This is a genomic window from Streptomyces microflavus, from assembly GCF_014650075.1.
Classification (GTDB): domain Bacteria; phylum Actinomycetota; class Actinomycetes; order Streptomycetales; family Streptomycetaceae; genus Streptomyces; species Streptomyces microflavus.
The window spans coordinates 113126-170796 of record NZ_BMUG01000003.1; the positions used below are offsets into that span (position 1 = coordinate 113126).

Below are 57671 nucleotides of genomic sequence, written 5' to 3' on the forward strand. Positions count from 1 at the left end.
TTCCGTACGTGCTGACGCCCGAGCTCCAGGCGGGCTTCCTCTTCCTGTGCCTGGTGCCGTCGACGATCCAGTCCTCGATCGCCTTCACCTCGATCGCCCGGGGCAACGTGCCCGCCGCGATCTGCGCCGGATCCTTCTCCAGCCTCGCCGGGATCCTCCTCACCCCGCTGCTCGCGGCCCTCCTGCTCGGCTCCACCGGCGGCGGGTTCTCGGCGGACTCGCTGCTGAAGATCGTGCTCCAGCTGCTCGTGCCGTTCCTCGCCGGACAGTTCCTGCGCCGCTGGGTCGGCGGCTTCCTGGCCCGGCACAAGAAGGTGCTCGGTCTGGTGGACCGTGGCTCGATCCTGCTGGTCGTCTACACCGCGTTCAGCGAGGGCATGGTCGCCGGTATCTGGCATCAGGTCACCCCCGCCCGGCTCGGCGGCCTGCTCGCGGCGGAGGCGGTCCTGCTCGCGGTGATGCTGGCGCTGACCTGGTACGGGGCTCGGCGGCTCGGCTTCGGCCGGGAGGACCGGATCGCCATCCAGTTCGCCGGATCGAAGAAGAGCCTGGCGGCGGGGCTGCCGATGGCGAGCGTGCTGTTCGGGGCGCATGCGAGCCTCGCCGTGCTGCCACTGATGCTCTTCCACCAGATGCAGCTGATGGTCTGCGCGGTCATCGCCAAACGCCGCTCGCGGGACCCGGAGCCCGAGTCGGTGCGGAACCGGGAGGACGCCGGTTCCGGGCCGGTGTCGGACCCGGCGGTTACGGTGACTTCGTGACTTTCCAACCGCTGGAGGACGACTTTCCCCACGGCGCGGGCAACCCCGCCCGCGGCGCTCTGCGGCACGCGGGCTACACCCGGCTCGCCCAGCTCACCGAGGTGACGGCGGCGGAAGTGCTGGCGCTGCACGGGGTCGGTCCGAAGGCGGTCAGGGTGCTGCGCGAGGCGCTGGCGGCCGAGGGGCTGTCCTTCGCCGGGGAGTGAGCCCCGGGGCTTCCCGGCCGGTGGGTGAGGCCGTCAGTGGACCCCCGACTCCAGCGCGATCCGGTGCTCACCCGCGTACACGTTCATCGAAGGCCCCCGCAGGAACCCCACCAGGGTCAGTCCGCTCTCCGCCGCCAGGTCCACCGCCAGCGATGACGGCGCCGAGACCGCGGCGAGTACCGGGATCCCGGCCATCACCGCCTTCTGCGCCAGCTCGAACGAGGCCCGCCCCGACACCAGCAGTACCGCCCGCGACAACGGCAGCCGCCCGTCCGTCAGCGCCCGTCCCACCAGCTTGTCGACCGCGTTGTGCCGCCCCACGTCCTCCCGGACGTCCAGCAGCTCGCCCTCCTCGGAGAAGAGGGCCGCCGCGTGCAGCCCCCCGGTCCGGTCGAACACCTTCTGCGCTTCCCGCAGCCGGTCCGGGAGGGCGGAGAGCAGCTCGGGCGTCACGCGTACCGGGGGAGTGTCGCCGACCGGGTGCCGGGTGGTGGTGCGCACCGCGTCCAGGCTGGCCTTGCCGCACAGGCCGCAGGAGGAGGTGGTGTAGACGTTCCGCTCCAGCGTGATGTCGGGGACCACGACCCCGGGGGCGAGCTTCACGTCCACCACGTTGTACGTGTTCACCCCGTCGGCGGTCGCCCCGGCGCAGTAGACGATCGACTGGACCTCGTCCCCCTCGGCGATCACGCCCTCGCTCACCAGGAACCCCGCCGCCAGCGCGAAGTCGTCACCCGGGGTGCGCATCGTGATGGCCAGCGGCTTTCCGTTCAGCCGGATCTCCAGGGGCTCCTCCGCGACGAGCGTGTCGGCGCGGGAGGAGACGGCCCCGTCCCGGATGCGGAGGGTGCGGCGGCGCTCGGTGACCCGTCCCATGAGGCTGAACCCGATTCTGTCGGTGTGCGGAGCCGAAGCCTGGCCCCGTCATTGTCCTGCACACGCACCGCGCCGGCACAGCACGGGGGCCGGGCTGTTGTCAATGCTCCAACGTGTGGGCCGGATTCCTGTGGGATCACGTGCCCTTGTACTGGGCGGTAGCGACCAAGACTGGATGTTTCCTGCCCTACCCAACGATGGGAACCCGAATGACCGGCTCACGTGTCGTGGCGCTCGGCCACTATCAGCCCGCCAAGGTGCTCACCAACGACGATCTGGCGGCCATGGTCGACACGAGCGACGAGTGGATCACGAGCCGGGTCGGCATCAAGACCCGGCACGTGGGCGGCCCCGACGAGCCGGTGGACGAGCTGGCCGCACACGCGGGTGCCAAGGCGCTGGCCGCCGCCGGTCTGCAGCCCTCCGACATCGATCTGGTGCTGGTGGCCACCTCCACCGCCATCGACCGGTCCCCGAGCATGTCGGCGCGGGTCGCGGCGCGGCTCGGCATGGGTTCGCCCGCCGTCATGGACATCAACGTGGTCTGCTCGGGCTTCACACACGCCCTGGCCGTCGCCGACCACACGATCCGGGCCGGTGCGGCGACCCGGGCGCTGGTCATCGGCGCCGACAAGATGGGTGACATCGCGGACTGGACGGACCGCACCACCTGTGTCCTGCTCGGCGACGGCGCGGGCGCCGCCGTCGTCACCGCCGACCCCTCGGCCCCCGACACCCCGGGCGGCCCCGGGATCGGACCGGTGCTGTGGGGATCGGTGCCGGAGATGGGCAACGCCGTGAGGATCGAGGGCACGCCGCCGCGCTTCGCGCAGGAGGGGCAGTCCGTCTACCGCTGGGCCACCACCCAGCTTCCCCCCATCGCCCGCAAGGTCTGCGAGAAGGCGGGCGTCGCCCCGGAGGACCTGGCCGCCGTGGTCCTGCACCAGGCCAACCTGCGCATCATCGAGCCGGTCGCGCGGAAGATCGGCGCGGTCAACGCGATCATCGCGCGGGACGTGGTCGACTCCGGGAACACCTCCGCCGCCTCCATCCCGATGGCGCTCTCCAAGCTCGTGGAGCGCGGTGAGGTCGCCTCCGGCGCACCCGTCCTGCTCTTCGGTTTCGGCGGGAACCTCTCGTACGCCGGACAGGTCATCCGCTGCCCCTGAGCGCTCCCGGGGCGTCTTTGTCCTGGGTGTGGAGAAAGTTGGGGCTGATTCCTGCGCAACTTCTTCCCACTCCGGGAAAGCGCTGCTACGTTCCCCTCGAAAGCCCGACGGACTGGCCGGATGTGGCGGGGAGGGACGCGTGAGACGTATGACGGCACGACCCGCGAACGCGCATCAGGCACGGCTGCTCCGGCTGCTGCGCGACGGGGGCCCCAACTCCCGTGCGCAACTCGGTGATCAGGTCGACCTCTCGCGCTCCAAGCTCGCCGTCGAGGTGGACCGGCTGCTGGAGACCGGACTGGTGGTGGCCGACGGGCTCGCCGCATCCCGTGGCGGGCGCCGCTCGCACAACATCCGGCTCGCCCCCGAACTGCGCTTCCTCGGGGTCGACATCGGTGCCACCTCCATCGATGTCGCCGTCACCAACGCGGAGCTGGAGGTACTGGGACACCTCAACCAGCCGATGGACGTGCGCGAGGGGCCCGTGGCCGTCTTCGAGCAGGTCCTGGCGATGGCGGCCAAGCTCAGGGCCTCCGGCCTCGCCGAAGGTTTCGACGGTGCGGGCATCGGGGTCCCCGGCCCCGTCCGCTTCCCCGAAGGCGTGCCGGTCGCGCCGCCGATCATGCCCGGCTGGGACGGTTTCCCGGTCCGCGAGGCGCTCAGCCAGGATCTGGGCTGCCCCGTCATGGTCGACAACGACGTGAACCTCATGGCGATGGGCGAGCAGCACGCGGGCGTCGCCCGTTCCGTGGGCGACTTCCTGTGCGTCAAGATCGGTACGGGTATCGGCTGCGGGATCGTCGTCGGCGGTGAGGTCTACCGGGGTACGACGGGCAGCGCCGGGGACATCGGGCACATCCAGGTGGAACCGGACGGCCGGGCCTGCGCCTGCGGCAACAAGGGCTGCCTGGAAGCCCACTTCAGCGGTGCCGCCCTGGCCCGCGACGCGGAGGACGCCGCCCGCGAGGGCCGCTCGCCCGAGCTCGCGGCCCGGCTGGAGGCGGCGGGACGTCTCACCGCCGCCGATGTGGCCGCCGCGGCGGCGGCCGGGGACGCGGCCGCGCTCGACCTGATCCGCGAAGGCGGCAACCGGGTCGGGCAGGTCATCGCCGGCCTCGTCAGCTTCTTCAATCCCGGTCTGGTGGTGATCGGCGGCGGGGTCACCGGCCTCGGTCACAACCTCCTCGCCAGTGTCCGCACCCAGGTCTACCGGCAGTCCCTGCCCCTGGCCACCGGCAACCTCCCCATCGTGCTGGGCGAGTTGGGCCCCACCGCCGGAGTGATCGGCGCGGCCCGGCTCATCAGCGACCACCTCTTCTCACCGGCCTGACCGCACCGACCCGCCCCACCCGGCCACCCCGCGCCGGACGCCTCACCCGCCCCCGCCACACCCGCGTCGGCCGCACCACCCGGTCACCCCCGCGCCGGCCGCCCCACCCGCACCCAGCACCGTACGCACCACCGTCCTGGTCAGGTACTCGTCACGTACCACCCGTCAGCAGCCGCTCGCGGTGCCGCCGGCTCCACGGCACCTCCAGCCCTGCGCCCTGCCCGCTCACCGGCCCTCCTCGAACGCCCGGCACCCGCCCGGCAGGGGAGACCCCATTCGCCGAGGGGATTCGTCATGGCACCAGAACCACCCCTGCTCACCATGTCCGGCATCACCAAGTCCTTCCCCGGCGTACGCGCCCTGGACGGCGTCGACCTGGAGGTCCAGGCCGGCGAGGTCCACTGCCTCCTCGGCCAGAACGGCGCGGGCAAGTCCACCCTCATCAAGGTGCTCGCCGGGGCCCACCAGCCCGACGACGGCGAGATCACCTGGCGCGGCGAAGCCGTCCGGCTCAAGTCCCCGATCGCCGCCATGCGCCTGGGAATTGCCACGATCTACCAGGAACTCGACCTGGTGGAAGGGCTGTCGGTCGCCGAGAACGTCTTCCTCGGCCATGAACCGACCAGTGCGGGCTTCATCGTCCGTACGGGGGAGGGGCGCCTCGCCGCGAAGGCGCTCCTCGCCCGACTCGGCCACCCGGAGATCGACCCCGCCCGGGCGGTCGGTGACCTCTCCGCCGCCCAGCAGCAGATCGTCTCCATGGCACGGGCCCTCTCCCACGACGTACGGCTCATCGTGATGGACGAGCCCTCCGCCGCGCTCGACCCCGACGAGGTCGACAACCTCTTCCGGATCGTCGACAGCCTGACCGCCGACGGGGTCGCCGTCGTCTACATCTCGCACCGGCTGGAGGAGATCCGCCGCATCGGCGACCGGGTCACCGTGCTGAAGGACGGCCGGGCGGTCGCGGTCGGGCTGCCCGCCGCCGACACCCCGACACGCGACATCGTTGCCATGATGACCGGCCGCGATGTCGAGTACGTCTTCCCGCCGCGCCCGGACGAGGCCTCCGAGAACATCACGGAACCCGTGCTGAGAGTCCAAGGCCTTTCCCGCAAGGGCGAGTTCGCGCCAGTCGACCTCGAACTGCGGCCCGGCGAGATCGTCGGCCTCGCCGGACTCGTCGGCTCCGGCCGCTCGGAGATCCTGGAGACGATCTACGGCGCCCGCAAGGCGACCACGGGGACCGTCACCGTCGCGGGCAAGCAGCTCCGCCCCGGCAGCGTCCGCGCCGCCGTCGCCGCCGGGATCGGTCTCGCCCCCGAGGAGCGCAAGGCCCAGGCCCTGCTGATGACCGAGTCCGTCACCCGTAACGTCTCCGTCTCCTCCCTCTCCCGGTTCGCCCGGGTGGGCTGGATCGACCGGGGCGGCGAGCGGCGGGCCGCGCAGCAGGCCACCCGCGAACTCTCGCTGCGGCCGGACAACCCGGACACCCCCGTCCGTACCCTCTCCGGCGGCAACCAGCAGAAGGCCGTCCTAGCCCGCTGGCTGCTGCGCGGCTGCCGGGTCCTGCTGCTGGACGAACCCACCCGTGGCGTCGACGTCGGCGCCCGCGCCGAGCTCTACGCCGTGATCCGCCGGCTGGCCGACGAAGGCCTCGCCGTACTGCTCGTCTCCAGCGAAGTGCCCGAAGTCCTGGGCCTCGCCGACCGGGTGCTGGTGCTCCGGGAGGGTCACGTGGTCCACGCGGCCCCCGCCCAGGAGCTCGACGAGCACCGCGTACTCGACCTCGTGATGGAAGGGAGCCCGACGCCATGACACAGCCCGCCCCGTCGGCGCAGCACAACGGGCCGGACAAGGGGGCCCTCGCCGGTCCCTCCGACGCGCCGCCCTCGAAAACGGGCGGCGGCCGGCCGGCCCTGGGCCTGCGGCTCGACGTCCGGATCCTGTCCCTGCTCGGTGTGCTCGCCGCCCTGATCCTGGTCGGCGGCATCACCGAACCGGACTCCTTCCTGGACACCGGGAACCTCCAGCTGATCCTGACGCAGGCCTCCGTCATCGGTGTCGTCACCGTCGGCATGACCTTCGTCATCATCAGCGGCGGCATCGACCTCTCCGTCGGGGCGATGGTCGCCCTCGCCTCGGTGTGGGCGACGACCCTGGCCACCCAGGAGTACGGCTTCGCCGGCATCGCGTTCACCGCGGTCGTCGTCGGCCTCGCCGCCGGACTCGTGAACGGCGTGCTCATCGCGTACGGGGGAATGGTCCCGTTCATCGCGACGCTCGCCATGCTCGCCTCGGCGCGCGGCCTGGCCCTCCAGATCACCGACGGCAAGACCCAGATCGTCACCGTCGACTCCGTCCTGAACCTGGGCCTGCCGGACTCCTACTTCCTGGGGATCCCGCCGCTGGTCATCATGTTCGCCGCGGTCACCGTCATCGGCTGGCTGGTCCTCAACCGGACCACCTTCGGCCGCCGCACGGTCGCCGTCGGCGGCAACGCGGAGGCCGCCCGGCTCGCCGGGATCGACGTCCGCCGCCAGCGCCTGTACCTCTACCTGCTCTCCGGGCTCTGCTGCGGCATCGCCGCCTTCATGCTGATCGTGCTGGCCGGCTCCGGCCAGAACACCAACGGCAACCTGTACGAGCTCGACGCCATCGCCGCCGCGATCATCGGCGGGACCCTGCTCAGCGGCGGCCGCGGCACCATCGTCGGCTCCGTGCTCGGCGTCCTCATCTTCACCACGATCACCAACATCTTCGCGCTCAACAACCTCCAGAGCGACGTCCAGCAGATCGCCAAGGGCGCCATCATCGTCGCCGCCGTCCTCGTCCAGCGCCGCACCCTGCGCGGCGGGGAGACCTGAGCAACTCGCCCGCCCTGAACCGCACTTCTCCATCCTGAGCCGTACTTTCCCCGTCCCGAGCCGCACTTCGCACGTCACCCACCGGATGAAGGGTCAGACCGTCATGCCAGAAACCAGCCGCAGAGGGCTGCTGTTCGGAGCCTCAGCCATCTCCGCGGGCGCGCTCCTCACCGCCTGCACCAGCAACGAGCCGAAGAACGCGCAGCCCGCGAGCAACAGCCAGCCCGCCGCCGACGACAAGCCGGGCAAGCCCGTCACCATCGGCTTCGCCGGGCCGCAGGCCGACCACGGCTGGCTCAACGCCATCAACGTGAACGCCAAGTCCCGGGCGGAGAAGTACTCCGAGGTGACGCTGGAGATCACCGAGGGCTCCAACGACACCGCCGCCCAGATCGGGCAGGTCAAGACCCTCATCAACAAGAAGGTCGACGTCCTCGTCATCCTCCCCGCCGACGGCAAGGCGCTCACCCAGGTCGGCCTGGAGGCGATGAGGGCGGGCATCCCCGTCGTCAACCTGGACCGGATCTTCGCCTCCCCGCAGGCCTACCGCTGCTGGGTCGGCGGCGACAACTACGGCATGGGCCTCAACGCCGGGCACTACATCGGCGAACAGCTCAAGGGCAAGGCGAACGCCAAGGTCGTAGAGCTCGCCGGCATCGACAACCTGGAGCTGACCAAGCAGCGCAGCCAGGGCTTCGCCGACGCGCTCAAGAACTACCCCAACATCAAGCTGGTGGCCCGTCAGGCCGCCGAGTTCACCGTCGAGTCGGGCCAGGCGAAGATGGCCCAGCTCCTCCAGGCGCAGAAGCAGATCGACGCCCTGTGGAACCACGACGACGACCAGGGTGTCGGCGCGCTGAGGGCCATCCAGCAGGCGGGCCGCGACGAGTTCATCATGGTCGGCGGCGCCGGCGCGAAGTCCGCGATGGACGCCATCAAGGCCGACAACTCGGTCATCAAGGCGACCGTCCTCTACCCGCCGACGATGGCCGCGTCCGCGATCGACCTGGCGCGGGCACTCGGCCAGAGCAAGGGCGTCAGCGGCCTCTCCGAGATGGAGATCCCGACCTCCCTGACCCTGTACTCCGCCGTCGTGACCAAGGACAACATCGATCAGTACCTGCCGACGGGCTTCAACTGACCGGGACTCCGGGGGATGCGGCGAGCGCATCCCCCGGCCCGTTACCGCACACCGATGAGGAGGAAGTCCGCATGGCCCGTAGTCAAGAGACGGAAGCGCAGACCGCAGCACCGCCGCCGCAGCAGGCGCGAGGAACGCTCGGGGTCGGCATGGTCGGATACGCGTTCATGGGCGCCGCCCACTCGCAGGGGTGGCGCACCGCGGGACACGTCTTCGACCTGCCGGTGCGGCCCTCTCTCGCCGCGATCTGCGGACGCGACCGTGCGGCCGTCGACGCCGCCGCCGCCCGGCACGGCTGGGCGGCCGCGGAGACCGACTGGCGGGCGCTGATCGCCCGGGACGATGTCCAGTTGATCGACATCTGCACCCCCGGCGACAGCCATGCGGAGATCGCCATCGCCGCCCTGGAGGCGGGCAAGCACGTGCTCTGCGAGAAGCCGCTCGCCAACACGGTCGCCGAGGCGGAGGCCATGGTCCGGGCCGCCGAAGCGGCCGAGGCCCGGGGCCAGGTGGCGATGGTGGGCTTCAACTACCGCAAGGTGCCCGCCATCACCTACGCCCGGCAGCTCATCGCGGACGGCCGCCTCGGCACCCTGCGCCACGTACGCGCCAGCTACCTCCAGGACTGGCTGGTCGACCCGGCCTCCCCGCTCACCTGGCGGCTCAAGCGCGAACACGCCGGGTCGGGCGCGCTGGGCGACCTGGGGGCCCACATCGTGGACCTCGCCCAGTACCTGGCGGGGGAGCTGCTGACCGGTGTGTCGGCGGTCAGCGAGACCTTCGTACGGGAGCGGCCCCTGCTCTCCCGTACGCCTGCCGGTACGTCGGCCGCGCTCTCCGGCGCGGCGGACGCGGTGGAGCGGGGCGAAGTGACCGTGGACGACGCGGCGATCTTCACCGGCCGCCTCGCCTCCGGCGCCCTGGCCTCCTTCGAGGCGACCCGGATGGCGGCCGGGCGCAAGAACGCGCTGCGGCTGGAGATCAACGGGGAGCTGGGCTCGCTCGCCTTCGACCTGGAGCGGCTCAACGAGCTGTCCTTCCACGACCACACCGAACCCGCCGCCACCGCCGGCTTCCGGCGCATCCTGGTCACCGAGCCCGAACACCCCTACCTGGAGGCCTGGTGGCCGCCGGGCCACGCCCTCGGGTACGAGCACACCTTCGTCCACCAGGCCCGTGACGTGGTCCGCACGATCACCGAAGGCACCCCGGCCCGGCCCTCGTTCGCGGACGGCCTCCAGGTCCAGCGGGTGCTGGCCGCCGTCGAGGAGAGCGCCGCGAAGAACTCCGTCCACACCCCTGTCCCGTCGTCCTAGGAGGCAGCCGCCCATGCCCCGCCCCTTCACCCTCTTCACCGGCCAGTGGGCCGACCTCCCGCTGGAGGAGGTCTGCCGCCACGCCCGGGACTTCGGCTACGACGGCCTCGAACTCGCCTGCTGGGGAGACCACTTCGAGGTCGACAAGGCCCTGGCCGACCCCGGCTACCTCGACAGCAGGCACCAACTGCTCGACAAGTACGGGCTGAAGTGCTTCGCGATCTCCAACCACCTGGTCGGCCAGGCCGTCTGCGACAACCCGATCGACGAACGCCACCAGGGCATCCTGCCCGCCCGCATCTGGGGCGACGGCGAGGCCGAAGGCGTACGGCAGCGGGCGGCGGCCGAGATCGCGGACACCGCCCGTGCCGCCGCCGCCTTCGGGGTGGACACCGTCATCGGGTTCACCGGCTCCTCGATCTGGCACCTGGTCGCCATGTTCCCGCCGGTCCCGCCGCACATGATCGAGCGGGGCTACGAGGACTTCGCGGAACGCTGGAACCCGATCCTGGACGTCTTCGACGCCGAGGGGGTGCGCTTCGCCCACGAGGTGCACCCGAGCGAGATCGCGTACGACTACTGGACCACCAAGCGCGCCCTCGAAGCGGTGGACCACCGGCCCGCGTTCGGGCTGAACTTCGACCCGAGCCACTTCGTCTGGCAGGACCTCGACCCGGTGGGCTTCCTCTACGACTTCCGGGACCGGATCTACCACGTGGACTGCAAGGAGGCCCGCAAGCGCCTCGACGGCCGCAACGGCCGGCTCGGCTCGCACCTGCCGTGGGGCGACCCCCGGCGCGGCTGGGACTTCGTCTCCGCCGGCCACGGTGACGTGCCCTGGGAGGACGTCTTCCGGATGCTCCGGTCCATCGGCTACGAGGGCCCGGTCTCCGTCGAGTGGGAGGACGCGGGCATGGACCGGCTGCACGGCGCTCCGGAAGCGCTTGCCAGCCTCAAGCGGTTCGATTTCGACCCGCCGTCGGCCTCCTTCGACGCGGCCTTCGGAGGCGGCGAGTAGCACCACCGGGAAGGACTGGCCCCGGGGGCAAGGCCTCGTGAAGTGCCCACGGGGCTGCCTCGCGCTGCCCGGAATCTCCTTTGTCCTGGCGGAAGCAGAAGTTCGACTTCACCGTTGCACAAGGGCTTTCCGTCCCGGACGAACAGGTCTACCGTCCACCACGTGTACACGACATGACTCGCGTCACCGGGGTCGCTCCCGTCTCCGGTGACGCACGCGCGGCAGTCCCCGCGCGGCACGGCACGGCTACACCCGCCCGTACAACCGGCACTCTCCGGAGGACCACGTGCACAGAACCAGAAAGCGGCTCCTGGCCGGGACCCGCGTCCGTAAATCGCTCGCGCTGTTCACCGGCGCACTCCTCGCCGCCGCGACCCTGACCCTCGGCTCCGCCCCCGGCGCCACCGCCCACCCCGGTCACCCGGGCCACGAGGAGCCCGTGGCGGAGGACTTCCAGCAGGTCACCCTCGCCAAGGGTGCGGAGGAGACCGGCGAGCCCATGTCGCTCGCCGTCCTCCCCGACCGCAGCGTGCTGCACACCTCACGCAACGGCGAACTGCGGATCACCGACAGCGCCGGCAACACCAGGGTCTCCGGCACCCTCCCCGTGTACACGCACGACGAGGAAGGCCTCCAAGGCGTCGGTGTCGAACCCGACTTCGCCGAGAACCGGGCCATCTACCTGTTCTACGCGCCCCCGTTGGACACTCCTGCGGGCGACGCCCCGGAGACGGGCACCGCCGCCGACTTCGCGAAGTTCGACGGGGTCAACCGGCTCTCCCGCTTCGTCCTCAACGAGGACGGCACCCTCGACACCGCCAGCGAGAAGAAGGTCCTGGACGTCCCCACCTCGCGCGGCATCTGCTGCCACGTCGGCGGCGACATCGACTTCGACAAGGACGGGAACCTCTACCTCTCCACCGGCGACGACACCAACCCCTTCGCCTCCGACGGCTTCACCCCGATCGACGAACGCCCGGACCGCAACCCGGCGTTCGACGCCCGCCGCACCTCCGGCTCCACCAACGACCTGCGCGGAAAGATCCTGCGCATCAAGGTCGCCGAGGACGGCTCGTACACCGTCCCGGAGGGGAACCTCTTCGAGCCCGGGACGGACAAGACGCGCCCCGAGATCTACGCGATGGGCTTCCGCAACCCGTTCCGCTTCTCCGTCGACCAGGCCACCGGCATCGTGTACGTCGGTGACTACGGCCCCGACGCCGGCTCGGCCGACCCGAAGCGCGGGCCGGCCGGGAAGGTGGAGTTCGCCCGGGTGACGAAGGCCGGCAACTTCGGCTGGCCCTACTGCGTCGGTGAGAACGAGCCGTACATCGACTACGACTTCGCCACCAAGACCTCCGGCGCCGCCTTCGACTGCGCCAACCTGAAGAACGAGTCGCCGCACAACACCGGCCTCGTCGACCTGCCGCCGGCCGAGGCCGCCTGGATCCCGTACGACGGCGGCTCGCTGCCCGAGTTCGGTACGGGCTCCGAGTCCCCGATGGGTGGACCGGTCTACCGCTACGACGCGGACCTCGACTCCCCGGTCAAGTTCCCCGAGGCCTACGACGGCGACTTCTTCGCCGGTGAGTTCGGCCGCAAGTGGATCAAGCGCATCGAGCAGGACGCCGACGGCGCCGTCCAGTCCATCAACGACGTGCCGTGGTCCGGTACGCAGATCATGGACATGGCCTTCGGCCCGGACGGGGCGCTCTACGTCCTGGACTACGGCCTCGCCTGGTTCGGCGGCGACGAGAACTCCGCGCTCTACCGCATCGAGAACGCCACCGGAGGCCGCTCACCCATCGCGGAGGCCTCCGCCAACAAGACCTCGGGCACCGCGCCCCTGAAGGTGAAGTTCTCCTCGGCCGGCACAGCGGACGGCGACGACGACCCCCTCACGTACGCCTGGGACTTCGGTAACGGCGGGACCTCCACCGCCGCCAACCCCACCTACACGTACAAGAAGAACGGCACTTACACCGCCACCGTCACCGCCGAGGACCCGACCGGCCGCACCGGCTCGGCCAGCGTCCACGTGACCGTAGGCAACACCGCCCCCACCGTGGAACTGGTGCTCCCCGAGGACGGCCAGCTCTTCGCCTTCGGTGACTCCGTGCCCTTCAAGGTCAACGTCAGCGACCCGGAGGACGGCACCATCGACTGCACCAAGGTCGAGGTCAAGTTCACCCTGGGCCACGACAGCCACGGCCACGACATCACCACCGAGCACGGCTGCGAAGGCACCATCAAGACCGCCATGGAAGGCGGCCACGACCCCAACGCCAACATCTACGGCGGCATTTCGGCGTCCTACACCGACAACGGCGGTGGTGGCCAGGCCAAGCTGACCGGCAAGGACACCTCGCGCCTCCAGCCCCGGCACCGCCAGGCCGAGCACTACGACAACTCCTCCGGCGTCACCACACCGAGCAAGGCCGGCGCGCACGGCGGCAAGACCGTCGGTGACATCCACAACGACGACTGGATCTCCTTCAACACCTACGTCCTGGGTGGCACCACCAAGCTCACCGCCCGTACCTCGTCGGCCGGTTCGGGCGGCTTCCTCGAAGTGCGCACCGGATCGCCCACCGGCAAGATCCTCGGCTCGGGCCCGGTCCCGGTGACCGGCAGCTGGGACACCTTCCAGGACATCGACATCCCGCTGCGCGGAGCACCCAAGAAGCAGACCGAACTCTTCCTCGTCTTCAAGGGCGGCGACGGCGCGCTCTACGACATCGACGACTTCGAACTCTCCAACAGCCCGGTCGACAAGACCGCCAAGCGCGTCCTGGTCTTCTCCAAGACCGCCGGATTCCGCCACGACTCGATCCCGGCCGGCATCGCCGCACTGAAGGAGATCGGCAAGGACACCAACATCACGGTCGACTCCACCGAGTCCGCCGCCCAGTTCACCACCAGCAACCTCGCCCGCTACGACGCCGTCGCCTTCCTCTCCACCACCGGTGACGTCCTCAACGCCGAACAGCAGAAGGCGTTCGAGAACTACGTCGCCACCGGCGGCGGTTACGTCGGCATCCACGCGGCCGCCGACACCGAGTACGAGTGGGAGTTCTACGGCGGCCTCGTCGGCGCCTACTTCGACTCGCACCCGCAGATCCAGCCCGCCACCGTCCGCGTCGAGGACCACGACCATCCGGCCACCGCGCACCTGGACGAGGAGTGGGAGCGCACCGACGAGTGGTACAACTACCGCACCAACCCCCGGGACAAGGCGAAGGTGCTGGCCACCCTGGACGAGACCACCTACACCGGCGGCAACATGAAGGGCGACCACCCGATCTCCTGGTGCCAGACCTACCAGGGCGGCCGCTCCTTCTACACCGGCCTCGGCCACACCAAGGAGTCCTACGCCGAAGCGGCCTTCCGCCAGCACGTGTCGGGCGGACTGCGCTACGCCACCGGACAGGTCAAGGCCGACTGCAGGCCGGACAAGGACTACCGGCCCATCTTCAACGGCAAGACGCTGGAAGGCTGGAAGCAGGCCGGCCCCGGAAAGTTCTCCGTCAGTGACGGCGCCCTGCACTCCGAGGGCGGCATGGGCCTGCTCACCTACCAGGCCAAGGAGCTGAAGGCGTACTCGCTCAAGCTCGACTGGAAGATGGCCGGCGACGACAACTCCGGTGTCTTCGTGGGCTTCCCGGAGTCCGACGACCCCTGGTCGGCGGTGAACAACGGCTACGAGATCCAGATCGACGCCACCGATGCCGCCGACCGCACCACGGGCGCCGTCTACACCTTCAAGTCCGCGAACATCAAGGCCCGTGACCGCGTCCTGCGGCCGCCGGGCCAGTGGAACAGCTACGAGATCAAGGTCCAGGGCGAACGTCTGCAGGTCTTCCTCAACGGAGCGAAGATCAACGACTTCACCAACACCGACCCGGCCCGCAGCCTGAAGGACGGCTACATCGGCCTCCAGAACCACGGAGCCGACGACCAGGTGTCCTTCCGCAACATCCAACTGAAGGAGCTGCCCTCGACGTAGGGCGGCCACCTCTGCCGACGACGGGCGGGGGAAGCACTCACACCTTCCCCCGCCCGCCGTCCTCCACCCCCGACATCCCCCAGGGAGGCAGCCCGTGACCGCACATGCCGATCGTGAAGGCCGTACCGACGCTCCAGGCCGTGCCGACAATTCAGGTCGTACAGGCGTCTGGTTCATCGGAGCGCGCGGCTCCGTCGCCACCACCGCCACCGCGGGATGCGCCGCCATCGCGGCGGGCCTCCACCCGCCGACCGGCATGGTCACCGAGACACCGCCCTTCGCCGACAGCGGCCTGCCGCCCCTGACCTCGCTGGTCTTCGGCGGCCACGACACCCTGGACTGCCCGCTCGCCAAACGGGCCGAGGTACTGGCCGAGGGCGGCGTGCTGCCCCACCGCCTCCCCAGCGCCGTCCGCGCCGAACTCGACGCGGCCGACGCCGAGATACGCCCCGGCGGACCGCTGCCCGGCGACACCCGCACCGACGAGGAACTCATCGCCGCCTTCGCGGCCGACCTCACCGACTTCGCCCACCGCCACGAGCTGGCCCGCACCGTCGTCATCAACGTCTCTTCCACCGAGCCGGCCCCCGGCCCCGACGACCCCCGCCTCCCCGCCAGCTCGCTCTACGCCGCGGCCGCCCTCCGGGCCGGCTGCTCCTACGCCAACTTCACCCCCTCCACCGGCCTGCGCGCCCCCGCGCTCACCGACACCGTCGCCGACTGCGGACTTCCCCACGCGGGACGCGACGGCAAGACCGGCCAGACGCTGCTCCGCTCCGTGCTCGCCCCGATGTTCCTCCAGCGCGCCCTGCCCGTACGGGCCTGGTCCGGGTCGAACCTGCTGGGCGGCGGGGACGGGGCGGCGCTCGCCGACCCGGCCGCGGCCGCCGCCAAGAACGCGGGCAAGGAACGCGTCCTCACCGACACCTTCGGCACCGCCCCCGAGGGCGAGGTCCACATCGACGACGTACCCGCCATGGGGGACTGGAAGACGGCCTGGGACCACATCGCCTTCGACGGCTTCCTCGGCTCCCGGATGGTCCTCCAGACCATCTGGCAGGGCTGCGACTCGGCGCTGGCCGCCCCGCTGGCCCTGGACCTGGCCCGGCTGCTCGCCCGCTCCCACGAGGCGGGACTCAGCGGCCCAAGGCCCGAGCTGGGCTTCTACTTCAAGGACCCCGACGGCGGCACCTCGGCCGCGCTCGCCGAGCAGTACGCCACCCTGCTGGCCTTCGCCGAGCGGCTGCGGGGCCAGGCGTGAGGCGGCTGCTGCTGTCGGCGCTCGGGGCGCTTCCGGCCGGCCTGCGGGCGGCTCCGGCGGGGCTGAACGGCCACGCCGTACGGGGCGGCAGGCCGGCCGCCGCCCCCGATGACGGCCTGTCCGGTACGGGTGGGACTGCGCCCGCACCGGACAGGCACCGACCGTCCCCCGGACGCGGGAGAGGGGACACGGTGCGGGCCTGGACCGAACTGTTCCGGGTCTCCGCGCTGTTCTCCGTGCCGGGTGACGCGCTGGCCGGGGCCGCGGCGGTGGGCCGCAGCCCCGGCCGGGGCACCGCGCTCGCGATCGGCGCCTCGCTCTGCCTGTACGAGGCGGGGATGGCCCTCAACGACTGGGCGGACCGCGAGGAGGACGCCGTGGACCGCCCGCACCGGCCGATCCCGTCGGGCCGCATCAGCCCGTCCGCCGCCCTGGGCGCGGCCGGGGCGCTGACCGCGACGGGCCTCGCCCTCGCGGCGCGGGCAGGCCGCCCGGCACTGGCCGTCGCCACGGGCCTGGCCGCCACGGTCTGGGCCTACGACCTCCACCTGAAGCACACGAAGGCGGGCCCGGCGGCGATGGCCGCCGCCCGCTCCCTCGACCTGCTGCTCGGAGCGACGGCGACGGCGACAGCCACGGCGTATGCCGGTACGGGGCCGGGCCCTCGCGCCACGCGTCCGATGCGGCTCGGGGCCGTACCGCCCACCGGCCCCGACAACGTTGCCCGAGCCGCCGGCCCCGCGCGCTCCCCGCTGGCCGCGCTCCCCGCCGCCCTGGTGCTCGGGGCGCACACCTACGGCGTCACCGCCGTGTCCCGCCACGAGGCGCAGGGCGGGTCCACCGCCGTACCGCTCGCGGTCCTCGCCACGACGACGGCGCTGGCCGCGGCCGTGCTCGCGACACACCAGCGGCAGCGACCGGGGGAGCCCGCCACGCCAGGGCTCGCTACTACTGCGCCGGGCAGCAGCTACCGACCGGACCACCCCCACCACCCCGCACCACCCGCCATGCCCGACCTCGGCGCGCCCCTGCCGGGCACGTACCGGCCGAGCCACCACCCCCACCGCCCCACCGCACCCGCGCTCACCCCCCTCCTGCTCACCGCGTTCACCGGCGCCTACCTCCGCACCGCAGGGCCTCCCCTCCTGCACGCCGCCCTCAACCCGTCCCCACCCCTGACCCAGCGGGCGGTGGGCGGCGGGATCCGGGCCATGATCCCGCTTCAGGCGGCGCTCGCCGCCCGGGCCGGCGCACCCGGCTCCGGCCTCGCCGTCATGGCGCTCGTCCCCCTCGCCCGGTCCCTCGCCCGGAAGGTGAGCCCCACATGACCCTCCACCTCGGTTACGGCACCAACGGGCTGACCGACCTCCGCCTCGACGACGCCCTCGGGCTCCTCGCCGACCTCGGCTACGAGGGCGTCGGCCTGACGCTCGACCACATGCACCTGGACCCCCTGGCCCCGGACCTCGCCGAGCGCACCCGCCAGGTCCGGCGCCGGCTCACCTCCCTCGGGCTCCGGGTCACCGTCGAGACCGGCGCCCGCTACGTCCTGGACCCGCGCCGCAAGCACGGCCCCTCCCTTCTCGACCCGGACCCCGACGCCCGGGCCGCACGCACCGCGCTGCTCGTGCGCGCCGTGGACGTGGCCGCCGAACTCGGCGCGCACGCCGTCCACTGCTTCAGCGGCATCATCCCGCCGGACACCTCGGCGGAGACCGCCTGGAAGCGCCTGACCGAAGCGATCACCCCCGTACTCGAAGCCGCCGACCGGTCGGGCATCCCCCTCGCCATCGAGCCCGAACCCGGTCACCTCCTCGCCACCCTCGCCGACTTCCACCACCTCCGCGGCCTCCTCGGCGACCCGGACCCCCTCGGCCTCACGCTCGACATCGGCCACTGCCAGTGCCTGGAGGAGGCGTCCCCCGTGAGCTGCGTCCAGGACTCCGCCCCCTGGCTCCGGCACGTCCAGATCGAGGACATGCGGCGCGGAGTCCACGAGCACCTCCCGTTCGGTGAGGGCGAGATCGACTTCCCACCCGTGCTCGCCGCCCTCGCCGCCTGCGACTACCGGGGCCTCACCGTCGTCGAACTGCCCCGCCACTCGCACGCCGGCCCCGAACTCGCCCGCACCTCCATCGACTTCCTGCGCGACGCCATGACCAAGGGCGTCACGCCCACGGGCGCGATGACCCCCAGGGGAGGAGCCCCGTGCTGAAGTCCCGCAAGGAGCTCGACGCCGAACTCGACGGCGCCGCCCGCGCCTGGCTCGACGGGGCCCTGGCCGAGGCCGCCCACGACGCCACCGCCCGCGAGGCCGCCCGCTCCCAGGCCGACGTCGGTGCCGGGACCACCCCGCCCGGCTCCCCGTACGCCTCCCCGCCCTGGGAACTCCGCTACGCCGCCGCCGGCCGGCACTGCGGACCGGCCCACGCCGACTCCGTACGCTCCCTCCTGCTCATCGAGGCCCGCGCCCCGCTGCCCTCCGTCACCCGGCTCTACGAACAGGGCACCGCCGCCGAACGCCGCGCCGTCCTGCTCACCCTGGACCGCCTCGGCCTCGGAGACAGGGCCCTCCCGCTCGTCGAGGACGCCCTGCGCACCAACGACACCCGGCTGGTCGCCGCCGCCGTCGGCCCGTACGCCGCGGCCCACCTCGACCCGCACGCCTGGCGCCACGCCGTGCTGAAGTGCCTGTTCACCGGGGTGCCGGTGGACGCCGTCGCCCGGCTCGGCGAGAGAGCCCGAGGAGACGCCGAACTCGCCCGGATGCTCCGAGACTTCGCCGCCGAGCGGACCGCCGCCGGCCGCGACGTCCCGGCCGACCTGCGCACCGCCCTCGCTCTGGCCCTCACCACCCCTGCCGCCCCCACGGAGGAGTCCTGATGCGCATCTTCGACCCCCACATCCACATGACGTCCCGCACCACGGACGACTATCAGGCGATGTACGACGCAGGAGTCCGCGCCCTCGTCGAACCCTCCTTCTGGCTCGGCCAGCCCCGCACCTCGCCCGCCAGCTTCTTCGACTACTTCGACGCGCTCCTCGGCTGGGAACCCTTCCGCGCCTCCCAGTACGGCATCGCGCACCACTGCACGCTCGCCCTCAACCCCAAGGAGGCGAACGACCCCCGCTGCACCCCCGTCCTGGACGCCCTGCCCCGCTATCTCGTCAAGGACTCCGTCGTCGCCGTCGGTGAGATCGGCTACGACTCCATGACCCCGGCCGAGGACCACGCCCTCGCCGCCCAGCTCCAGCTCGCCGCCGACCACGGGCTCCCCGCCCTCGTCCACACCCCGCACCGCGACAAGCTCGCCGGTCTGCACCGCACCATCGACGTCATCCGCGAATCGCACCTCCCCCCGGAGCACGTCCTGCTCGACCACCTCAACGAGACAACCGTAAAGGCCGCCACTGACAGCGGCTGCTGGGCCGGGTTCTCCATCTACCCGGACACCAAGATGGACGAGGACCGCATGGTCACCATCCTCCGGAACCACGGCACCGAGAAGATCCTCGTCAACTCCGCCGCCGACTGGGGGAAGAGCGACCCGCTCAAGACCCGCAAGGTCGCCGACGCGATGCTCAAGGCCGGATTCACCGAGGACGACGTCGACAAGGTCCTGTGGCGCAACCCCGTCGCCTTCTACGGCCAGAGCGGCCGCCTCCAGCTGGACACCCCCGCCCCCGACACACTTCACGAGGGCAACTCCATCCTGCGCGGCGGGGAGTGAAGCCATGCGCTTCCGCCACCCGGACGGCTCGACGGTCCACCTCTCGTACTGCACCAACGTCCACCCCGCCGAAACCCTGGACGGCGTCCGCGCCCAGCTCCGCGACCACTGCGAACCCGTACGCCGCCGCCTCGGCCGGGACCGGCTCGGTATCGGCCTCTGGCTCGCCAGGGACGCCGCCCGGGCCCTGATCAACGACCCAGCCGAACTCCGCGCACTCCGCGCCGAACTCGACGGCCGGGGCCTCGAAGTGGTCACCCTCAACGGCTTCCCGTACGAGGGCTTCGGCGCCGCCGAGGTCAAGTACCGGGTGTACCGGCCGGACTGGACCGAACCCGACCGCCTCGCCCACACCACCGACCTCGCCCGGCTGCTCGCCGCCCTGCTGCCCGACGACGTCACCGAAGGCACCATCTCCACCCTGCCACTGGCCTGGCGCACCCCCTACGACACCGACCCCGGGGCCGCCCGCACCGCGCGCACCGCCCTCACCACGCTCGCCCAGCGGCTGGACGCGCTGGCCGAACTCACCGGCAAGTCGATCCGGATCGGCCTCGAACCGGAACCGGGCTGCACCGTGGAGACCACCGCCGACGCCATCGCCCCGCTCACCGACGTCGGCCACGAGCGCATCGGCATCTGCGTCGACACCTGCCACCTGGCGACCTCCTTCGAGGAGCCGGAGACCGCGCTCGACGCCCTGGCCGCAGCGGGCATCCCGGTCGTCAAGTCCCAGCTCTCCGCCGCCCTGCACGCCGAACACCCCCACCTGCCCGAGGTCCGCACCGCGCTCGCCGCCTTCGCCGAACCGCGCTTCCTGCACCAGACCCGCACGCGCACGGCCGCCGGGCTGCGCGGCACCGACGACCTGGACGAGGCCGTCGCCGGCCGGGCGCTCCCCGACTCCACCCCGTGGCGCGCCCACTTCCACGTCCCCCTGCACGCACCGCCCGCGCCCCCGCTCACCTCCACGCTGCCCGTGCTCCGCACCACACTCGCCCGGCTCGTCGGGGGACCGGTGCCGCTGACCCGGCACCTGGAGGTGGAGACGTACACCTGGCAGGCCCTGCCCGCCGAACTGCGGCCCCGCACCCGTACCCAGCTCGCCGACGGCATCGCCGCCGAACTCACCCTCGCCCGCGACCTCCTGGTCGACCTCGGCCTCAAGGAGCTGCCATGAGCAACGACGCCCCCGGAACGACCACGGGCACGGCAGACCGCGAGGGCCCCACCCCCCTCCTCGTCCTCGACGTCGTCGGCCTCACCCCGCAACTCCTCTCCCACATGCCGAACCTCACGGCGCTCGGGAAGCAGGGCGCGCGAGCCCCCCTCTCCACGGTCCTGCCCGCCGTCACCTGCGCCGCCCAGTCCACCTTCCTCACCGGCACGATGCCCGCCGAACACGGCATCGTCGCCAACGGCTGGTACTTCCGCGAGCTCGGCGACGTCCTGCTCTGGCGCCAGCACAACGGGCTCGTCGAGGGCGACAAGCTCTGGGACGCGGCCCGCCGCGCGCACCCCGGCTACACCGTCGCCAACATCTGCTGGTGGTACGCGATGGGCGCCGACACCGACTGGACCGTCACCCCGCGCCCCGTCTACTACGCCGACGGCCGCAAGGAACCCGACTGCTACACCCGGCCCCCCGCCCTGCACGACGAACTGACCGACAAACTCGGCACGTTCCCCCTCTTCCACTTCTGGGGGCCGGGCGCCGACCTGGTCTCCTCCCAGTGGATCATCGACGCCACCCGGCACATCATCGCCACCCGCACCCCCGACCTCGCGCTCTGCTACCTGCCCCACCTCGACTACGACCTCCAGCGCTACGGCCCCGACGACCCCCGCTCCCACCGGGCCGCCGCCGACCTGGACCGGGCCATCGCCCCGCTGCTGGCCGACGCCCGCGCCGAGGGACGCACCGTCGTCGCACTCTCCGAGTACGGCATCACCCGCGTCAGCCGCCCCGTCGACATCAACCGGGCGCTGCGCCGGGCGGGCCTGCTGGAGGTGCACACCCAGGACGGCATGGAGTACCTCGACCCGATGGCCTCCCGCGCCTTCGCCGTCGCCGACCACCAACTCGCCCACATCTACGTACGCCGTCCCGAGGACCTGGAGGCGACCCGGGCGGCACTCGCGGACCTGCCCGGCATCGATCAGCTCCTGGACGACGAGGGCAAGAAGGCGCACCACCTGGACCACCCCCGCTCCGGCGAACTGGTCGCCGTGGCGGAGAAGGACGCCTGGTTCACGTACTACTACTGGCTCGACGACGCCCGCGCCCCCGACTTCGCCCAGCTCGTCGAGATCCACCGCAAGCCCGGCTACGACCCCGTCGAGCTCTTCATGGACCCCGAGGACCCCTACGTACGGCTCAAGGCCGTGTCGGCGGTGGCCCGCAAGAAGCTCGGCATGCGCTACCGCATGGCGGTCGTCCCCCTGGACCCCTCACCTATTCGCGGCAGCCACGGCCGCCTCCCCGAGAGCGACGACGAAGGTCCGCTCATCCTCTGCTCCACCCCCCATGCGTTCACCGACCGGGTCAGGGCCACCGAGGTGAAGTCCCTGCTCCTCCAGCTTGCCGGACTGCACTGACAACGCCCCGGCACCGCACTGCTCACCCCACGTCACCCAAGGGAGTCACGCGAACATGAGCCGCACCTCCAAGGACACCGAACTCGCCCGCAGACTGAGCCGCCGCAACATCCTCGGCGTCGCCGCCGGAGCCACCGCCGCCACGATCATCGGCACGGCGACCGCCCAGGCCGCCGGCCGGGACCACACCCAGGCCCCCGGCAAGGGCCACGGCCACGGTCATGACCACGGGCACGGACACGGCAAGGGCAAGCCCGTCCTGCCCCCCGGCCGCCTCGGCATCCAGCTCTACAGCCTCCGCGACAAGATCTCCACGCTCGGCTTCGCCCCCGTCTTCGCCGAACTGGAGAAGTACGGATACGACGAGATCGAGCTCGCGGGCTACACCCAGGGCTCGGCCGGCCCCATCACCCTGGCCCAGCTGAAGCGGCTGGCCAAGGACCACGGCCTCAACCCGATCGGCAGCCACGTCGGCTACTACGACGACAACAACCCCGGCGCCTACACCTTCGCCCAGAACCTGGAAAAGGTCCTGGACGACGCACAGGCGCTCGGCCTCAAGCACATCGGCACGGCCTCGGGCCCCTTCCGCTACGGCTCGACGGTCGACGGCTGGAAGCGGGCGGCCGACGACTTCAACAAGTACGGGGCCGCCGCCCGTAAGCGCGGGATGAAGTTCTACCAGCACAACCACGCCGAGGAGTTCTCCTTCGCGACCGACAAGCCGAAGGTCCGCCTCTACGACGTCCTGCTCGCCGAGACCGACCCGGACCTCGTCTACCTGGAGCTGGACATCTACTGGGCGTACTGCGCCCAGTTCCGCTTCAGCAAGCGAGTGGACGGCACCAAGGCCCCGCTCGACCCGCTGAAGTACGTCCTCAAGCACCCGAACCGCTACCCGCTCTTCCACGTGAAGGACGGCGTCCGCGACGACACGACGCGCGACGGCTACCGCATGTCGGACGTGGGCGACGGGGACATCGACTACACGACGTTCCTGTCCAAGGTGACCAACCGGACCCACCACGGCCGGACGTACCACCACTGGCAGGCGGAGCACGACAACCCGGTGGAGTCGCTCGCCTTCGCCCGGAAGTCGAGCGAGCACCTGCACTCCCTGCGCGAGGGCCGCTGCGGCGACTGACGCGCGAAGCCCGGCCCGCCGGATCCCCTCCGGCGGGCCGGGCGCACCGCCTCCGGCGATACGGTCACCCGATGCCCTGCCGGTCCGGCAGCAGGGCGAACTCCCGGTCGGCGGCCACCGGAACGGCCCGCTCCACGGCCTGGACGAGCAGTGCCCGATGCCGTACGAGCGGCTGCTTCCGCTCCTCCGGCGCGAGCAGCAACAGATCGTCCAGCCCCGCCAGCAGCCGGCGCGACACCTGAGGGCTTCCGGCCACGCACCACCGGATCTCCTCGAACGCGAGATCCACCAGGCTCTCCCATCCAGGCCCCTCCTGCACCAGCCGCACCCGGCCGGACCGGTCCCGGTGGTGGACGGTCCCGAGCGGCAGGTGCACCACGGCCGCGAGGAACTGGATACTCCGGTCCAGGCACTGGACGGCGGTGGTCGGATCGTTGACGGACGTCGACAGGGCCCGCAGCGCGATGTCCGAAAGCTGACGCAACCCGAAGGCCAGGTCCTGGTGCAGGGTGCGCTCCACCCCGACGGAAACGCTGTACCGCAACCGGCTCCGCGGTGGCACGGCCCCGCCGTGGACGGCGAGCACCGCGGTCCCCGGCACCATGAAGTCCCCGATCCGGGGGATCAGCCGCAGCACCACGTCCTGCCGCCGCGCGGCCCGGACCAGCCGCGCCGTGTTCACGTCCCGCAGCACCCCGGCCCGCCCCTCGTGCACCACCCGCCCGGTCTCCGGCCCCAGCCCCTCGGGCCCGCCCGGCCCCCGGGGCATCCGGCCCAGCACCCGGAACGAGTCGCGCGCGATCCGGTCGACGACCGGGCCGACCTGCATCAGCCTCAGCGTCGCGCTGACGTAGACGACGAACAGCAGCAGGCTCAGCCCGACGAGCACCAGCGTGAGCATGCTCTGCAGCAGCGGGACCGAGACCACCAGGCGCGGGTCCGCCTCGCTCTCGTACGAGGTCAGGACCAGCAGCGAGAACAGGAACGTCGCGAGGAACACCGTCAGCGTGAGCTTGCTGATCCGGCTCCGGACGAAGATCCGCACGACCCGGGGCGTGAGCTGCCCGCTGGCCATCTGTACGGCGACCAGCGAGATACTGAACACCACACCGATGAAGGTCATCATCGCCGAGCTGATCGTGGTGACGATCGTCTTCGCGTCCTGGACGAAGGAGATCAGGCTGCCGAGCTCGTCGTAGGCCTCCTCCCGCTGGAGAACCGCGACGATCTCCTCGTCCACGGCGGAAGCGGCCAGCCACAGCACGAACACACAGACGAACCCCATGGTCGGGGCGAACCAGAACGTGTCGCGCAGATGCTCGCGCAGGGGAGACAGCGGACGGGGCCGGCGGTAGCCGCGATCACTCATGGACGCGAAGGTAGCCCCGCGAACTCCACGGACCGCGGATGCCGAGGCCGACCGCCCGCCGCACCGCACTGACCACCGGATATGCAGGTGAAGGGCGCGTCGAACCCCTGGTATTGTTTTCCATGTCGCCGCGGGGAACACACCGCGAACGACAGACACCTTGTCCGGGTGGCGGAATGGCAGACGCGCTAGCTTGAGGTGCTAGTGCCCTTTATCGGGCGTGGGGGTTCAAGTCCCCCCTCGGACACCGGCGAAGACCCCAGTTGATCTGGGGTCTTCTGCGTTTTCCGGGTCCGCGTCGCCGCTCCCTCGCAGCCGCACCCTCCACCACCCTCCTTGTCACGATCCGATCTCGGACACCGGGTGGGGTCTTGTTTTCAGCCATGTAATCGATTCCAATCATCCCTGTAATCGATTCCACGGCGTCGCGCGATCGGGCCGCCCCCTGGTTTCGAGGTGTACGGAAACCACAAGGAGGTGGTCCGGACATGGCGAGCATCAAAGATGTCGCGGCCCAGGCGGGGGTCTCCGTCGCCACGGTCTCGCGGGTGCTGAACAGCCATCCGTCCGTCAGCGCGGAGGCGCGCACCCGCGTCATCGCCGCCGTCGACGCCCTCGGCTACCGGCCCAACGCCGTGGCCCGCTCGCTGCGCACCGCGCAGACCCGCACCCTCGGCCTGGTCATCAGTGACGTACTCAATCCGTACTTCACCGAGCTGGCCCGCTTCGTCGAGGAGGAGGCCCGCGCGCTCGGCTACAGCGTCATCATCGGCAACGCCGACGAGCGGCCCGAGCTCCAGGACCACCACATCCGCACGCTCATCGACCGCAGGATCGACGGGCTGCTCGTCTCGCCCGCCGACGGCGGCTCCCCGCTGATGCGGGAGGTCGCCCTGAGCGGTACGCCGATGGTCTTCGTGGACCGCTGGATCCCGGGCATCGACGTCCCCGTCGTCCGGGCCGACGGTACGGGGGCGGTCAGGGACCTGGTGGCGCACCTGCACGGCCTCGGCCACCGCAGGCTCGCGATCATCGCCGGGCCTGCGGCCACCACCACCGGCAACGAGCGCGTCGAGGCCTTCCGGGACGCGATGCGCGAACTCGGGCTCGCCCTGCCCGACGCCTACATCGGGCAGGGCGACTTCCAGGCAGCCAGCGGCCGGCGGGCCACCGAGGGGTTCCTCGCCCTGGACGAGCCGCCCGAGGTCGTCTTCGCCGCCGACAACCTGATGGCGCTCGGCGCTCTGGACGCGATCCGGGCCCGGGGGCTGCGGGTCCCCGGCGACATCGCGCTCGCCGCCTTCGACGACATCCCGTGGTTCGTCCACACGGACCCGCCGATCACCGCCATCGCCCAGCCGACCGCGGACCTGGCCCGCGCCGCCGTACGCGCGCTGGCCGACCTGATCGAAGGACGGACCCCGCAGTCCGTCACCCTGCCCGCCCGTCTCGTCGTACGCCGCTCGTGCGGCCAGGACGCGACCGACCAGAGGAGCGACCGGTGACCGCACCGGAGAAGCAACTGGTGTCCACACCTGACGAGTTGCTGCGCATCGAGGGTCTGCGCAAGACCTTCCCCGGCGTGGTGGCGCTCGACAACGTCGACTTCGACCTGCGCAGAGGCGAGGTCCATGTCCTGCTCGGCGAGAACGGCGCCGGCAAGAGCACCCTCATCAAGATGCTCTCCGGTGCCTACCGCCCCGACAGCGGCCGGATCCTGGCTGAGGGGCGCGAGGTGCGCATCAACAACGCGCAGGACGCCGAACGGCTCGGGATCGCCACCATCTACCAGGAGTTCAACCTGGTACCCGACCTGACGGTGGCCGAGAACATCTTCCTCGGCCGCCAGCCGCGCCGCTTCGGGCTCATCGACCACAGGCGCATGCGGGTGGACGCGGAGAAGCTGCTGCGCCGCGTCGGGGTGGATGTGCGTCCCGATGCCAAGGTCCGTGAACTGGGCATCGCCCGGCTGCAGATGGTCGAGATCGCCAAGGCGCTCAGCCTGGACGCACGCGTCCTGATCATGGACGAGCCGACCGCCGTGCTCACCTCGGAAGAGGTCGACAAACTCTTCGCGATCGTCCGCCAGTTGCGTACGGACGGCGTCGGGATCGTCTTCATCACCCACCACTTGGAGGAGATCGCCGCGCTCGGTGACCGCGTCACCGTTCTGCGCGACGGCCGAAGCATCGACCAGGTGCCCGCCTCCACACCCGAGGACGGGCTCGTCCAGCTCATGGTCGGCCGCAGCATCGAGCAGCAGTACCCGCGCGAACGCCCCGACACGGGTGAGGCGTTGCTGTCCGTGCGTGGCCTGACCCGGGACGGCGTCTTCCACGACATCAGCTTCGACGTGCATGCCGGTGAGGTCGTGGGCCTCGCCGGACTGGTCGGCGCCGGGCGTACGGAGGTGGCGCGCGCGGTGTTCGGCGCGGACCCGTACGACGCGGGCACCGTCGACGTACGCGGTGAACGCCTCGCCCGGCACGACGTGCCCGCCGCGATGGGCGCCGGGATAGGCCTCGTACCGGAGGACCGCAAGGGCCAGGGCCTGGTCCTGGATGCCTCCGTGCAGGAGAACCTCGGCCTGGTCACCCTGCGTTCGGCCACCCGCTCCGGTCTTGTGGACCTCAAGGGGCAGCGTACGGCGGCCGCCCGCATCGCGAAGCAGCTCGGCGTCCGCATGTCCGGCCTCGGCCAGCATGTGCGCACCCTCTCCGGCGGCAACCAGCAGAAGGTCGTCATCGGCAAGTGGCTGCTGGCCGACACCCGGGTGCTGATCCTGGACGAGCCGACCCGGGGCATCGACGTCGGCGCCAAGGTCGAGATCTACCAGCTCATCAACGAGCTCACCGCATCCGGCCACGCCGTCCTGATGATCTCCAGCGACCTGCCCGAAGTCCTCGGCATGAGCGACCGGGTGCTGGTCATGGCCCAGGGCCGGATCGCCGGCGAACTCCCCGCCGGTGAGGCCACCCAGGACACCGTCATGGCCCTCGCGGTCTCCACCGCCGCCACGCACGAACACCCCGCACCGAAGAACCACCCCGCACCGAAGAACGACGAGGAGGGCCCCCGTGGCCACTGAGACACTCAAGAGTGACACGGGCGCAGGCGGCACTTCCGTGATACGCCGCGTCCTGCTCGACAACGGGGCGCTCAGCGCCCTGGTCGTCCTGGTGGTGGCGATGTCGCTGCTCTCCGGCGACTTCCTGACCACCCAGAACCTGCTGAACGTCGGCGTGCAGGCGGCCGTCACCGCGATCCTCGCCTTCGGCGTCACCTTCGTCATCGTCTCGGCGGGCATCGACCTGTCCGTCGGTTCGGTGGCGGCCCTGTCCGCGACGGTCCTGGCCTGGTCGGCGACGTCCGCCGGCGTCCCGGTCGTCCTCGCGGTCGTGCTCGCGATCGTCACCGGCATCGCCTGCGGATTCGTGAACGGCGCCCTGATCTCGTACGGCAAACTCCCGCCTTTCATCGCGACGTTGGCCATGCTCTCGATCGCCCGCGGCCTCTCCCTCGTCATCTCGCAGGGCAGCCCGATCGCCTTCCCCGACTCCGTCTCCCGGCTCGGCGACACGCTCGGCGGCTGGCTCCCCGTACCGGTCCTCGTGATGATCGCGATGGGCCTGATCACGGCACTCATCCTCGGCCGTACTTTCATCGGCCGTTCGATGTACGCGATCGGCGGCAACGAGGAAGCGGCCCGGCTCTCCGGTCTCCGCGTCAAGCGCCAGAAGATCGTCATCTACGGGCTCTCCGGCCTCTTCGCCGCCGTCGCGGGCATCGTCCTGGCATCGCGCCTCGTCTCCGCGCAGCCGCAGGCCGCCCAGGGGTACGAACTCGACGCCATCGCCGCGGTCGTCATCGGCGGGGCCAGCCTGGCCGGCGGGGTCGGCAAGGCGTCCGGCACCCTGATCGGCGCGCTCATCCTCGCGGTGCTCCGCAACGGTCTCAACCTCCTCTCGGTGTCGGCGTTCTGGCAGCAGGTCGTCATCGGTGTCGTCATCGCGCTCGCCGTCCTGCTCGACACGCTGCGCCGCAAGGCCGGTTCGGGCACGGCACCCTCGGCCGGAGCGGCCCCCGGCGCACCGGGTTCCGGGCGCAGGGGAGCGTTCAAGTTCGCCGGAGCGGCGCTCGCCGTGGCGGTCGTCGTCGGCGGGGTGTCGTACTTCAACTCCGGTTCCTCCGGGGGCACGACGAAGGTCGGCATGTCCCTCTCGACGCTCAACAACCCCTTCTTCGTGCAGATGAAGGACGGCGCACAGGCGGAGGCCAAGAAGGCGGGCATCGATCTCACGGTCACCGACGCCCAGAACGATGCCTCGCAGCAGGCCAACCAGCTGCAGAACTTCACCAGTTCGGGTGTCTCGTCCATCATCGTCAACCCGGTGGACTCGGACGCCGTCGGCCCGGGTGTCCGCAGCGCCAACAAGGCCGACATCCCGGTGATCGCCGCCGACCGCGGAGTGAACAAGGCCGACACCGCCACCCTCGTCGCCTCCGACAACGTGGCGGGCGGCAGGCTCGCCGCCGACGCACTGGCCGACAAGCTCGGCGGCAAGGGCAGCATCGTCATCCTCCAGGGCACGGCGGGCACCTCCGCCAGCCGCGAACGCGGAGCGGGCTTCGCCGAAGGGCTCAAGGCGTACCCGGACATCAAGGTGGTCGCCAAGCAGCCCGCGGACTTCGACCGCACCAAGGGCCTGGACGTCATGACCAACCTGGTCCAGTCCCACCCGGGCATCACCGGTGTCTTCGCCGAGAACGACGAGATGGCGCTCGGCGCGGTCAAGGCGCTCGGCAGCAAGGCGGGCACGTCCGTGTCGGTCGTCGGCTTCGACGGCACCCCGGACGGTCTGAAGGCGGTCGGGGCCGGGACGCTGTACGCGTCGGTGGCCCAGCAGCCCAGCGAGCTGGGCAGGATCGCGGTCCAGAACGCCGTCAAGGCGGCAAAGGGCGACACGGTCGAGAAGACGGTGAAGGTGCCGGTCAAGGTGGTCACCCGCGAGAACGTCGCCGACTTCTCCTGACGCCGAGCACCGCCCCGGCCCCACCGACGAAAGCAGGAAGCAGAAAATGCACGACAACGCCGCCCCCGGCGACGACCGTTACGACCTCCTGGTCGTCGGCTCGGCCAACGCCGACCTGGTGATCGGCGTCGAACGCCGCCCCGCCCCCGGTGAGACGGTGCTCGGCTCCGACCTGGCCGTCCACCCGGGCGGCAAGGGCGCCAACCAGGCAGTGGCGGCGGCCAGGTTGGGGGCCCGTACGGCACTGCTCGCCCGGGTCGGCGACGACGACCACGGACGGCTGCTGCTGGAGAGCCAGCGCGCGGCGGGCGTGGACACCGGCGGCGTCCTGGTCGGCGGGGCCCCGACCGGCGTCGCGCTGATCACCGTGGACCCCTCGGGCGACAACAGCATCGTGGTGTCCCCGGGCGCCAACGGCCGCCTCACCCCCGAGGACGTGACTGCGGCGGCCCCGCTGCTGGCAGCCGCCCGGGTGGTCTCCGTACAGCTGGAGATCCCCCTGGACACGGTCGCGGAGACGGCCCGCAACCTGGCCCCCGGCGCCCGCCTCGTCCTCAACCCGTCCCCGCCCGCCCCGCTGCCCGACGAGGTGCTGGCAGCCTGCGACCCGCTGGTGGTCAACGAGCACGAGGCGCGTTACATCCTCGGTGAGGCCGCGGGCGAGGCCCCGCACGACTGGGCCCCGGCCCTGCTCGCACTGGGCCCGCGCTCGGTCGTGATCACCCTGGGCCCTGCCGGCGCGCTGGTCGCCGACAGCCGCACGGGCTCCCTGGACCACCTCGTCAGCCCGAAGGTCGAGGCCGTCGACACCACGGGGGCCGGGGACGCGTTCACCGCCGCCCTGGCCTGGCGCCTGGGCCGGGGCGACGACCTGCGCGAGGCGGCGGCCTTCGCGGTACGGGTGGGGGCGGCGGCCGTCACGTCGAGGGGCGCCCAGGCGTCCTTCCCGACGCTGGAGGAGGTCGACGCGCTGTGAAGAAGTCGGGCATCCTCAACCGTCACTTGGCCGGAGCCATCGCCGAACTCGGCCACGGTGACGGGGTGTTGATCTGCGACGCGGGCATGCCGATCCCACCCGGCCCCCGCGTGGTCGACCTCGCCTTCCGCGCCGGAACCCCGTCGTTCGCCGAGGTGCTGGACGGCCTGCTCGACGAGCTGGTGGTGGAGGGAGCGACAGCGGCCCTGGAGGTCCGCGATGCCAACCCGGAGGCCACACGCCTCCTGGAGGCCCGCTTCCCGAACCTGGACCTGGTCCCGCACGACGACCTGAAGGCGCGCACGGCGTCGGCACGCCTGGTCGTACGGACGGGGGAGGCCCGGCCGTACGCGAACGTGCTGCTGCGGTGCGGGGTGTTCTTCTGAGCGGCTGACCGGCGGGGGAGTGGACGGGAGGGCGCATTTCGGCTGCGGAAAAAGTCCTGGCAGATCGCGGAGACCGGCGCTACGCTTCCCGCGATGACTCACTCCATGAACAGATTGGGGGACCCGTCCGCGCTAGGTGAGTGCTGATGCTCACTCGAACCGCGAACCGGGATTCCCGTACATCCTTCTGGCCGCGCGTACGCGAGTTCGCCGTGCCGGCCTCGATGATCGAGACTGCGACCACCCGCCGCCAGGCCGGGGACTGGGCAGGAGCGTGCGCCGCAGCAGGCGTCGACGTCGATCTCCAACTGCGCTCCGTGGCCCGTACGCACGGCCGGGAAGTCGCAGCCCGTATCCGGACCGACCTTCGCCATCTGGTTCCTGACCTGTTGCGCTGGCACATGCCGAGGACCGCCCCGCACGGGCTGCTGCGCCCGGGGCTGACCGTCTCGCTGGCGCGCTACGACACCCCTGGGCACGCCCGGCCGGGCCCTCTGCACCTGGTCGTCCGGACCCCGCCCGGCTGGGCGGACGCCGGGCAGCGGATGAGCCTCGCGCTGTGGGACGGGTCGCACGCCGAGCCCGGGGCCCGCCGCCATCCCCACCCCCATCCGAGCCGGCGCTTCCGCCTGGACCTGCACCGCCACCTGTGGGATGCCCGCAGGACCGATGAGCTGAGGAGTCGCTCGGGCGCCGACCGGCCGGCTACCGACGACTCTCCGGCGATCGGCCCGGAGGTGCTGGGGGCGTTGCCACCGGGCCCCCTGTACGCCGTCGATCGGTGGGCGGCGGAGGCGGCGATCCTGCTCCGTGCCGAGGTGCAGGGGGCGGGGGCGGGTGGCCTGGTGAGCGTACGGCTGGGAGGTCGGCGCCGACTGCTTCTCGATGTCGGCGGGGGCGGGCCGGGATCCGCCGAGGATCCTGCGGCCCCCGCGACGGTCGGCATCCGCATCCCCGCCGTACGGCTCGCAGCGGCGGGCACGGATCCCGGTGGGTCCGCGCCAGCCGTGCTGCCGGACGCGGCGACCTGGGTGCTGCCCGACCTGGATCTGATCCGCACGGGTGCGATCGATGTCGGTCGACTCCACCCGCTGGTCGCGCAGGCCCTCCTGCCGGGCGGTCCATCGGCCGATCCGGGACCACCCCTGTCCCGGACCGCGGAACGGTCGGGACAGCCACGGGTCGTGGAATGCCGTGGGGCTCAGCACCGGATCGGGCTGGTCGAGGGGGTCCTGTCCCCGCTGGACCACGACCCGGCAGAGATCCGCCGGGAAGAACTGCTGGTCGCCCTGACCGGCGCGCCCCTTCCCTGCCTTCAGGCCATCGACGCGGCGCACCGGCGGCCGGACTGCCTGCCCGGCGTCCGCGAACGCCTCGACCACGGAGACATCGCCGGTGCGCTGGCCGTCGTCGAAGGTCTGCTGGGGTCCGGCGCTGTGCTGCGCAGCGGCCCGCTGCGGGACGAACTGGAGGCGGCCGCTCAACGGCGCATCGCCTACGGGCTGTTCCGGGCGGACCTGATCGGTCCCGGGCCGGGCAGCTACCGCCCGGACCTCCGGCGTCCCGGCGACCGCCGCCCGCGCCCGCACCGCAAGGCCGTCCACTGACCCGGGGCCCGGCCCTGTCACGTACGACCGTCCGCAGGCCCGGGGCCCGGCCCCGCCACGCACTGCACTGCCCTCCGCCGACCCGGGGCTCGGCCGCTGACCCAGGGGCCCGGCCCGCCTCCGCCTCCGCCCCCGTCCGCGTACTCAATCCACCCCTCCTCACACCCTCAGGTGATCACCCATGCCCACGAGCACTCCGCCCGCTGCCGTCACGACCCCCCAACTCGCCGTCGCCGACGCCCTCATGGCCCTGCTGCGCGACACCACCACCGAACCGCGCCCCGACCCCCAACTGGAGGCGCTGACACTGGCGGTCGCCGCCGATCTGCCCGTACTCCTGTGGGGTGAGCCGGGGATCGGCAAGACCGCGGCCCTCACCCAGCTCGCCGCGTCCCTGGACCTGCCGCTGACCACCGTGATCGCCAGCGTGCACGAGCCGTCCGACTTCTCCGGGCTGCCCATCGTGGGGGACGATCCTGCCGAGCAGGGGGTCCCGATGGCCCCGCCGGACTGGGCCGTTCGTCTGGTACGGGCAGGGCGCGGCCTGCTGTTCCTGGACGAGCTCTCCACCGCGCCCCCGGCCGTGCAGGCCGCGCTGCTCCGCCTCGTACTCGAACGGCGCATCGGGGCCCTGCAACTCCCGCCCGGCGTAAGGATCGTGGCCGCCGCCAACCCGCGCTCCTCCGCGGCCGACGGCTGGGAACTGAGCCCGCCGCTCGCCAACCGCTTCGTCCACCTCAAGTGGGCCCACGACCACGAGGTCGTCGTACGAGGCCTCGCCGGTACCTGGCCGCGCGCGACGCTGCCGGAGCTGGACCCCGGGAAGCTGCCCGAGGCCGTCGACTTCGCCCGGCGCGCGGTGTGCGGGCTGCTCTCCGCCCGTCCCACGCTCGTGCACCGGCTGCCCACCACCGAGACGCGCCGGGGCGGGCCCTGGCCCTCGCCGCGCAGCTGGGACATGACGCTGAACCTGATCGCGTTCGCGACCGCCGCCGGATCGTCGAGGGACGTCCTGTCCCTGCTGGTCAGGGGCACCGTGGGGGACGGCCCGGGGCTGGAGCTGCTGGCGAGCCTGGACCGGATGGACCTTCCGGACCCCGAGGACCTGCTCGCCGACCCGGCGGCCGCCGACCTGCCCGAGCGCGGCGATCTCCGGCAGGCCGCGCTGGACGGTGTGGTGGCGGCGGTCCGTACCCGCCCGGACAAGGGCCGTTGGGACGCCGCGTGGGCGTTGCTCGTCCGGGCGCTGGAGACCGGAGCCCCCGACCTCGTGGTCGTCCCCGCCACCACCCTCGCCACCCTGCGGCAGGAGGACTGGGACGTCCCGGCGGCCATCGAACACCTCGCCGGGGTGGTGTCGCTGTCCCGGCGGGCGGACCGGGCGGCGGGCCGGGTCGCGGCGAAGGCGGGACGATGACGACGACGGAGGCGCCGGGCGCGCTCGACCTGGACAAGCTGTTCGCCGCCCGGCTGCAGGCCGCCCGCGCCCGTCCCTACCTGGCGACGGCGCTGTTCGCCCTGCACACCGTGGAGTCACGGCGGGTACCGACCATGGCCGTCGACCGGTACTGGCGGTGCTACGTCTCGCCGTCCTTCGTGGCGCGCACCCCGGTGGAGGAGCTGGCCGGGGTCTGGGTCCACGAGGTATCGCACCTGCTGCGAGACCACCACGGCCGCAGCGAGCGGGTCGCCCGGCAGCGCGGGCTGACCGGCCCGGCGGAACGGCTGCGCATGAACATCGCCGCCGACTGCGAGATCAACGACGATGTGTACGGCGACGGCCTGGCCCGTCCCGAAGGGGCCGTGTACCCGTCGACCCTGCACCTGCCGTCCGGCGAACTCATGGAGGACTACCTGCGCCAGTTCCGGCTCGGCCCGCGCACCCAGAACCTCGCCTGGCTGGACTGCGGCAGCGGCGCCGACGGATTGGACAGAGAATGGGAGTCGGGGCCCGACGGCGCCCACGGCCTCAGTGGGCAGGAACGGGACGCGGTCCGCTTCCGGGTGGCGCAGGGCATCACCGGCCGCCCGGGAAGCGCCTCGAAGGGGTGGCAGCGGTGGGCGGAGGAGGCGTTCCATCCTCCGCAGCCCTGGCGGGAGTTGCTGGGAGCGGCGGTACGCTCCGCCGCGTCGGGACCGGGCGCCGGGGAGGACTACACCTACGGCCGCCCGTCGCGGCGCTCCGCCGGACTCCCCGGTGTCGTCCTGCCGAGCCTGCGCCGCAGACCGCCCCGGGTGTCCGTGGTCGTCGACACCTCAGGTTCGGTCAGCGACGCCGAACTGGGCAGCGCCCTCTTGGAAGTTGCCGCCATCTCCCGCGCCGTGGGCGGCCGCCGGGACCTGGTCACCGTCCTGGCCTGCGATGCGGCGACCAGGGTCGTCCACCCGCTGTGCCGTGCGGAGGGCATCCCGCTGCTGGGCGGCGGCGGTACGGATCTGCGTACGGGCTTCGCCAGGGCGCTCCGGGCACACCCGCGCCCCGACGCCATCGTGGTCCTGACCGACGGGCAGACCCCCTGGCCCGCCACGCAACCGGCCTGCCGGACGGTCATCGGCCTGTTCCCCAGGCAGCACACGCCCGGCTCCTGGGACGAGGACGACCCCGACTACGTCCCGCCCGGGCCGCCGGCGTGGGCCCGGGTGGTGGAGATCGGGTAGCGGGCACCGCCGGTGGTGTGCGGTGCCCCGGCGCGGGGAGGCGCACCCCCGGTCTGTGTGCCTCCCCGCGCCGCCGCTCAGAGGCTGCCCACCAGCCCCGCCAGCGCCCCCGCCAGCGCGTCGAGCCCCGGCCCCGGGGGCCCGCCCGGCTCGGTCATGTAGGTGTCGCGGCGGATCTCGATCATCAGTGCCGTGACCCGGCGGTCCGTGCCGTAGTGCTTCAGCGGGACGTACGTGCCGGCGAAGGGGCTGTCGATGCCCGTCCCGCCGAATCCGGCGAACGCCGCCTCCGCCAGGGCGCGCAGCTCCGGCGGGGTGTGGAACGGGTCGGTGCCCAGGCAGACGGGCGGGCGCGGGCCCGTGCCGTGGAGTTCGTACGGGAGGGGCGCGCTCGGGTACGAGTGGACGTCGACGATCACCGCGCGGCCCGTGGCGGCGATCCGGGCGTCGACCGCCTCTGTCATGGCCCGCGCGTACGGGTGGAAGTAGCGCTCCAGCAAAGGGTGTTGGTCGAAGTCCGGTCCGCGCAGCCGTTCGCGGTGGGTGGTGTGGGTGTAGACCGCGCCCATGCCCACGGCGCGCATCTCCTCACGGTCGTCCGGGAAGCGTTCGGGGTCGACGACCAGGCGTGAGAGGGCGTTGACATAGCTCCAGGGGCGGACGGGCGAGGCCGCGGCCGCCCGGGCGGCGAGTTCGGCCGTGTGGGAGTCGGTGATGTGGTCGAGCTCCCGCTCCAGAGCACTGTCGTCCAGCAGGATTCCGCCGCGTACCTCTTCGGGAATCGTCCGGGACCCGTGCGGTACGTGCAGCAGTACCGGGGAGCCGGCGTCTCCGGGGAGGAGGCGGAACGAGGGCTGGGGGGCAGTGCTCATGGAGCGGGTCCTTCACGGCCGGGGCGGGGGCCCTGATCGTTTCATCTGCGGTGTCAGTTGGCGGAGCCGATCACCGGGTAGTGGTCGGAGAGGTTCGTGTACGTGTAGTTCGTGCCCCAGCTGGAGACCGTCCAGGGGGCGCTCTGCTCCTTGACGACGTCGTTCTTCCAGCCCGACGGCTTCACATGGCCGGCGCGGTGCAGGACGTGGTCCAGGTCCTCCCGGGGGTCGTTCGGGTAGCGCTCGGAGGCGATCGAGTTGTCGCGGGTGTCGAAGGAGTACGTGTGGCCCGTCTTGGTGTCGGCCGGGGCCAGGTCCGCGTCCTTGAGGAAGGAGGCGTACTCGGCGGAGTGCCCGTCCACGTTGAAGTCGCCCGCCACGATGACCTGTTCGGAGGCCGGGATCTTCTTGGCGTCCAGGAAGGCGTCCATCGCCTTGAACTGGCGGCTGCGCATCTGGGCGGCCTCGCCCGCCGAACAGCCGGGGTCGGTCGACTGGGCGTGGGTACCGACGACGTGGACGCGAGCGCCGTTGACGTTCAGCACGGTGTAGGCGAAGCCCTTGTTGGACCACCAGTCGGCGCCGCAGGCGTCCTTGTAGACGTGCTGCTCCTTGCGGACGATCGGCCACTTGCTCAGGATCGTGACGCCGCCGTCCTCCGGGGTCGTCGCCGAGTACGAACCGCTGGTGGCGTCCCAGCCGCTCTTGCTCCGGCCGACCACCGGGGTCTGGTGCGGGTACTGGGCGGCGGAGTTCCGCAGCAGTGCGTCGGAGGCGCCGTTGTCGAAGGCCTCCTGGATCACGACCACGTCGTTGCCCCGGAAGAACGACGTCTTCGGGATCTCCGCCGCCCGGTGGTCCTGGCCCCAGTTGGGGTACAGGGTCTTGCTGAAGATGAACGTGTTGTACGAGAGCACCCGCAGCGACGGGGTGTCGGCGGTGCCGGCCGCCGCTGCCTGGGGTGTGTTCACAGCCAGCGGGACGGCGGCGAGGGCGGCGGAGAGTGCTACGCCGGAAAGGCGGCGGAAAGCGGAGTGCGGCACGAGGTCTCCTGCTGAATGAGTGGGGGCGTACCGGGTGCACCCATCAAAGCAGCGGCAGTTACCCACGGGTAGACATCGGATGCCCTGAGTCTGTCCGGCCGAATGCCATCAGGATTCAGCCAAAGATCAACTCGACCGAGCACGATGCGATGCGATGCGAGGCCATGCGACTCGGCTCAGGTCAGCTCGGCGTAGACGATGAGGTTGTCCACGGGGTGACCCTCCGCGTCGAACGCGCCGTCGCAGGTGACCAGCCGCAGCGTGCTGCCTTTGGTCGCGCCGTAGACCCGCTCGGTGGGGAACGCCTCCTTGCTGACCGTCTCCTTGTCCGTGACCGTGAAGCGCAGGGACTTGCCCTCGCTGTCGCGGACCAGCACCTCGGCGCCCTTGCGGATGTCCTTGAGATCGTGGAACACGGCCCGGCCGAAGCGGGTGTCGTTGTGGCCGATCAGTACGGCCGCTCCCGGCCGGCCGGGAGCGGCTCCACCGGTGTACCAGCCCGCCCGCATTCCCTGCTCGGCGGGCGGGACCTCGACCGTGCCGTCCGCGTTGAGCCCCAGGCGCATGAGGGAGCTGCGGATCTTGAGGGAGGGGATGCTGACCTGGGTGGGCGCCGACGCGTCCGTTGCGGCCGGTTGCCGCGTTGCTGCGGAGGCCGTTGCCGAGGGCGCCGGAGCGGACGCTGCCGACGGGGGCGCGGCGGGTGAGGGCGCCGGTCCCGCGCAGGCCGTCAGGGCCGCGCAGGTCACCAGCGCGGTCAGCAGGGCGGCCGTGCGGGGCCGACGGGAGAGGTTGCGGACGTGCATGTGGGCTCCAGGGGCCGTCACCGGGCGTGGCGCCGCCCCGTTACGGGACGGCGCCACGGTCGGTGTGAGTGGTGAGGGGTGACTACGGGTCAGCCGTTGCGGCGGCGCAGCACGAAGGTGCCCGCACCCGCGAGCAGCGCGAACCCTGCCACCGAGCCTGCGAGGGCCGTGGTGCTGTTGTCGCCGGCGCCGGCCGGCCGCTCACCGGCGGCCACGCCACCGCGCGGCGCGACCGCCGGTGCGGGCGTGGCCTCCTGGGGTGCCGCGGGTGCGGGGCGGTCGCCCGCCGCGACGCCACCACGGGGTGCGACGGAGGGGCGGGCCTCCTGGGGCGCGGCCTCGGCGGCCTTCGCCCGCTCCGGCGACACCGAGGGGGCGCTGTCGGAGGGCACCGCGGGCTTCGGGGTCGCGTCGGCGAAGGCGGCGGTGGTCGGGACCAGCACCGCGCCGGCCGCGACGGCGGCGAGCACGGCGGTGCGCAGGGTGAGGCGAGCGGTCAAAGCGGTCATACGGATGGCTCCATTCCATACGTCGCCCCGTGGGCACCCGGGTGCCGTTGTGCACCGGGTACGGGGCAGGGAGCCAGGCTGTCCGGGAGTTATGAGGAAGCTGTCAGGACGCTGTGGTCATCCGATCAGGGCGACGGTGCGGTGGCGGGGAGCCGGAGCGTGAAGGCCGAGCCCTTCCCCTCCGTACTGGTCGCGCCCGCCGTCCCACCGTGGGCCTCGGCCAGTTTGCGGACGATGGCGAGTCCGAGGCCGCTTCCTCCCGTGCGTCGGCTGCGGGACTTCTCCGCACGCCAGAAGCGGTCGAAGACGTACGGGAGGTCCGCGGCCGGGATGCCGGTCCCGGTGTCCGCCACCTCGATCACCACCACCTCGGGCCCGGGTCCGGACCAGGGCCCCTCCCCGTACGCGCGCAGCGTCACCGTCCCGCCCGCCGGAGTGTGCCGTACCGCGTTGGAGACCAGGTTGCCCACCGCCTGCCGCAGCCTGACCGGGTCCGCGTGCAGCACCGGGGCCGCCCCCGCCACCACCGTCAGCGTGACGCCCGCCGTCTCCGCACGGGCCTGGTGGGCGGCGGCGACCTGGCCCAGCAGCTCCTCGACAGGGACCGGCTCGGGGTGCAGCCGCAGCACCCCGGCGTCGGCGGCGGCCAGATCCTGGAGGTCATCGATGATGTGCTGGAGCTGCACCGCCTCCTCCAGCAGCGAGTCCACGAACGCCGGATCGGGGTCGGCCAGACCGTCCTGGGCCGCCTCCAGCCAGCCGCGGATATTGCTCAGCGGAGTCCGCAGCTCATGCGCCACATCGCTGACCATGGCCTTGCGCTGCTCCTCCAGGCGCGCCCGGTGCGCGGACATGTCGTTGAACGCGGCGGCCAGCCGGCCGATCTCGTCGTCCCCCCTGACCGGGACGGAGGCGTGCTCCTCACCGTCCCGCATCCGCTGCGCGGCCCCGGTCAGGGCGTGCAGGGGCCGGACCAGCCGGGCGCCCGCGAGCACCGAGGCACCCACGGTCAGCGCCAGGACCAGCGCCGCCGCACCGGCGATCTTCGCGGTGTTGGCGGGGGAGAGGTCGAAGCCGGGCACGGTCGCCCCGCCCTCGTCGCCGATGAACAGGAGCGCGGGGGACGCCACGTACGAGCTGAGCTGTTCGCTGCGCGCGGTCCCCACGCAGGAGGCGATGGCCCGGTCGTCCTCGCCGGTGAGTTCCCGGGGCGGTTCGACCGCCGGGACGGGGGCCGCCTCGCGGGCGTCGCTCGGCAGGGGAGCGGGCCGGGGTACGGCGACCGCCTCGCCCCAGGAGAGGTCCTGGTTCAGCCGCACACCGTCGCGGCCCTGGCGCTTCAGACAGGCGTCGGCCAGTGCGTCGAGCGCGCTGAGCGCCTCCTTCTCCGTAGCGGTGGGCGCGTCCAGGTCCGAGGGGTCGCAGCGGGTGCCCAGCGCCCGTTCGGGGTCGTTGCCCACCATCTGCACCCGGGGCCGTCCGCTCGGCCCGACGACGACGTCGGAGGCGATCCCCGCCCGGTTCAGGCACACCGCGTTCCGGTCGGCGGTCCGCCGCAGCGCCGCGCGTTCGGCCGCCGGGAGCAGGAACGGGCCCACCGCCCGCGGGTCGATCCGGTCCGCCGCCGTGCCCTGCCCCTCGGTGCTCCGGGCGGCCAGGACGGTGTCCACGGACAACGGATCGACCACCGCGGAGGCCTCCGGCGGCAGCGCGGGCGGGGCCGTCGCGGTGGCGGAGTCGGCGAGCGGCTGCCTGCCCTGCGTGGTCAGCGCGACCCGGCGGCCCGACTGCTCGGCCAGCTCCCGTACGGTCGCGTCCACCCCGTCCCAGGTCGGATGGCGGGCGGCGTAGCCGAGCAGGGTGTCGTAGATCCGGGCGTCGGCGGTCAGGTTCTGGCCCTGCTCCTGCTTGATCGCACCCGAGGTGGTCTGCACGGCGAGCCAGGCGGTGGCCGCCACCGAACACGCGGCGACCAGCGCCGACACACCCAGCAGCCGCCCCAGCAGACTCCGCCGCAACGGCACCCGGGAGGACCGGCCCCTACCCACGCCGTGCGGCCTTCGCCGGGTCGGTCAGTTTGTAGCCGACCCCGAAGACGGTGAGCAGCCGCACCGGCCGCCGGGGCGCCGGTTCGATCTTCTTGCGCAGGTTCATCACGTGCACGTCGACCGTCCGGTCACTGATGTAGCGGTCGAAGCCGTGCAGCTCCTCCAGCAGCCGCTGACGGCTGAACACCCGGTCGGGACCGGCCGCCAGCGCGGCCAGGATCCGGAACTCGCCGCGGGTGCACTCCACCGGCTCGCCGTCCACCGTCACCTCGTGCCGCTCCGGATCGACCACGAGGCCGCCCACCCGAAGCACGTGGTCCTGCGCCACCTCAGCCGGCCGCCGCGTGCGGCGCAGCAGCGTACGGACGCGGGCCATCAGCTCACGCGGGCTGTACGGCTTGGTCATGTAGTCGTCCGCACCGAGGTCGAGCCCGAGCAGCAGATCGTCCTCGGTGGTGCGGGCGGTCAGCATCAGCACGGGCAGCTCCCGGGCCTCGGCCCGCAGCACCCGCACCACGTCCAGGCCGTCCGCCCGAGGCATCATCACATCGAGGACCAGGAGGTCGGGTTCCTTGTGCCGTACGGCGTCGAGCGCGGCGAGCCCGTCGCCCACGATCCGTACGGCGTGTCCTTCCCGTTCCAGATAGCGGCGTACGAGTTCGGCCTGCTTCTCGTCGTCCTCGGCAACTATGACGTCTGCGCACACACCCCCGATCGTAGAGCGCAGCTACAGTGCGAGGCCGGGGCGGGTTCCGGAACGCGGAAGCCGGGAAGGGAACCGGCGCGTTCACCTCGGTGAGGTGGCCGCACCGGCGGAAGGAGACGGGTTGAGCAGCCTCGGTACGGACGGCGGCGGAGCGACGTACAACTCGGTGTCGGGGGATGCCGTCGTCGTCGGGCCCTTGTTGATGGCGCAGCACATCGAGGGCATCCAGCTGCCGCCCGCCGCGCCCGCCGCCCCGCCGTGTCAGGGGCCCCCGCCGACCCGGGTGTTCGTCAACCGGACCGAGGAGCTCGCCGGTCTGCGGGATGCCGCCCTGGCCCTGGCCGCCGATCCGGAGCCGGGTGTGGTGATGGTGGTCGGGGTCGGCGGGGTCGGCAAGACCCAGCTCGTCGCCCAGGCCGTCCGCCGTGAACTGGCGCAGCTCTTCCCGGACGGCCGGCTCTACGTCGACCTGGAGGATCACCGCCGGGACGGGGCGGTCGATCTCGCCGCGGTGCTCGGCGGGTTCCTGCGGGCCCTCGGGGTCCACAAGGACTACGTGCCGGGCACACTCGCCGAACGCACGGCCCTCTTCCGCAGCGTCGCCGCCCGGCTCCGGCTTCTGGTGAAGGTGGACAACGTCCAGCACGCCCCGGAGGCGCGGGCACTGGTGCCGCCGCAGGGGCTGCTCGTGGTGACCGGCCGCCGGGCCCTGCCGTCGCTGCTGATGGACGGGGCGGTGCTGATCGACGTCGCCCCGCTGGACGACAGGGCGGGGACCGAACTCGTACGCCGGTGGTACGCCGACGCGGACGAGGGGACGGCCACCGATGTCGTACGGCTCTGCGCGGGGCACCCCTTGGCGCTGCGGGCCGCGGTGGAGTGGCTGGCGGCGCGGCCGCAGCTGACCCTGGACGACGTGGTGCGCGATCTGACGGCCGGACGGTACGGAACGGGCAACGACGGAGCACGGGAGGCGATGGGGGTGGCCATGGGCGCGAGCGGGGGACCCGCGCAGGACGGCGTGGGCGCGAGCGGGGGACCCGCGCAGGACGGCGTGGGCGAGGCGGTCGACGCGGTGCTGGACGCGGTGGTGGCCGAGGTTTCCGACGACACCCGGCACCTCTACGACCTCTTCGGGGTCCTGCCCGGCACGACGGCGACGGCCGACCTGCTCCGGGCCGTCGGTGCCACCCGGGTCGACGCGGGGCTCGGTGAGCTCCTCTCCTCCCGGCTCGCGGTCCTGGTGGAGTCCGCGGACCGGCCCCAGCGCTACCGGCTGCACGATGTGGTGCGGGCCCATGCCCGGCAGTGCGCCAGGGCGTTGCCCGAGGAGCGGCGGCGGTCCCTCCTGCGGCTCGTCGTGGACTTCTACGCCGACGCGGCGGCCCACGGAGACGCGCTGGTGCTCGGCGCGCGCTTCAGGATCCAGCCGCCGCCGGTCCGCCCGCTCGCCGAACTCGGCGCGAAGGAAGCGCTGTTCACGGGCGGCGCCGACGCGCTGGAGTGGCTGGACGCGGAGCGCGACAATCTCCAGGCCGTCATCCGGATCGCCGCCGACGAGGGATGGCACCAGGAGGTGTGGCGGCTCTGCGAGTCGCTGTGGGCGCTCTACCACAGCCGTAAACACCTGGCCGACTGCGTCGAGTCGGGCCTCCTGGGCATCGAGGCCGCCCAGCACGAGGCGCGCCCCGACGTCGAGATCCGGATGCGGAACCAGGTGGCCCGCGCCGCCTACGAGCTCGGCGACCTGGACCGTGCCGAGGCCCAACTCGACGCCGCGGCAGGGCTCCTGGAGCTGGCGGGTGACCCGAGCCTCAGTGGCGTCGTCTGGGAGAGCCGCGGGCTGATCGCGCTGGCACGCGGCCGGTCGGAGGAGTCGCCCCACGCCATGGGTGAACGGGCCGAGGAGGCGCGGCAGTTGTTCGAGCGGGCGCTGGCGGCCAACCGTGCCGTGCCCGACCGGCACGGTGTCGTCGTGCAGAGCTACAACGTCGCCCAGGCGCTGGTGGCGGGCGAGCGGTGGACCGACGCGCTCGGCGTACTGGACGAGGCGGCCGAGGTGGCCCGCACCACCGGCGACGAGCCGATGCTGCCCCGGATCGACCTCGTACGGGCCCAGTCCTTCGTCGGGCTCGGCTCGCTGGACCGCGCGGTCGCCGCGACCGTGGCGGCGGCCGACCGGGCGGCGAGTCTCAAGCAGTTCGCCAAGCTGGACCAGGCGCTCGAGCTGCTGGCCGCGCTCGCCGACCGGGCCGAGGACCGGCCCCTGAGGGCCGCCTGCGAGGAGAAGCTCCGCGAGCTTCGGCGGAACATGGGACTGGAGCCACCGGCCGCACCCCCGGCCTGACCCTCCGCCCCTACCCTTTGCCTGTCCCCCTCCTCTCCCCGGAGCCACGCGTTGTCCTCGGTGCCGTCGCTGCTCAGCCGTTCGTCCGCCCGGTTCCGGGCCCGCCGTGCCGCCGCCCGGCCCGGCCACGACCGGTGGAACACCCTGGACGCGCCGAAGGCGGCGGTGCTCGGGGTGGCGCGGACGCTAACCTCCGCCACCCGGCTGGTGGACGTCATGCACCTGCTGCGCCCCGAGGACGGGATCGACAAGTTCTTCACGGTCAACCCCGGGTCGGCGTTTGCCGACGGACTCGACGCCTATCTCGCGCGGCTCGGCGTCCAGGTGCTGAGCTGGAAGGAGGCCACCCGGCGCCACTTCGACCTGGCGGTCAGCTGTTCGGTGCACCCGACGATGCGCCGGCTCGACGCCCCGCTGATGGTGCTGCCGCACGGCGCCGGATACAACCGGCTGGTGACCGAGTCGACGGGCGACGCACTGTCCCCGGCGGGGCTGTCCCGGCAGGAGCTGATGTGGCGGGGGAAGGTGGTCCCGGAGGCGATCGGGGTCTCGCACCGGGCCCAGATCGACCGGCTCGCCGAGACCTGCCCCGAGGCCGCCCCGTACGCCCTGGTCGTCGGCGACTGGTGCTTCCAGCGGATCACCGTGAGCATGTCCCACCGGGACCGCTACCGCTCGCGGCTCGGCGCGGTCGACGGGCGGCGGCTGGTGGTGATCCACTCCACCTGGAGCGGCCACTCGCTGCTCGGCCGCCATCCGGAGCTGCCTCTGCGGCTGGTGACCTCGCTCCCGGCGGACGAGTTCGCGGTCGCGGCCGTCTTCCACCCCAACGTGTGGGCCCGGCACACCCGTCCCGGCGTGCTGGAGCGGTTCGGCGCCGCGATGGACGCGGGACTCATGATCATCCCACCGGAGGAGGGGTGGCGGGCCGCCGTGGTGGCCAGCGACTGGGTGGTCGGCGACCACGGCAGTACGACCTTCTACTCGGCCGCCGCCGACCGCGTCACCCTGCTCGCCGCCACCGGCCTCGACGAGCTGGACCCGGCGTCGCCCGCCGCCGCGTTCGGGCAGGAGGCGCCACGGCTGGATCCCGACGGCGATGTGTACGCGCAGTTGCTGGCGGCGGCCCGCGTCCACGACCCGGCGGAGCTGCGGCCCGTCGTGGACCGCCAGCTCGCCTCGGTCGACACCTCCGGCGAGGTGACCCGGGCCCGGATGTACGCGTTCCTGGCCGAGCGCGGCGTCGAGGTGCCGGACGCGGCCCCGCAGCCGGTTCCCGTACCGGACCCCGAGCCCGTACGCCGTACCGCCGCCACGGCGTACGACGTGACCGGGTCCCACGACGCGGGCGCCGCCGATCTCCAGCGCCGGCCCCTGGTGGCCGGGCACCACACCGAGGCCCTCGGCTTCTACGCCGTCACGACCGAGGAGAACCACCCCCACTGGCCGCACGCGGCCGAGGTGCTGGCCCGTACGGTCGCGGATGCCGAGGTGGCCGCCCTGGACTGGGTCACCGACGCGGCGGTGCGGTACGAGAACCTCAACGTCCTCGTGGCGCGGCTGGACGAGAGCCGCTGCCTGGTCCGGCTGCGGGGCGGGCGGCAGCTGGAGGCCCGTGCGGAACGTTCATGGGGCGCGCGGCGGCCTCCGCTCGATCCGGTTCTGCTGGGGTCGGCCGTCAACCTCTGGATGACCGACGCGGAACGGGCGAAGGACCTCATGGACGGCCTGACCCTGCGCACGGGCCGGTGGGAGGTCCGGGTGGCGTTCACCGAGCCGTCGGGCGGCCTCTGCGGCTGATCCTGAACCGGAGGCAGCGAGTCCGGTGTCGATCTTGTGATCAAACCTGCGCACATATCGTACGAGAGTGGTCGACGCGCCCGGCGGAGGTGGCCAGTAGCGGGCAGAAAAGGGCGCGATTCGGCCCCGTCGGTTCACGGAACCTCCTTATAGTGGTGCCGCGTTGATCGTATGGTCGCAACGCGCGAAGCCGTCGCCACTGGAGTCCGTACGATGACGAACCCCCCGCCCGCCACGCCCGCGCCCCCGGCCGGTGGAGGCGGTGGTTGCCCCATGGGCTCCGGCACGGGAGCCGTTCCGCTCAGCGGCCCCGGCTTCCACACCGAACCCCAGGCGCTCTACCGCTCGATGCGGCGCGACCACGGCCCCGTCGTCCCGGTCGAGCTGCCCGGCGGCTTCCCCGCCTGGCTGGTGATCGGCTACCGGGAACTCCACCAGGTCACCAGCGACGGGGAGTTGTTCCCCCGGGACGTCTCCCTGTGGAACCAGTGGGAGAACATCCCCGCCGACTGGCCGCTGCTGCCCATGGTGGGGACCCCCATGCCGTCCATCTACTTCACCGCCGGAGCCGAGCACCGGCGCCACGTGGAGATGGTCGTCCCGGCCCTCGAAGCGGCCGACCCCTTCGAAATCCGGCAGCACTGCGAGCAGTTGGCGGACCGGCTCATCGACGCCGTGTGCAGCCGGGGCACCGCCGACCTCGTCGCCGAGTTCGCCGTGCCGCTCCCCGTCCTCGTCCTCGCCCGGCTCGTCGGCTTCCCCGACGACGAGGGCGCCGACATCGCCCAGGTGCTCAAGGACCTGGCCGACGGCGGGCCCGGCGCCCAGAAGGCCCACCTGCGCTTCGGCGAGCACATGAGCCGGCTCGTCGCGGCCAAGCGGGTGCACCCCGGCGACGACGTGACCTCGCGGATGCTCGCCCACCCCGAGCCGTTCACCGACGAGGAGTACGCGCTCGACCTCATGGCCATCACGGCCGCCGGGCACCTCACCACCGCCGACTGGATAAGTAACTCCACCCGGCTGATGCTCACCGAGGACCAGTTCGCCGACGCCCTCTCCGGCGGCCGGCACAGCGTCGCCGAGGCCATGAACGAGGTGCTCTGGGAGGACGGCCCGACCCAGATCCTGGCAGGCCGGTGGGCGTCGAGGGACGCCCGGCTCGGCGGGCAGAACATCGCCCGCGGCGACATGCTGCTCCTCGGGCTCGGCGCGGCCAACGCCGACCCGCACATCCGTCAGCAGGTCACGGACCAGGTGGTCCGCTCCGGGCAGGGCGGCAACAGCGCCCACATGGCGTTCAGCCACGGCGAGTACCGCTGCCCCTTCCCCGCCCAGGAGATCGCCGAGATCATCGCCCGTACCGGCATCGAAGTGCTGCTCGACCGGCTCCCCGACCTCGAACTGGCCGTCCCCCCGACGGAGCTGGTGCGCCGGCCCTCCGCCTTCCTGCGCGGGATGACCGCGCTGCCCGTCCGCTTCACCCCCGTACGCACGACAGGAGACGCGTTGTGAACTGCCCGCACACCGGAGCCGCGCAGACCGACCGAGGCGCCGGGACCATCACCATCGACCCCATGGTCCAGGACCTGGACGGGGAGACCGCGCGGCTGCGCGACGCCGGCGTACTCGCCCGGATCGAGCTGCTCGGGGTCCCCGCCTGGACGGTCACCCGGCACGCGGAGGCCCGTCAACTCCTCGTCGACCCACGGCTGGTGAAGGACATCGACGCCTGGGGCCTGTGGCGGAGCGGAGTGGTGACACGTGACTGGCCGCTGATCGGCATGATCGACGCCGGGCGCTCCATGTTCACCGTGGACGGGGCCGAGCACCGGCGGCTGCGCACGAAGACCTCGCAGGCGCTCACCCCCCGGCGGCTCGAAGCGATCCGCCCGGCCATCGAGAAGTTCACCGATGAGCTGCTGGACAACCTCGACGCGGCGCGGGGTGAGGACGGGACCGTCGACCTGAAGGCGGTCTTCGCCCAGCCGCTGCCGATGAAGGTGGTCGGCATGCTGATGGGCGTCGACGAGTCCCAGCACGCGATGCTGACCCGGCAGTACAAGGCGTTCTTCTCCATGCTGACCCCGCAGGACCAACGCCTCGCGCTGCTGGCCGAGTTGGACGTCTTCTACACCGACCTCGTACGCGAGAAGACCGCGAACCCCACGGACGACCTCACCAGTGCGCTGATCCTGGCCGAGGAGGGCGGCGAGCCGCTCACCGAGGAGGAGGTGGTGGGCAACCTGAAGGCGATGGTCGCCGCCGGACACGAGACGACGATCGGGCTCATCCTCAACGCCGTGCGGGCGCTGCTCTCCCACCCGGACCAGCTGGAGAAGGTGCTGGCCGGCGAGATCGGCTGGGACGCGGTGATCGAGGAGACGCTGCGCTGGGACACCCCCACCACGCACCTCCTGATGCGGTTCGCCACCGAGGACATCACCGTGGGCGACACCGTGATCGAGGAGGGGGAGGGAGTGGTCATCTCCTACCGCGCCATCGGCCGTGACATCGAGCAGCACGGCGCCGACGCCGACGCCTTCGACATCACCCGCGCCACCCGCAACCGCCACATGACCTTCGGCCACGGCCCGCACATCTGCCCCGGCGCCGCGCTCTCCCGCGTCGAGGCGGCCGTCGCCCTGCCCGCCCTCTTCGCCCGCTTCCCCGGACTCCGGCTCGCCATCCCGGACGCGGAGATCAGCAAGCTGCCCGTGATGACGCAGAACGACATGGCCGCCTTCCCGGTGCTGCTGGGCTGAGGCCCGGCAGCCGCGCACACGCGCATGCCGTCCCGAGCGGGCTTCCTCGCCCTCGCCCCGCACCGCTCCACCACGGCCGCGCTCCTGGCCGACGCCGCACGCAGGCGCTCCATGGAGGTGACCGTCCTGCCCGTGGGCACGGTGCCGGACCGGTACCGGGAGCGGGGCGACGGGCACTACTACGGCGGCCCGCGCTTCGCCGCCCGGGTCGCGCGGCCGCTCGGGGTGGCGCTGCTGGAGCCGGACGACGGGTGGCTGGACGCGCTTCCTTACGCGTTCACCGGGCGGCGGATCCGCCGCGTACCGCTCTCCGAGGCCCGGCGCCTCCCCGGCCCGCTGTTCGCGAAGCCGCCGACCGACAAGAGCTTCCCGGCCGCCGTGTACGGGAGCGGGGCCGAGCTGCCGCCCGCTGCGGGAGACCCCCTGGTCCAGGTCAGCTCCGTGGTGACGTGGGCCGAGGAGTTCCGGCTCTTCCTGCTCGACGGCGAGATCCGCACGGGATCGCGGTACGCCGTCCACGGGCTGCTCGACGCGGCCCCGCTGGCGGGACACCCGCAGGAGTCCGCCGTACGCGCCTTCACCCGGCGGCTCACCGCGTCGTGCGGGGACACCCTGCCGGGCGCCGTCGTCGTCGACGTCGGCCGGATCAGCCCGCCGGCACGGTCGGCCGGGACCGGGAGCTGGGCCGTCGTCGAGGCCAACATGGCGTGGTTCAGCAATGTGTACGCCGCCGACCCCGGCGGGGCCCTGGACGTGGTGCTCCGGGCGGCGGGGCCCGCAGGGCTGGTCCGTGAGCGCGACCTGCACTTCTGGCGGGCCGGGCCGGTCTGAGGGCGCCCCGGCACACCTCTCATGCACGCCTCCCGAGTGAGCTGCGTCACGCAGAGTGAAATTCTTGGCATACATTCCGCCGAACCGGGGAGGGGCCCGGACCGCTGGTGCGGCCGTACCCCGGTCCACCGCGCAGGACGCCCCCGGCCGAACCGAACGGGGGCTTTTCGGGTACGGAAGGCGAAACACGACATGTCGGCGCTCAGCACCATCCACATCGACGGCACCTGGCGGGCCGCCGGATCAGGCGCCACGCGCGAGATCCTCGACCCCGCCGACGCCACCGTCCTGGCCGTCGTCGCCGAGGGCGGCGTCGAGGACACCGATGCGGCGATCGCGGCGGCGCGGCGCGCCTTCGACGACGGCCCCTGGCCGCACAAGCCCGTCGCCGAGCGGGCCGGGCTGCTGCGCCGGGTCGCCGAGCTGCTCCAGCGGGACCGCGAGGAGATCGCGATCACCGAGAGCCGCGACACCGGCAAGACCCTCGAAGAGGGCCGGGTCGACGTCGACGACGTGACAGGAGCCTTCCGCTACTTCGCCGACCTCGTGATGAACGAGAGCGGCGGCCGGGTCGTCGACGCGGGCGACCCCGACGTCCACAGCATCGTCGTCCACGAGCCCGTCGGCGTCTGCGCTCTCATCGCCCCCTGGAACTACCCCCTCCTCCAGGCCAGCTGGAAGATCGCCCCGGCCCTCGCCGCCGGCAACACCTTCGTGCTCAAGCCCAGCGAGGTCACCCCGCTCTCCACCGTCCACCTGATCAAGCTGCTCGCCGAGGCGGGCCTCCCCGACGGCGCGGCCAACCTCGTCACGGGCGCGGGCGACCCCGTGGGCGCCCGGCTCTCCGAGCACCCCGACGTCGACCTGGTCTCCTTCACCGGCGGCCTCGCCAGCGGTACGAAGGTGGCCCAGGCCGCCGCCCCCACCGTGAAGAAGGTCGCCCTGGAGCTCGGCGGCAAGAACCCCAACGTGGTCTTCGCCGACGCCTGCGCCACCGACGCCGGCTTCGACACCGCCGTCGACCAGGCTCTGAACGCCGCGTTCTTCCACAGCGGCCAGGTCTGCTCCGCCGGCGCCCGCCTGATCATCCAGGACTCCGTCAGCGAACGGTTCGTCACCGAGCTGGCCCGCCGCGCCGACGCCATCCGCCTCGGCCGGGGCACCTTCGACGGCGTCGAGTGCGGCCCGCTCGTCTCCGCCCAGCAGCTCGCCAAGGTCGAGGCGTACGTCGCCTCCGCCCGCGAGGAGGGCGCGATCGTCCGGGCCGGCGGCGCGCGCCCCGAGCCCAGCGACGTACGTCCCGAAGGCGGCTACTTCTACCGGCCGACCGTCCTCGACGGCTGCCACCGGGAGATGAAGGTGGTCCGCGAGGAGACCTTCGGACCGATTCTCACCGTCGAGACCTTCCGTACCGAGGAAGAGGCCATCACGCTGGCCAACGACACCGACTACGGCCTCGCGGGCGCCGTCTGGACGAACGACGCCGGCCGGGCCCGCCGGGTCGCCGGACGGCTGCGTCACGGCACCGTCTGGATCAACGACTACCACCCCTACCTCCCGCAGGCCGAGTGGGGCGGCTTCGGGAAGTCCGGTACGGGACGCGAGCTGGGCCCGACGGGGCTCGCCGAGTACCGCGAGTCCAAGCACATCTACCAGAACCTCAACCCGCGCCCCCAGCGCTGGTTCGCCGGCTGACACCTGCGGGGGCCCTGATCGAAGCAACCCCGGGGCCCCGCCCGGCTGTTCGCAGCACCACGCACACGCACGAACCTTGCAGAAGGAGCAGTGACCGATGCCTTCCACCCCCCGCAGCACCGCAGTCCCCGACCCCGACGGCCCCGTGGCCGACTACGTGATCGTCGGCGGCGGCACCGCCGGATCGGTCATCGCCTCCCGGCTCACCGAGGACCCCGAGGTCACCGTCACGGTCATCGAGGGCGGCCCCACCGACATCGACCGCGACGACGTGCTGACCCTGCGCCGCTGGCTCGGCCTCCTCGGCGGCGACCTCGACTACGACTACCCCACCACCGAGCAGCCGCGCGGCAACTCCCACATCCGGCACAGCCGGGCCCGGGTCCTCGGCGGCTGCTCCTCGCACAACACGCTGATCAGCTTCAAGCCGCTGCCCGGCGACTGGGACGAGTGGGCCGAGGCGGGCGCCGAGGGCTGGGGCGCGGCCGCGATGGACCCCTACTTCGCCAAGCTGCGCAACAACATCGTCCCGGTCGACGAGAAGGACCGCAACGCCATCGCCCGCGACTTCGTCGACGCCGCCCAGGCAGCGGCCGGGGTCCCGCGCGTGGACAGCTTCAACAGCAAGCCGTTCCACGAGGGCGTGGGCTTCTTCGACCTGGCCTACCACCCCGAGAACAACAAGCGCTCCTCCGCCTCGGTGGCCTACCTCCACCCGCACATCGAGGCCGGCGACCGCCCCAACCTCCGCATTCTGCTGGAGACCTGGGCGTACCGGCTGGAGTTCGACGGCACCCGCGCCACCGGCGTACACGTCCGGACGAAGGACGGCGAGGAGATCCTGCTGCGCGCCGCCCGTGAGGTCATCGTCTGCGCGGGCGCGGTGGACACGCCCCGGCTGCTGCTGCACTCCGGGATCGGCCCGCGCGAGGACCTGGAGGCGCTGGGCATCGAGGTGCGCCACGACCTCCCGGGCGTCGGCGAGAACCTGCTCGACCACCCCGAGTCCGTCATCGTCTGGGAGACCGACGGGCCCATCCCGGAGAACTCCGCGATGGACTCCGACGCGGGACTCTTCGTCCGCCGCGACCCCGGATCCCGGGGCCCGGACCTGATGTTCCACTTCTACCAGATCCCGTTCACCGACAACCCGGAGCGGCTCGGCTACGAGAAGCCCGAGCACGGGGTGTCGATGACGCCGAACATCCCCAAGCCGCGCAGCCGGGGCCGCCTCTACCTCACGAGCGCCGACCCCGAGGCCAAGCCGGCCCTGGACTTCCGCTACTTCACCGACGAGGACGACCACGACGGCCGTACCCTGGTCGACGGCATCAAGCTCGCCCGTGAGATCGCGGCCACCGAACCGCTCGCCCACTGGCTGAAGCGCGAGGTCTGCCCCGGTCCCGAGGTCACCTCGGACGAGGAGATCAGCGAGTACGCCCGCAAGGTCGCCCACACCGTCTACCACCCGGCGGGCACCTGTCGGATGGGCGCCACCGACGACCAGGAGGCCGTCGTGGACCCGCAGTTGCGCATCCGGGGCCTTCAGTCCATCCGGATCGCCGACGCGTCCGTCTTCCCGACCATGCCCGCCGTCAACCCGATGATCGGAGTCCTCATGGTCGGCGAGAAGTGCGCCGAACTCCTTGGCGAGCAGGCGCGTGCCGCCGTTCCGGTCACCGGTACCAGCACCGGAGGTGATGTCCGATGACCGTAACCAAGGCCACCGAGGCCGCAGTTGAGGCCGCCGACGAGAACGCCGTGTTCTCCGTGCGCAACCTCTGGAAGGTCTTCGGCCCCAAGGCCGACCGGATCCCCGGCAGCGAACACGCCTCCCTCCCGCCCGCCGAACTGCGCGAGGCCACCGGCTGCACCGCCGCCGTACGCGATGTCTCCTTCGACGTCCGCAAGGGCGAGGTCTTCGTCGTCATGGGCCTGTCGGGCTCCGGCAAGTCGACCCTCGTACGCTGTCTGACCCGGCTGATCGAGCCCACCAGCGGCACCCTCGCCATCGACGGTGAGGACGTCCTCGCCATGGACCGCTCCCGGCTGCGCGAACTGCGCCGCCACCGCGCCGCGATGGTCTTCCAGCACTTCGGACTGCTGCCGCACCGCACGGTGTTGGACAACGTCGCCTACGGCCTGGAGATCCAGGGCCTCAGCAAGGCCGAACGCCGTGCCAAGGCTGCCGAGTTGGTGGAGAAGGTCGGCCTCGCGGGCCTGGAGGACCGGCGCCCCTCCCAGCTCTCCGGCGGACAGCAGCAGCGCGTCGGCCTCGCCCGCGCGCTCGCCGTCGACCCCTCCGTCCTCCTCTTCGACGAGCCGTTCAGCGCGCTGGACCCGCTGATCCGCCGGGAGATGCAGGACGAGGTGGTCCGGCTGCACCGCGAGGAGGGCCGCACCATGGTCTTCATCACCCACGACCTCAGCGAGGCGCTGCGCCTGGGCACCCGGATCGCGCTGATGCGCGACGGCGGCATCGTCCAGCTCGGCACCCCCGAGGAGATCGTGGGCTCACCCGCCGACGACTACGTACGCGAGTTCGTCCGGGACGTGCCGCGCGAGCAGGTCCTCACCGTCGCCACCGCGATGCGCCCCGCGCTCGCAGGGGAGAGCGAACGCGGCCCGGCCGTGCGCCCCGAAGCCACCGTGTACGAGGCCATCGAGGCGGTCTCCCGCTCCGGCGACCCCGCCGCCCGGGTGATGGACGGCGGCCGGCTCGTCGGCGTCGTCGACCACGCGTGCCTGCTGGACGTCGTGGCCGGCACGACCGACCCCGACAAGGCGACCGCCCCCGACGCTCCGGACGGCTCCCGCGAGGTGACCGTCTGATGGCCACCGCCCAGGCCACCCCGGTCCGCCCCGCGCGAGCGGGCGCGCGCCGGGGACCGCTGGCCGCCCTCCGCGACCGCCCGGCCGCCGGAAAGCTCCTGCTCCTCGCGCTCGCCGCCGTCATCCTCGTCCCCCTCGTGCACAGCCGCTGGGGAGGCGGCATCTGGCCGGACGCGCTCACCGCCGACCTCTCGGCGCCGCTCGGCGAGGTCACCGACTGGATCGTCTCCAACCGGGACAACCACCCGCTCTTCCTCTACTTCTTCGGCCACATCAGCAACGCCGTCGTGCTCTCCGTACGCGGGGTCTACCTGATCCTCCTGGCCCTCGGCTGGGCCGGTGTCACCGTGCTCGCCGCCGCCGTCGCCTGGCGCGTCGCGGGTATCAGGCTCGCCCTCACCGCGGCCGTCTCGTTCCTGGTCTGCGGGCTGCTCGGCATGTGGGTGCCGACCATGCAGACGCTCGCCCTGATGGTCGTGGCCGTCCTCGCATCCGTCGTGCTCGGACTGCTCCTCGGCCTGGCCGCCGGGCTCTCCGACCGTACGTTCCGTGTGCTGCGCCCGGTGCTGGACACCATGCAGGTGCTGCCCGCCTTCGCCTATCTGCTCCCCGTGGTGCTGATCTTCGGCATCGGCGTGCCCGGAGCGGTCCTCGCCACCGTCGTGTACGCGGCTCCGCCGATGGCGCGGCTCACCGCGCTCGGCCTGCGCGGCGCGGACGCGGGCGTCATGGAGGCCGTCGCCTCGCTCGGCGCGACCGGGAAGCAGCGGCTGCTCACGGCCCGGCTGCCACTGGCCCGCAAGGAGCTGCTCCTCGGCCTCAACCAGACCATCATGATGGCGCTCTCCATGGCCGTCATCGCCTCGGTGATCGGCGCCGGCGGCCTCGGCGACCGCGTCTACCAGGCGCTGTCCTCCGTCGACGTGGGCGCCGCCCTCGCCGCGGGCATCCCGATCGTCCTGCTGGCCGTCGTCCTGGACCGTACGACGGAGGCGGCGGGCCGCCGCATCGGCGCCGAGCCCACCGGCCCGGCCCTCCTGCGGGGATGGCGCGGCTGGACCCTGGCCGCCCTGGCCACCGCCGTCGTCGCCTTCGTCGGACGGGCCACCGACGGCCGGGTCTGGCCCGAGGACGTCACGGTGGCGATCGCCGGACCGGTGAACACCGCCAAGGACTGGATGGTCGACCACCTCTACACCGGCGTGCCCGTCGTCGGCGGCACCGCCGACCTCGCCGCCCACTTCACCAGCGGCGTCCTCAACCCGCTGCGCAGCGGACTCACCGGACTGCCCTGGTGGTCGGTGCTGCTGATCGTCGCCGCCCTCGCCTGGACCATCGGCACCTGGCGCACCGCCGCCACCGCCGTCCTCGCCATGGCCGCGATCGGCGTCCTCGGTGTCTGGGAACCGTCGATGGACACCCTCAGCCAGGTGCTCGCCGCAGTCGCGGTCACCCTGGTCCTCGGCTTCGGCATCGCCATCGGAGCCGCCCGCAGTGAGCGCCTGGAACGGCTGCTGCGCCCGGTCCTGGACGTCTTCCAGACCATGCCGCAGTTCGTCTACCTGATCCCCGTCGTCGCCCTCTTCGGCGTCGGCCGCGCCCCTGCCGCAGCGGCAGCCGTCGTCTACGCGCTGCCCGCCGTCGTCCGCATCACCACCCAGGGGCTGCGGGGCGTCGACCCGGCCGCGATGGAGTGCGCCCGCTCGCTCGGCGCCACCACCGGCCAGCAGCTCCGCCAGGTCCAACTGCCGCTTGCCAGGCCCTCTTTGCTGCTCGCCGTCAACCAGGCGGTCGTGCTGGTCCTCGCCGTCGTCATCATCGGCGGACTCGTCGGATCCGGTGCACTCGGCTACGAGGTCGTCCTCGGCCTCGCCCAGGGCGACCTGGCCACCGGGCTCGTCGCCGGAGCCGCGATCGTCTGCCTCGGCCTGATGCTCGACCGGGTCACCCAGCCCACCACCCGCCGCCAGCGACAGGAGAGCTGAGATGAACCGCTCCCGCACCCGCCTGCTCGTGGCGCTCGCCTCGGCCACCGCCCTGCTCACCACGGCAGGCTGCGGCGCCGCCGACATGACCAAGCAGTCCTCCCCGTTCGCCGCCCCCGCCGGGGTCAAGACGGTCACCCTCTCCGTCCAGTCCTGGGTCGGAGCCCAGGCGAACGTCGCCGTCGCCGAGCAGCTCCTCAAGGAGAAGCTCGGCTACCGCGTCGACCTCGTGCAGACCGACGAGGTCCCCGCCTGGGACGCCCTCAGCCAGGGCCGTGTCGACGCGATCCTGGAGGACTGGGGCCACCCCGACCAGGAGAAGCTGTACGTCGACGAGAAGAAGACCATCGTCCGCGGCGGCGACCTCGGGGTCACCGGCCACATCGGCTGGTACGTCCCGAAGTACTGGGCCGACAAGCACCCCGACGTCACCGACTGGAAGAACCTGAACAAGTACGCGGACGAGCTGAAGACCGCCGAGAGCGGCGGCAAGGGCCAGCTCATGGACGGCTCGCCCTCCTACGTCACCAACGACGTGGCCCTGGTGAAGAACCTGGACCTGGACTACAAGGTGGTCTTCGCCGGCTCCGAGGCGGCCCAGATCACCCAGATCCAGCAGTTCGCCAAGGAGAAGAAGCCCTTCCTGAGCTACTGGTACCAGCCGCAGTGGCTGTTCAACGAGGTGCCGATGGTCGAGGTGAAGCTCCCGGAGTACACCGACGAGTGCGCGGCCAAGGACCCCGCGGACATCGACTGCGCCTACCCGACGACGCCGTTGCAGAAGTTCCTCAACGCCGACTTCGTGGAGCGCGGCGGGGACGCGGCCTCGTTCCTGAAGAAGTTCCAGTGGTCGGAGAAGGACCAGAACGAGGTCTCCGAGATGATCGCCCAGCAGCGGCTCACACCGGAGGAGGCGGCCAAGCGCTGGATCGACCGCCACCCGGACGTCTGGAAGAAGTGGCTGGACAAGGGCTGAAGGACCGGACGCCGCCCTGCGCGAAGGGCGGCGCCCGCTTCCCGGCTACCGTGCCCGCACGGTAGCCAGCACATCCCGGTCCGGCTGAAGCGTCAGGCTCGGTACGGGCTCGACGACGCCCGGCTCGACGTCCAGCTCGAAGCGCCGGGCCAGCACGGCCAGGATCAGCACGGACTCGACCATCGCGAACCGGGTCCCCAGGCAGACCCGGGGCCCGCCGCCGAACGGGAACCACGCGTACTCCGCGATCTCGTCGCCGTTCGTAGCGTCCCAGCGCTCCGGGCGGAACTCCTCCGGCTCGGGGAACCACCGCGCGTCGCGGTGCGTGGACCACTGGCTGCTCCACACCCGGGTCCCCTCGGGGATCGGCAGACCGCCGAGCCGGGCCCCCTCCTTCGCCACCCCCGTGATCAGCCAGATCGTCGGGTACAGGCGCAGGGTCTCCTTCACCACCGCCTGGGTGTACGTGAGTTGGGCGTAGTCCTCGAAACCGGGCTCCCGGTCGCCGAGCACCCGGTCCAGCTCCTCGGCGAGCGCGGCCCGCACCCGGGGGTTCCGCGCGAGCAGGTACCAGGCCCACACCAGGGTCGAACTCGTCGTCTCATGGCCGCCGATGTACAGGGTGACCGTCTCGTCGCGGATCTCCTCGTCGCTGAGCCGCTCACCGCTCTCGTCGACCGCGGTGAGCAACCGGCTGAGCAGATCGGGTCGTTCGGTCTCGCCGTCGCGGTGCCGGGCCACCACCCGCCCCACCTCGGAGTCGATGACGGCGGCGGCCTTCCTGATCCGCGCCCGGCCCGGAGTCGGCACCCAGTCGGGCAGCAGCGCCCCGATCCCCGCGAACTCCTTGCCGATCTCCAGCTGGGCCACATCCATCGCCCGGCCCATCGCCTCCGAGTCCGCGGGGGTGTCCACGCCGAAGATGGTGCGCACCGCGATCTTCTGCGTCAGCGCGGCCATCTCCTTCTTGACGTCGACCCGTTCACCGTCCGACCAGGCGTCG

General features: G+C 72.2%; 45 protein-coding genes and 1 tRNA gene (2 of these 46 running past the window's edge). 37 read left to right on the top strand and 9 right to left on the bottom strand.

What is annotated here, in order from left to right; translation table 11 throughout:
- Together IE264_RS09510 and IE264_RS09515 are read left to right on the top strand one after the other, a co-directional pair.
- Positions 1-761: the 3' portion of a bile acid:sodium symporter family protein gene (locus IE264_RS09510; RefSeq protein WP_032757082.1), read on the top strand. Its footprint begins 292 nt before the window's first position; only the last 761 of its 1053 coding nucleotides appear in the window; its start codon lies beyond the left edge, outside the window; it ends in the stop codon at positions 759-761.
- Positions 758-967: a helix-hairpin-helix domain-containing protein gene (locus tag IE264_RS09515; protein ID WP_015612550.1), complete on the top strand. Its 210-nt coding sequence runs from the start codon at positions 758-760 to the stop codon at positions 965-967. Before IE264_RS09510 ends, IE264_RS09515 begins: the two co-directional genes overlap by 4 nt.
- Positions 968-1000: 33 nt before the next feature.
- Here IE264_RS09515 and fdhD read toward each other — a convergent pair whose 3' ends face one another.
- The gene (gene fdhD / locus IE264_RS09520) at positions 1001-1843 is read right to left on the bottom strand and encodes a formate dehydrogenase accessory sulfurtransferase FdhD (protein ID WP_032757000.1); all 843 of its coding nucleotides are present in this window, start codon (positions 1841-1843) and stop codon (positions 1001-1003) included.
- Positions 1844-2052: 209 nt separating this feature from the next.
- On the opposite strand from fdhD, the gene IE264_RS09525 reads away from it, so the two are divergent.
- The 16 genes from IE264_RS09525 (at position 2053) to IE264_RS09600 (ending at position 23424) form a co-directional block, all read left to right on the top strand.
- On the top strand, positions 2053-3012 hold the full coding sequence (locus tag IE264_RS09525) for a beta-ketoacyl-ACP synthase III (protein ID WP_032756999.1): 960 nt from the start codon (positions 2053-2055) through the stop codon (positions 3010-3012).
- Positions 3013-3160: 148 nt separating this feature from the next.
- Positions 3161-4342, top strand: a complete 1182-nt coding sequence (locus IE264_RS09530) for an ROK family transcriptional regulator (protein ID WP_015612553.1) — start codon at positions 3161-3163, stop codon at positions 4340-4342.
- Positions 4343-4636: 294 nt separating this feature from the next.
- On the top strand, positions 4637-6160 hold the full coding sequence (locus IE264_RS09535; protein ID WP_032756998.1) for a sugar ABC transporter ATP-binding protein: 1524 nt from the start codon (positions 4637-4639) through the stop codon (positions 6158-6160).
- Positions 6157-7209: an ABC transporter permease gene (locus IE264_RS09540; RefSeq protein WP_032756997.1), complete on the top strand. Its 1053-nt coding sequence runs from the start codon at positions 6157-6159 to the stop codon at positions 7207-7209. Before IE264_RS09535 ends, IE264_RS09540 begins: the two co-directional genes overlap by 4 nt.
- A gap of 103 nt (positions 7210-7312) precedes the next feature.
- Complete coding sequence (locus tag IE264_RS09545) at positions 7313-8350, top strand: substrate-binding domain-containing protein (RefSeq protein WP_031123412.1); 1038 nt, start codon at positions 7313-7315, stop codon at positions 8348-8350.
- A 71-nt stretch (positions 8351-8421) separates the two neighbouring features.
- Positions 8422-9666: a Gfo/Idh/MocA family protein gene (locus IE264_RS09550; protein ID WP_015612557.1), complete on the top strand. Its 1245-nt coding sequence runs from the start codon at positions 8422-8424 to the stop codon at positions 9664-9666.
- 13 nt (positions 9667-9679) lie between these two features.
- Positions 9680-10684 carry a sugar phosphate isomerase/epimerase family protein gene (locus tag IE264_RS09555; protein ID WP_015612558.1) on the top strand — a complete coding sequence of 335 codons (1005 nt, stop codon included), beginning with the start codon at positions 9680-9682 and terminating at the stop codon, positions 10682-10684.
- A 286-nt stretch (positions 10685-10970) separates the two neighbouring features.
- Positions 10971-14690, top strand: coding sequence for a ThuA domain-containing protein (locus tag IE264_RS09560; protein WP_032756996.1), 3720 nt, complete (start codon positions 10971-10973; stop codon positions 14688-14690).
- Between the two features lie 94 nt (positions 14691-14784).
- A complete protein-coding gene (locus tag IE264_RS09565; protein WP_032756995.1) occupies positions 14785-15951 on the top strand; it encodes an inositol-3-phosphate synthase in 1167 nt (388 codons plus the stop codon).
- Complete coding sequence (locus IE264_RS09570; RefSeq protein WP_032756994.1) at positions 15948-17279, top strand: SCO3242 family prenyltransferase; 1332 nt, start codon at positions 15948-15950, stop codon at positions 17277-17279. Before IE264_RS09565 ends, IE264_RS09570 begins: the two co-directional genes overlap by 4 nt.
- Positions 17276-18166, top strand: coding sequence for a sugar phosphate isomerase/epimerase family protein (locus tag IE264_RS09575; protein ID WP_032756992.1), 891 nt, complete (start codon positions 17276-17278; stop codon positions 18164-18166). The genes IE264_RS09570 and IE264_RS09575 overlap by 4 nt, the downstream gene beginning before the upstream one ends.
- On the top strand, positions 18160-18834 hold the full coding sequence (locus tag IE264_RS09580) for an EboA domain-containing protein (RefSeq protein ID WP_032756991.1): 675 nt from the start codon (positions 18160-18162) through the stop codon (positions 18832-18834). Before IE264_RS09575 ends, IE264_RS09580 begins: the two co-directional genes overlap by 7 nt.
- Entirely contained in the window at positions 18834-19682 is an 849-nt protein-coding gene (locus tag IE264_RS09585) for a TatD family hydrolase (RefSeq protein ID WP_031123419.1), read from the top strand. Before IE264_RS09580 ends, IE264_RS09585 begins: the two co-directional genes overlap by 1 nt.
- A 4-nt stretch (positions 19683-19686) precedes the next feature.
- Complete coding sequence (gene eboE / locus IE264_RS09590) at positions 19687-20862, top strand: metabolite traffic protein EboE (RefSeq protein WP_032756990.1); 1176 nt, start codon at positions 19687-19689, stop codon at positions 20860-20862.
- Positions 20859-22280: an alkaline phosphatase family protein gene (locus IE264_RS09595; protein ID WP_032756989.1), complete on the top strand. Its 1422-nt coding sequence runs from the start codon at positions 20859-20861 to the stop codon at positions 22278-22280. The genes eboE and IE264_RS09595 overlap by 4 nt, the downstream gene beginning before the upstream one ends.
- 55 nt (positions 22281-22335) lie before the next feature.
- Positions 22336-23424 (top strand): sugar phosphate isomerase/epimerase family protein, encoded by a 1089-nt coding sequence (locus IE264_RS09600; RefSeq protein ID WP_032756988.1) that lies wholly within the window; start codon positions 22336-22338, stop codon positions 23422-23424.
- Positions 23425-23488: 64 nt separating this feature from the next.
- Here the strand turns inward: IE264_RS09600 and IE264_RS09605 are convergent, their stop codons facing one another.
- Positions 23489-24793, bottom strand: coding sequence for a DUF2254 domain-containing protein (locus IE264_RS09605; protein ID WP_032756987.1), 1305 nt, complete (start codon positions 24791-24793; stop codon positions 23489-23491).
- Between the two features lie 162 nt (positions 24794-24955).
- Between IE264_RS09605 and IE264_RS09610 the strand changes: the two genes are divergently transcribed.
- From IE264_RS09610 to IE264_RS09650, 9 genes are all read left to right on the top strand, one after another.
- Positions 24956-25040 (top strand) — tRNA-Leu (locus IE264_RS09610).
- A gap of 241 nt (positions 25041-25281) precedes the next feature.
- Positions 25282-26298, top strand: a complete 1017-nt coding sequence (locus tag IE264_RS09615; protein WP_015612569.1) for a LacI family DNA-binding transcriptional regulator — start codon at positions 25282-25284, stop codon at positions 26296-26298.
- The gene (locus IE264_RS09620) at positions 26295-27881 is read left to right on the top strand and encodes a sugar ABC transporter ATP-binding protein (RefSeq protein ID WP_032756985.1); all 1587 of its coding nucleotides are present in this window, start codon (positions 26295-26297) and stop codon (positions 27879-27881) included. The genes IE264_RS09615 and IE264_RS09620 overlap by 4 nt, the downstream gene beginning before the upstream one ends.
- Positions 27871-29826 (top strand): ABC transporter permease/substrate-binding protein, encoded by a 1956-nt coding sequence (locus IE264_RS09625; protein WP_032756984.1) that lies wholly within the window; start codon positions 27871-27873, stop codon positions 29824-29826. Before IE264_RS09620 ends, IE264_RS09625 begins: the two co-directional genes overlap by 11 nt.
- A gap of 46 nt (positions 29827-29872) precedes the next feature.
- Positions 29873-30802, top strand: coding sequence for a ribokinase (locus tag IE264_RS09630; RefSeq protein WP_032756983.1), 930 nt, complete (start codon positions 29873-29875; stop codon positions 30800-30802).
- Positions 30799-31188, top strand: coding sequence for a D-ribose pyranase (gene rbsD, locus IE264_RS09635; RefSeq protein ID WP_015612573.1), 390 nt, complete (start codon positions 30799-30801; stop codon positions 31186-31188). The genes IE264_RS09630 and rbsD overlap by 4 nt, the downstream gene beginning before the upstream one ends.
- Before the next feature lie 146 nt (positions 31189-31334).
- Positions 31335-32795: a hypothetical protein gene (locus IE264_RS09640; RefSeq protein ID WP_032757081.1), complete on the top strand. Its 1461-nt coding sequence runs from the start codon at positions 31335-31337 to the stop codon at positions 32793-32795.
- Between the two features lie 181 nt (positions 32796-32976).
- Complete coding sequence (locus tag IE264_RS09645) at positions 32977-34212, top strand: AAA family ATPase (protein WP_032756982.1); 1236 nt, start codon at positions 32977-32979, stop codon at positions 34210-34212.
- Positions 34209-35453, top strand: a complete 1245-nt coding sequence (locus IE264_RS09650) for a vWA domain-containing protein (RefSeq protein ID WP_032756981.1) — start codon at positions 34209-34211, stop codon at positions 35451-35453. Before IE264_RS09645 ends, IE264_RS09650 begins: the two co-directional genes overlap by 4 nt.
- 77 nt (positions 35454-35530) lie before the next feature.
- Here IE264_RS09650 and IE264_RS09655 read toward each other — a convergent pair whose 3' ends face one another.
- From IE264_RS09655 to IE264_RS09680, 6 genes are all read right to left on the bottom strand, one after another.
- Entirely contained in the window at positions 35531-36325 is a 795-nt protein-coding gene (locus tag IE264_RS09655; RefSeq protein WP_032756980.1) for an N-formylglutamate amidohydrolase, read from the bottom strand.
- Between the two features lie 53 nt (positions 36326-36378).
- Positions 36379-37368 (bottom strand): sphingomyelin phosphodiesterase, encoded by a 990-nt coding sequence (gene sph / locus IE264_RS09660; protein WP_032756979.1) that lies wholly within the window; start codon positions 37366-37368, stop codon positions 36379-36381.
- 176 nt (positions 37369-37544) lie between these two features.
- On the bottom strand, positions 37545-38174 hold the full coding sequence (locus tag IE264_RS09665; protein WP_078657453.1) for a class F sortase: 630 nt from the start codon (positions 38172-38174) through the stop codon (positions 37545-37547).
- A gap of 89 nt (positions 38175-38263) precedes the next feature.
- Positions 38264-38683, bottom strand: coding sequence for a hypothetical protein (locus IE264_RS09670; RefSeq protein ID WP_015612580.1), 420 nt, complete (start codon positions 38681-38683; stop codon positions 38264-38266).
- Positions 38684-38808: 125 nt separating this feature from the next.
- Positions 38809-40731: a sensor histidine kinase gene (locus tag IE264_RS09675; RefSeq protein WP_078657452.1), complete on the bottom strand. Its 1923-nt coding sequence runs from the start codon at positions 40729-40731 to the stop codon at positions 38809-38811.
- Entirely contained in the window at positions 40724-41437 is a 714-nt protein-coding gene (locus tag IE264_RS09680) for a response regulator transcription factor (RefSeq protein ID WP_015612582.1), read from the bottom strand. The genes IE264_RS09675 and IE264_RS09680 overlap by 8 nt, the downstream gene beginning before the upstream one ends.
- Positions 41438-41558: 121 nt before the next feature.
- Here IE264_RS09680 and IE264_RS09685 point away from each other — a divergent pair, with 121 nt between their 5' ends.
- From IE264_RS09685 to IE264_RS09730, 10 genes are all read left to right on the top strand, one after another.
- Positions 41559-43784, top strand: a complete 2226-nt coding sequence (locus IE264_RS09685) for a tetratricopeptide repeat protein (RefSeq protein ID WP_063605751.1) — start codon at positions 41559-41561, stop codon at positions 43782-43784.
- Positions 43785-43835: 51 nt separating this feature from the next.
- On the top strand, positions 43836-45584 hold the full coding sequence (locus tag IE264_RS09690; protein WP_078657451.1) for a hypothetical protein: 1749 nt from the start codon (positions 43836-43838) through the stop codon (positions 45582-45584).
- Positions 45585-45797: 213 nt separating this feature from the next.
- Positions 45798-47099 carry a cytochrome P450 gene (locus tag IE264_RS09695; protein ID WP_015612585.1) on the top strand — a complete coding sequence of 434 codons (1302 nt, stop codon included), beginning with the start codon at positions 45798-45800 and terminating at the stop codon, positions 47097-47099.
- Positions 47096-48349, top strand: a complete 1254-nt coding sequence (locus tag IE264_RS09700) for a cytochrome P450 family protein (protein WP_032756974.1) — start codon at positions 47096-47098, stop codon at positions 48347-48349. Before IE264_RS09695 ends, IE264_RS09700 begins: the two co-directional genes overlap by 4 nt.
- Before the next feature lie 24 nt (positions 48350-48373).
- Entirely contained in the window at positions 48374-49180 is an 807-nt protein-coding gene (locus tag IE264_RS09705; RefSeq protein WP_032756973.1) for an ATP-grasp domain-containing protein, read from the top strand.
- Between the two features lie 192 nt (positions 49181-49372).
- Entirely contained in the window at positions 49373-50875 is a 1503-nt protein-coding gene (locus tag IE264_RS09710; RefSeq protein WP_032756972.1) for an aldehyde dehydrogenase family protein, read from the top strand.
- 97 nt (positions 50876-50972) lie between these two features.
- Positions 50973-52586, top strand: coding sequence for a GMC family oxidoreductase (locus tag IE264_RS09715; protein WP_032756971.1), 1614 nt, complete (start codon positions 50973-50975; stop codon positions 52584-52586).
- Positions 52583-53707, top strand: coding sequence for a quaternary amine ABC transporter ATP-binding protein (locus IE264_RS09720; RefSeq protein WP_032756970.1), 1125 nt, complete (start codon positions 52583-52585; stop codon positions 53705-53707). The genes IE264_RS09715 and IE264_RS09720 overlap by 4 nt, the downstream gene beginning before the upstream one ends.
- A complete protein-coding gene (locus IE264_RS09725; RefSeq protein ID WP_032756969.1) occupies positions 53707-55692 on the top strand; it encodes an ABC transporter permease in 1986 nt (661 codons plus the stop codon). The genes IE264_RS09720 and IE264_RS09725 overlap by 1 nt, the downstream gene beginning before the upstream one ends.
- Before the next feature lies 1 nt (position 55693).
- Positions 55694-56668, top strand: coding sequence for an ABC transporter substrate-binding protein (locus IE264_RS09730; RefSeq protein ID WP_032756968.1), 975 nt, complete (start codon positions 55694-55696; stop codon positions 56666-56668).
- Positions 56669-56713: 45 nt separating this feature from the next.
- On the opposite strand, the gene IE264_RS09735 is transcribed toward IE264_RS09730, so the two are convergent.
- Positions 56714-57671, bottom strand: the 3' portion of a protein-coding gene (locus IE264_RS09735) for a cytochrome P450 (RefSeq protein WP_032756967.1). 410 nt of this gene lie beyond the right edge of the window; only the last 958 of its 1368 coding nucleotides appear in the window; the start codon falls outside the window, past its right edge; its stop codon occupies positions 56714-56716.

Coding starts and splice junctions, on each gene's coding strand:
- IE264_RS09725 (WP_032756969.1), top strand. CDS start 53,707: ATGGCCACCGCCCAGGCCACCCCGGTCCGCCCCGCGCGAGCGGGCGCG.
- IE264_RS09600 (WP_032756988.1), top strand. CDS start 22,336: ATGAGCCGCACCTCCAAGGACACCGAACTCGCCCGCAGACTGAGCCGC.
- IE264_RS09710 (WP_032756972.1), top strand. CDS start 49,373: ATGTCGGCGCTCAGCACCATCCACATCGACGGCACCTGGCGGGCCGCC.
- IE264_RS09540 (WP_032756997.1), top strand. CDS start 6,157: ATGACACAGCCCGCCCCGTCGGCGCAGCACAACGGGCCGGACAAGGGG.
- IE264_RS09535 (WP_032756998.1), top strand. CDS start 4,637: ATGGCACCAGAACCACCCCTGCTCACCATGTCCGGCATCACCAAGTCC.
- IE264_RS09615 (WP_015612569.1), top strand. CDS start 25,282: ATGGCGAGCATCAAAGATGTCGCGGCCCAGGCGGGGGTCTCCGTCGCC.
- IE264_RS09545 (WP_031123412.1), top strand. CDS start 7,313: ATGCCAGAAACCAGCCGCAGAGGGCTGCTGTTCGGAGCCTCAGCCATC.
- IE264_RS09595 (WP_032756989.1), top strand. CDS start 20,859: ATGAGCAACGACGCCCCCGGAACGACCACGGGCACGGCAGACCGCGAG.
- IE264_RS09630 (WP_032756983.1), top strand. CDS start 29,873: ATGCACGACAACGCCGCCCCCGGCGACGACCGTTACGACCTCCTGGTC.
- IE264_RS09555 (WP_015612558.1), top strand. CDS start 9,680: ATGCCCCGCCCCTTCACCCTCTTCACCGGCCAGTGGGCCGACCTCCCG.
- IE264_RS09525 (WP_032756999.1), top strand. CDS start 2,053: ATGACCGGCTCACGTGTCGTGGCGCTCGGCCACTATCAGCCCGCCAAG.
- fdhD (WP_032757000.1), bottom strand. CDS start 1,843: ATGGGACGGGTCACCGAGCGCCGCCGCACCCTCCGCATCCGGGACGGG.
- IE264_RS09695 (WP_015612585.1), top strand. CDS start 45,798: ATGACGAACCCCCCGCCCGCCACGCCCGCGCCCCCGGCCGGTGGAGGC.
- IE264_RS09655 (WP_032756980.1), bottom strand. CDS start 36,325: ATGAGCACTGCCCCCCAGCCCTCGTTCCGCCTCCTCCCCGGAGACGCC.
- IE264_RS09530 (WP_015612553.1), top strand. CDS start 3,161: ATGACGGCACGACCCGCGAACGCGCATCAGGCACGGCTGCTCCGGCTG.
- IE264_RS09715 (WP_032756971.1), top strand. CDS start 50,973: ATGCCTTCCACCCCCCGCAGCACCGCAGTCCCCGACCCCGACGGCCCC.
- IE264_RS09585 (WP_031123419.1), top strand. CDS start 18,834: ATGCGCATCTTCGACCCCCACATCCACATGACGTCCCGCACCACGGAC.
- IE264_RS09640 (WP_032757081.1), top strand. CDS start 31,335: ATGCTCACTCGAACCGCGAACCGGGATTCCCGTACATCCTTCTGGCCG.
- IE264_RS09670 (WP_015612580.1), bottom strand. CDS start 38,683: ATGACCGCTTTGACCGCTCGCCTCACCCTGCGCACCGCCGTGCTCGCC.
- IE264_RS09705 (WP_032756973.1), top strand. CDS start 48,374: ATGCCGTCCCGAGCGGGCTTCCTCGCCCTCGCCCCGCACCGCTCCACC.
- IE264_RS09550 (WP_015612557.1), top strand. CDS start 8,422: ATGGCCCGTAGTCAAGAGACGGAAGCGCAGACCGCAGCACCGCCGCCG.
- IE264_RS09720 (WP_032756970.1), top strand. CDS start 52,583: ATGACCGTAACCAAGGCCACCGAGGCCGCAGTTGAGGCCGCCGACGAG.
- eboE (WP_032756990.1), top strand. CDS start 19,687: ATGCGCTTCCGCCACCCGGACGGCTCGACGGTCCACCTCTCGTACTGC.
- IE264_RS09730 (WP_032756968.1), top strand. CDS start 55,694: ATGAACCGCTCCCGCACCCGCCTGCTCGTGGCGCTCGCCTCGGCCACC.
- IE264_RS09605 (WP_032756987.1), bottom strand. CDS start 24,793: ATGAGTGATCGCGGCTACCGCCGGCCCCGTCCGCTGTCTCCCCTGCGC.
- IE264_RS09645 (WP_032756982.1), top strand. CDS start 32,977: ATGCCCACGAGCACTCCGCCCGCTGCCGTCACGACCCCCCAACTCGCC.
- IE264_RS09665 (WP_078657453.1), bottom strand. CDS start 38,174: ATGCACGTCCGCAACCTCTCCCGTCGGCCCCGCACGGCCGCCCTGCTG.
- IE264_RS09575 (WP_032756992.1), top strand. CDS start 17,276: ATGACCCTCCACCTCGGTTACGGCACCAACGGGCTGACCGACCTCCGC.
- IE264_RS09650 (WP_032756981.1), top strand. CDS start 34,209: ATGACGACGACGGAGGCGCCGGGCGCGCTCGACCTGGACAAGCTGTTC.